This is a genomic window from Izhakiella australiensis (assembly GCF_002006995.1).
Classification (GTDB): domain Bacteria; phylum Pseudomonadota; class Gammaproteobacteria; order Enterobacterales; family Enterobacteriaceae; genus Izhakiella; species Izhakiella australiensis.
Genome location: NZ_MRUL01000011.1, coordinates 1 through 57,671, shown reverse-complemented (window position 1 = coordinate 57,671; position 57,671 = coordinate 1). Strand labels below are relative to the sequence as shown.

Below are 57,671 nucleotides of genomic sequence, written 5' to 3'. Positions count from 1 at the left end.
AGCCGCAAGCCGCTTGACCCTTACGTGGTTGATGAAGATCCGGGTGTACAGTCGGTGCGTAAAATCTATGATTACTATAAGCAGCATCGCTACAACACCGTCATCATGGGCGCCAGCTTCCGTAAAGTGGAGCAGATTATCGCGCTGGCAGGCTGCGATCGCTTAACTATCTCCCCTAACCTGCTACAGGAACTGCAGGCCAGTGACGCGCCGGTTGAGCGTAAGCTGACGCCGTCGACCGAAGGTTTCCACCAACCCGCTCCGCTTTCAGAATCAGAATTCCGCTGGGAGCACAATCAGGACCCGATGGCGGTGGAAAAGCTGGCCGAGGGTATCCGGCAGTTCGCCGTCGATCAGCAGAAGCTGGAAGACGTTCTGGCCGCAAAACTGTAAACACCTCAAGGGCGGCGCAAGTCGCCCTTAGCATATTTACAGGGGGCGCTGACCCCCGCATTTTTTTATAAGCCAACGGAGAAGAACATGTCCTCACATAGAGAACTGGCTAACGCAATTCGCGCGCTGAGTATGGATGCCGTGCAAAAAGCAAATTCAGGCCACCCGGGCGCGCCTATGGGTATGGCTGATATTGCGGAAGTATTGTGGCGCGATTTTCTCAAGCACAATCCGCAGAATCCGGCGTGGAGCGATCGCGATCGCTTCATCCTCTCCAACGGACACGGCTCGATGCTGCTATACAGCCTGCTGCATCTGACCGGTTACGATCTGCCGATCGAAGAGCTTAAAAATTTCCGCCAGCTGCATTCAAAAACGCCGGGCCATCCGGAAATCGGCTATACGCCGGGCGTTGAAACCACCACCGGCCCGCTGGGGCAAGGGCTGGCAAACGCCGTAGGTCTGGCCATCGCCGAGCGCACGCTGGGCGCGCAGTTTAACCGCCCCGGCCACGATATCGTCGATCATCACACCTGGGTATTTATGGGCGACGGCTGCCTGATGGAGGGCATCTCCCATGAGGTCTGCTCTCTGGCCGGCACCCTTGGCCTCGGCAAGCTGATCGGCTTTTACGATCACAACGGCATTTCGATTGACGGTGAAGTTGAGGGCTGGTTTACCGACGATACGGCAAAACGCTTTGAAGCCTATAACTGGCACGTTATTGCCGATGTCGACGGACACGACTCACAGGCGGTGGCAAAAGCGATCAAAGAAGCGCAGAGCGTTACTGACAAGCCATCGCTGATCATCTGCCGCACCATCATTGGCTTCGGCTCACCCAATAAAGCCGGTAAAGAAGAAGCCCACGGCGCGGCGCTGGGTGCAGAAGAAGTGGCGCTGACCCGTAAAAAGCTGGGCTGGAATTATCCGGCGTTTGAAATCCCGAAAGAAATTTACGCCGAATGGGATGCCAAAAAAACCGGCGCCGAACGTGAGAAAAGCTGGCAGGATAAGTTCGCGGCCTATAAGTCGGCCCATCCGGAACTGGCGGCAGAGTATAGCCGCCGGATGCAGGGTGGTATGCCAAACGACTGGCAAGCTCAGGCGCAGAAGTTTATCGAACAGCTACAGGCTAATCCGCAGAAAATCGCCAGCCGCAAAGCTTCACAGAATGCGCTGGAAGTTTACGGTAAGCTGCTGCCAGAGTTTCTTGGCGGCTCAGCGGACCTGGCGCCGAGTAACCTGACCATCTGGTCCGGCTCCAAACCGCTTAATGAAGATATCGCCGGTAACTATATTCACTATGGCGTCCGTGAATTCGGCATGACCGCTATCGCCAACGGCATCGCCCATCATGGTGGCTTTGTTCCCTACACCGCCACCTTCCTGATGTTCGTTGAATATGCACGTAATGCGGTGCGTATGGCGGCGCTGATGAAAGCCCGTCAGATTCTGGTGTATACCCACGACTCGATAGGACTGGGTGAAGATGGTCCGACGCACCAGCCGGTCGAGCAGCTGGCCAGCCTGCGGGTCACGCCAAATATGAGCGTCTGGCGCCCCTGCGATCAGGTTGAGACCGCCGTAGCCTGGAAACACGCCATTGAACGGCACCACGGTCCGACGGCATTGATTTTGTCGCGGCAGAACCTGGCGCAGCCGGAGCGTGATAAAAAGCAGCTGGAAAATATTTCGCGCGGCGCCTACGTGCTGAAAGATTGCGAGGGTACGCCGGAAATCATCCTGATCGCCACCGGCTCTGAGGTAGAAATTACCCTTAAAGCGCAGGAGAAATTGAGTACCGACGGACATAAAGTTCGGGTTGTTTCCATGCCGTCAACCGACCTGTTTGATAAGCAGGATGCGGCCTATCGCGAATCGGTGCTGCCTGCAACGGTGACCGCCCGCGTCGCGGTGGAAGCCGGTATTGCCGACTACTGGTACAAATACGTTGGCCTGAACGGCAGAATTGTCGGCATGACCACCTTCGGCGAATCCGCTCCGGCAGATAAGCTGTTTACCGCCTTCGGCTTTACCGTCGAGAATATTATCAGCCATGCTGAAGAGCTGCTGAAGCCGGTTTAACTGTTCGCTGACGCACAAAAAAACCCGACGCACCGCGTCGGGTTTTTTATCAGATGAAATTAAGCATCCGTGCGCTATGGCTTACTTGTCTGCTTCCATCGTGACCGTCGTCTGAGGTTCGTTTGAGCGAATGCTGGTCCAGAGCGTTGGCCAGTCGTCGCTGCTATGCCAGGCATCACAGGTTCCTTCCCGGGCGTATTCCGCCAGTTCGAACTGCTGGCCGTTGAACTGCCAGCGCGTGGCGACGCCGCAGTCGCCCAGCCCCCGATCTTTACTGAAAGTCAGCAATACGCCGTTGGCCGCATCATATTCTGCATTGACCAGTTCAAGATCTTTTTCCCCCTGCCCCGGCAAGGTAAATGGAAGCTTCAGAGAAATGCCCTTGCCAACGTAGGGCTGCTCGCGCGTGACTTCAAATGCCAGATCGATGACGTTGTAAGCGCCCATTTCGCAACTTATCAGCAGCAGCGCTTTTTCATCGGTTAACGGTGAGACGCTTACCTGGCGTCGCTGAGGATCGAGCGAACACTCATCGGTATTGATGCGCCAGGTGCCATAATCGATCAGGCCGCTGACTTCATCGCGCGACAGCGCCTTAGGGGGATGAGGCTGTGTTAACACCAGCGGCACTTTGGGTTCAGGCGGAACGTCGTAAGCCGGCCGGTCACCGCGTTTGACCCAGGCGCTCATGCTGTTTTGCCGGCCCTGCACTTCATCCATTAACTCCAGCACGGGTTTCATACCATGCAGTGAAATCGTCGCGCCCTGATTGTACAACAGCTGAATATTATCGGCGTCCATGACCTGCGCCAAAAACTCATCCATGGAGATGTTATGAGCGGTGCTGAGGTGGTGGGCATCGGACTGCCAGTGCTTTAAATCCAACCTCAGACGTTTCTGATCTAACAACAAATTATCTTTTAACGGGCCGCCGGGTAATTCCCCACTGTAGCGATTACCGTAATCAATTCGAATCAACGAACGGGCATTGGCGCCTGCGTGGCGGCTGATAGTCATAACCAGTCCGTTATCACCCGGAATATTTCTTGCCACACAATAGTTAAGGTTATTACAGGTTATTTGCCAGTCAGAAATTACTTTCTGCACAGGCTCAGCGTGCAGACAGGCTGCATACAGGAGAGGCAACGAGAGTAGCGACTTCATCCAGCGTGGCATTAATAGAATAGATCCCAAAAATTGCACAAGGCCATTACGGTATAAGGGCTGGCGGCTGATATAATGCGCCAGAGAACTATTTTCGGTTCGCCCTTTGCCATGCCGTACTGGCGCAGAGACTGACCTGGTTAACTATTACCTGAAAAACAATATAGATAAGGATAGTCACCAATCGTCTGGGTTCTCAATAAGATTTGTCGGACACTGTTTAATCAGTTAGCGCTATTTGCGTTATAGTTATATATTAATGGTAATAATATCTGGCGCTACCAATTATTTCCACTAATCATTTGGATATTTATAATAGCGAGTGGTTTTTTTTTGTGAAACCCATCACTAAATCATAGCTAATAAGCTGTAATTTAAAGGTAAGTTTTATCATTATCACTAAAAATTGAATAAAAATTTATTGAGTAAGATAATTAATCATTACCCGGCTAAATATTGTCTTAATCAGACAGGATATTTAATCGATCGGTTGGACTGCTTATTTTTAAAGCATCCGGAGATCAGACAGAAAGGCAAAAGTAGCGCCAGCCGGTGGCGATGTTTTTATATCTGGCGCTGTTAAGGTTAGCAGTGTAGCCAGCCACGCAGCTGCGCTTGCTGTAACAGTATTACCGTTTTCCCGTCACAAATCCGCCCGTCTGCGACGCACATCATCGCCTGCGGATAGCTCATCTCCAGCACTTCAATTTGCTCGTCCTCAACGCCGCCGCCGCTGTTCTCGCGCAGATCATCACTGTATTCCGCGGCAAAAAAATGCACGATTTCAGTCACGCCGCCCGGCGACATATAAAGCTGAAACAACTTTTCCACCTGACCAACGGCATAGCCGGTTTCCTCAATGGCCTCTTTGCGAATGCACTCTTCCGGCGAGTCGTCATCCAGCAGGCCGGCACAGGTTTCAATCAGCATGCCGTCGGCGTTTTTATTTACCCAGGTGGCAATGCGGAACTGGCGCGTCAGCACCACGCTGTTCTTACTGCGGTTATACAACAAAATGGTAGCGCCATCGCCGCGATCGTATACCTCGCGCTTATGGCGGATCGCGCTGCCGGAAGGCCCAGCCAGCTCATAAGTGTAATTACGCAGAATAAACCAGTTTTCCGATAAAATTTTATTTTTTATCAGATTGATATGAAAAGACATAACGCCGCCCTGTCTTTAACGGAGGAATGAATAATAGTGCGTGATGAGGCAGAAAACTATCTGAATGTTACGCCGGGAAAGTGGAGAAACAAGCCACCGGCGCGGTCGCCCGCGCCGGGAAAGAGGCACTAATCTGGGAGGTTTTTCAGATGCTCTTCATCATGTTGCAGCTGTGAAATCGCGTGCGCGCGCTTGCGCACGCCGAACCAGCCGAGCACCAGAAGCAGCGCCAACAGCGGAATGCTGGCGATGGTCCAGGTTCCGTTCGGATAGTCAAAAGCCATCAGAACCAGAACGCTGGCCAAAAACAGCAGCGTTAACCACGAAGTATAAGGCGCGCCCGGCAGTTTAAAACTCACCTCTTCTGCTTTGCCCTCGCGAATGGCCTTACGCAGTTTAAGCTGGCACAGCACGATGAAAGCCCAGGAAGAGATGATACCCAGCGAGGCAATATTCAGCACAATTTCAAAAACCTGGGAAGGCACCACATAGTTCAGATAAACGCCGACCACATAAACCAGCACGGTAACCAGAATGCCCATATAAGGCACCTGCCGCTTGCTCATTTTGGACAGGATTTTCGGCGCCGAGCCGCCCATCGACATTGAGCGCAGGATACGCGCAGTGGCATACAGGCCAGAGTTAAGGCTGGAGAGCGCCGCACTGAGCACCACAATATTCATGATGCTGCCAATATAAGGCACGCCAAGCTTGGTAAAGAAGGTAACAAACGGACTCTGCCCTGCCTGATAGGCGTTCCAGGGCAGCAGCAGAACCAGCAGCAAAATGGAGCCGACATAGAACAGACCGATACGCCATATCACGCTGTTAACGGCTTTTGGCACCATGCTTTTTGGATCTTTACATTCACCGGCGGCCACGCCCACCATCTCAATGGCGGCAAAGGCGAATACGACGCCCTGTATCAATACCAACGCCGGCAAAATGCCGTGGGGAAACACCCCTCCGTTATCTGAAATCAGATGAAAGCCGGTGCTGTGGCCGTCAATCGGCTTGCCGCTGCCGAGAAACACAATGCCAACCAGCAGAAAGATGGCGATAGCCGCGACTTTAATCAGCGCAAACCAGAACTCCATCTCGGCAAACCATTTGACGCCAACCAGATTCATGGAGGCGACGATGGCCAGCGCCCCCAGCGCCAGTGCCCACTGCGGAATATCACCAAATGCATGCCAGTAATGCATATAGAGCGCGACCGCCGTAATATCCACAATGCCGGTCATCGCCCAGTTAACAAAATACATCCAGCCGGCAACGTAAGACCCCTTCTCCCCCATGAACTCGCGTGCATAAGAGACAAAGCTGCCGCTGGAGGGCCGATGAAGCACCAGCTCCCCTAGCGCCCTTAAGATAAAAAAACAAAAGATACCGCAGACCAGGTAGACAATTGCCAGCGCCGGACCGGCAGCCTGAAGGCGCGCGCCGGCGCCGAGAAACAGACCGGTACCAATAGCACCACCAATGGCGATCATCTGAACCTGACGATTTCCCATGGCTTTGTGATAACCCGAATCATGGGAGTTTAACCAACGTCTTCTGGCAGCACGCTTATCGGCTGCGCCTTTTTTATCAGCTTTCATTTGTATTCCTGATAACCTGTCCAAACCTGCCAGCGTCCAACACTCCTGATGTACGTACTGACTCTCGTAGCCCGATCTCCCGTAGAAGCCTGAGAAATACTCCTTCTTCTCAATGATCAGACAAGCCTATGATCATCCTATTTTTTTTACTATTGGATGACAAATTAGATGGCGAAGCATCCTAACCGTTCCAGGACGATGACGCAAAATATCTCAGAGGCTATTGGGCAAAAGATTGTAATTTTGTCTGCGCACGCAAAAAAAAACCGACCTGAGAGTCAGGTCGGTGAAACGTTGCATTTTGGCATTAAGGCTACAAAGAGAGGGGTAATTGACAGAGTTAGTATCTCCCTCTCAAAGCAAATCATTGTCCAGGTTGGGTAAAAACGATTAAGTATTGTGGAAAATAATGGCCGATATGTAAAAAAAGGTCAGTCATTTTTCAGCCTGACAACCGGGCCTGAAACCTAAAATGACAATGCTATGAATTACCACGATAACTTACACTTTCTTCTAAATTTCCCCACGCTTTCCTGCTCTGCGCCGGGTAAAGTGTTCAGCGGCTTAATACCCAAAACAAACAAAAAATCCTTATTATTTTTACGCAGTTACCCGATGGTAACGCTGCGTGCTTTATGAGTAGTGACTACGCATCAGGAGTTGATATTTCATGGCGAAATTTTTTATCGATCGCCCCATTTTTGCCTGGGTGCTGGCTATCTTGCTGTGCCTGACCGGAACCCTTGCTATCTTCAACCTTTCCGTTGAGCAGTATCCAGATCTGGCGCCGCCTAACGTGCGTGTATCCGCATCTTATCCCGGCGCCTCAGCGAAAACGCTTGATAACACGGTGACCCAGACCATCGAGCAGAGCATGACCGGCATCGATCACCTGGTTTATATGTCCTCCGAGAGCAGCAATAACGGCCAGGCCAGCATTGAGTTAACCTTTACTCCCGGCACCAATCCCGACGAAGCGCTACAGCAGGTCCAATCGCAGCTGAATTCAGCGCTACACCGCCTGCCGCAGGCGGTGCAAACCCAGGGGGTAACGGTGAGAAAAGTCGGTAGCAGCAACTTTCTCACCATTGGCTTTGTCTCCACCGATGGCAGCATGAGTCGTCAGGATATCTCTGACTATATCGCCAGCCACGTGCAAGACCCGCTGAGCCGTATTAGCGGCGTGGGTGAAGTTGACCCCTATGGCTCACAGTACGCAATGCGCATCTGGCTCGATCCGAATAAACTCTATGCCTATGCGCTGACCACGGAAGACGTCATCAACGCGATTAAAGCGCAAAATAGCCAGGTGGCCGTCGGTCAGCTCGGCGGCATGCCGCAAACCGCGCACCAGGCGCTGAATGCCACGGTTAATGCACAATCGCTGCTGCAAACGCCGCAGCAGTTTCGCCAGATAACCCTCAGAGTTAATAAAGATGGCTCAGCCGTAACCCTGGGGGATGTGGCAAAGGTTGAGCTGGGCGCAGAAAGCTATAACTACATCACCCGCTTTAATGGTCATGCCGCTACCGGCATGGGCATCAAGCTGGCAGCCGGCGCCAACGAAGTACAAACTGACGAGCGGGTACGCCGCGAAATTTCCGCCCTTTCGCACTATTTCCCCCACGGCCTGCAGGCGCATATTGCCTACGAAGAAACGCCCTTCGTTAAGGCATCGATTAAAGACGTAGTACAAACGCTGCTGGAGGCCGTTCTGCTGGTGTTCGGCGTAATGTATCTGTTTATGCAGAACTTACGCGCCACGCTGATCCCAACCATCGCCGTGCCGGTGGTTCTGCTGGGTACATGCAGCATTCTCTACCTTTGCGGTTTTAGCCTTAATACCCTGACGATGTTCGCCATGGTGCTGGCGATCGGCCTGCTGGTGGATGACGCCATCGTAGTGGTGGAAAACGTCGAGCGAATTATGCGCAGTGAAGGACTGTCCCCGCGCGAGGCCACCCGCAAATCGATGGGACAAATTCAGGGGGCGCTGGTGGGTATCTCGCTGGTACTCTCGGCGGTATTCGTGCCGATGGCTTTTTTTGGCGGTACGGTGGGCGAAATATATCGCCAGTTCTCAATTACCATCGTATCTGCCATGGGCCTTTCAGTACTGGTGGCGATGATCCTGACCCCGGCGCTGTGCGCCTCGCTGTTAAAACCGCTAGCGCCGAACCATGCCCACGGCGGGAGAGGTTTTTTTGCCTGGTTTAACCGTCAGTTCAACCACAATGCTGAGCGCTACCAGCGCGGCGTGAGCAAAATTTTACCTAAAGCCGGCCGCTGGCTACTGCTGTATGGCGCACTGCTCGGCATTATGGCGCTGCTGTTTTTACATTTGCCGACCAGCTTTTTACCGGCGGAAGATCGCGGCATTTTTATGACGATGGTCCAGCTACCGCCCGGCGACACCATGAACGAGACGCAAAAGGTGGTGAAAAAGGTCGAGAATTACTACATGCAGCAGGATAAAAAAGACGTCGCATCGGTGTTTTCCGTTATCGGCGCTGGCCCGGGCGGCAACGGGCAAAACGTCGCGTTTCTGTTTGTTCGCCTGAAAGACTGGAGTCAGCGAACGGCGGCTCGTGACTCATCGTTTGCCATTATTAATCGCGCAACCCAACATTTTAGTACCCTGAAACAAGCAATAGTTATCGCTTTCAGCCCGGCAGCTATTAGCGGCCTCGGCAGCGCCTCCGGTTTTGATATGGAGCTGGAAGATCATGCTGGCGCTGGCCACCAGGCGCTGATGAAGGCAGGCGACCAGCTGCTGGCGCTGGCGAATGTTAATCCCAATCTGACCCGCGTGCGCCACAACGGGATGGATGACAGTCCGCAGCTACAAATTCATATTGACCAGCGCAAAGCCGAGGCGATGGGGCTATCGATGGACGATATCAACAGTACGTTAAGCACCGCCTGGGGGTCGAGCTACGTCAATGATTTTCTCGATCGCGGCCGCATCAAAAAAGTTTACGTTCAGGCGGCGGCGAAATACCGTATGTTGCCGGGCGATATTGATAAGTGGTATGTGCGTAACAGCAGTGGTCAGATGGTCCCCTTCGGCGTTTTCGCCACCTCGCGCTGGGAGAGCGGTTCGCCGCTGCTGGAGCGCTATAATGGCTACCCGGCGCTGGAAATCATCGGTGAACCCTCGCCGGGTACCAGCTCCGGCACCGCGATGGACACCATGGAAAAACTGGTTGCCAAACTGCCCACCGGCTTTGGCCTTGAATGGACGGGGTCCTCCTACCAGCAACGGCTGAATGGCAAGCAGGCGCCCGCGCTGTATGCAATTTCGCTGCTGGTGGTATTTCTCTGCCTGGCGGCGTTGTATGAAAGCTGGTCAATCCCCTTTTCCGTCATGCTGGCGGTGCCGCTCGGGGTATTCGGCGCACTGATGGCGACCTGGCTACGCGGTCTCGATAACGACGTTTACTTTCAGGTGGGGCTGCTAACGGTCATTGGTCTGACGGCCAAAAACGCCATTCTCATCGTTGAGTTTGCCAACAGCATGAATCGACAGGGACAGGAGCTGATAGACGCGGCGTTGCAGGCCGCCCGCTTGCGCTTGAGACCGATTGTGATGACGTCATTAGCCTTCGGCCTGGGCGTGTTGCCAATGGCACTGGCCAGCGGCGCCGGCTGTAATAGCCAGCATGCGGTCGGTACCGGCGTTCTCGGCGGCATGATTGCCGCCACCCTGCTGGCAATATTTTTCGTGCCGCTGTTTTTCGTTCAGGTCAGAAAACGCTTTCCGCTCCGGGTCGACAAGCGCCGGCACTGATAGCGGCTGACGGCCCCGGCGATCGCGTGATCGCCGGGCTGACACCACTCTGCCAATAGTGGCGATGAAAAATAGCCTCAGGATCGCCGGGCTACGTCGCCTTCCACACCGGCGTGTTGCAGCACGCCGTTTCCACTGAGTGACGCGGCCCGCCCGGCCGTGGCGCCGGTTGCCACGATCGCTTACACTTTCTTCTTAATTTCTTCACTATTTACAATAATTCAACAGGTAGAGTAATTACTTAGGTTGCTTTTTATAACTGATAAGACGCTGTGTGGCCTGACGGTTAACAACGGCGCTTTACGTGCTGGCATGCATCGGGAGCGGATTACTTCATGGCGAATTTTTTTATCGATCGCCCCATCTTTGCCTGGGTGCTGGCTATATTGCTCTGCCTGACAGGCACCCTGGCGATAACCAGCCTGCCCGTTGAACAATATCCCAATATTGCACCGCCCCACGTACGTATAACCACAACTTACCCCGGCGCATCGGCTAAAACCGTAGATAATACGGTGACGCAAACCATTGAACAAAATATGACCGGCATTGATAATTTGCTGTATATGTCCTCGCAAAGCAACAATACCGGTCAGGCCACCATTTCACTGACTTTCGCCGCCGGCACCGACCCTAACGAAGCGTTGCAGCAGGTACAAAATCAGCTCAATACCGCGCTGCGGCGCCTGCCTCAGGCCGTTCAGTCACAGGGTGTAACGGTGAAAAAGGTGGGCGATACCAACATCCTGATGTTTGGCTTTGTGTCTACCGACGGCAGTATGAGCCGCCAGGACATCGCCGACTATATCGCCAGTAACGTCCAGGACCCGCTAAGCCGCATTAACGGCGTGGGCGAGATCGACCAGTATGGTTCGCAGTATGCAATGCGTATCTGGCTCGACCCCGATAAGCTGATTAAATATGCGCTGACCACCGCCGACGTGGTTAACGCCGTAAAAGCGCAAAATACCCAGGTCGCCGTCGGTCAGCTTGGTGGCCTGCCGCAAACTAATCAGCAGGCGCTCAACGCAACGGTCAATGCCCAGTCTTTGCTACAAACCCCGCAGCAGTTTCGCCAGATAACCCTGAAGGTCGCCCAGGACGGTTCGCTGGTGACGCTCGGCGATGTGGCAACCATCGCGCTGGGGGCGGAAAGTTACAACTATATTACCCGCTATAACGGACAAACCGCCTCCGGGCTGGGTATCAAGCTGGCGGATGGCGCCAATGAGGTGGAAACCGATAAGCGGGTGCGCCAGCGGGTTGAAGAGCTTTCACACTATTTTCCGCACGGGCTGCAAGCCCGCGTTGCTTATGAAGAGACACCGTTTGTTAAGGCCTCGATCAGAGACGTTGTCAAAACGCTGATTGAAGCAATCGTGCTGGTCTTCGGCGTGATGTACCTGTTTATGCAGAATTTTCGCGCAACGCTTATCCCGACGATTGCCGTGCCTGTGGTGTTGCTCGGTACCTTTACCATTCTCGATGCCAGCGGATTCAGCATTAATACGCTGACCATGTTCGCCATGGTGCTGGCCATCGGCTTGCTGGTAGACGATGCCATTGTCGTGGTGGAAAACGTCGAACGTATTATTAGCGAAGAGGGCCTCTCGCCACGGGATGCCACGCGTAAATCGATGAGCCAGATTCAGGGCGCGCTGGTGGGTATCGCGATGGTGCTGTCAGCGGTATTCGTGCCCATGGCTTTCTTTGGCGGCACGGTAGGTGAAATTTATCGCCAGTTTTCGGTCACTATTGTTTCCGCCATGGCGCTGTCCGTTCTGGTGGCAATGATCCTGACGCCAGCCCTGTGCGCCACGCTGCTCAAGCCGGTGCAAGCGGGCCACAACCACAGCCGCAAAGGCTTTTTTGGCTGGTTCAACCGTCAATTCAATCGCAATGCGGATCGCTATCAGAGCAGCGTCGCCGGGATGCTGCACCAAGCGGGCCGCTGGCTGCTGCTTTATCTGGCGCTGATTGGCGTGCTGATTTTTCTGTTTATGCGCCTGCCCGGCGGCTTTCTGCCGTTGGAAGATCGCGGCGTATTTATGACCCAGGTACAATTACCGCCAGGTTCCACCATGAATCAAACCCTGAAGGTGGTGGAGAAAGTAGAAAACTACTACATGCTGCGCGAAAAGCAGAACGTTGAGTCGGTTTTTGCCACCGTGGGTGCCGGACCAGGCGGTAACGGGCAGAACGTGGCGCGGCTGTTTGTCCGCCTTAAAAACTGGGAGGATCGTCCCGGCAGCGACAACAGCTCTTTTGCCATTATCGAACGCGCGACCAGGTACTTTCGCAGCATTAACGAAGCGCGGGTCATCGCCAGTAGCCCACCGGCAATAAGCGGCATGGGCAGCGCGTCCGGCTTCGATTTGGAATTGCAGGATCACGGCGGTTTAGGGCATGAGGCGCTGATGCAGGCGCGGGATAAGCTGCTGGAGCTGACCAGCAATAATCCCAATCTGACCCGGGTACGTCATAACGGACTGGATGACAGCCCGCAGCTACAAATTGACGTAGACCAGCGTAAAGCGCAGGCGATGGGAATATCCATTGCCGATATCAACGATACGCTGACCACCGCCTGGGGCTCCAGCTACGTTAATGACTTCCTCGATCGCGGGCGCACTAAAAAAGTCTACGTGCAGGCGGCGGCGGAATATCGCATGCTGCCTGACGACATCAATAAATGGTATGTCCGCAACGCCAGCGGCCAGATGGTGCCGTTCAGCGCCTTCGCCACTTCCCGCTGGGAAAGCGGATCGCCGCGTCTGGAGCGCTACAACGGTTACCCGTCGGTCGAAATTATCGGCGAACCTTCAGCAGGAACCAGTTCCGGAACGGCGATGAGTGTGATGGAGCAGCTGGCAGCACAGCTACCGGATGGCTTTGGTTTACAGTGGACCGGCGCCTCTTATCAGGAGCGCCTGAGCGGCTCGCAGGCGCCTGCGCTTTACGCCCTGTCGCTGCTGGTTATTTTCCTTTGTCTGGCGGCCCTGTATGAAAGCTGGTCAATTCCCTTTTCCGTCATGCTGGCGGTGCCGCTCGGGGTTTTCGGCGCCCTGATTGCCACCTGGCTGCGCGGGCTGGATAACGATGTTTACTTTCAGGTGGGGCTATTAACAGTGATTGGCCTGACCGCCAAAAACGCCATTCTGATCGTTGAGTTTGCCAACAGCATGAACCGCCAGGGAATAACCCTGATGGATGCGGTGTTACAGGCTGCGCGCCAGCGATTAAGGCCGATTATCATGACATCGCTGGCGTTTGGCTTCGGCGTGTTGCCGATGGCGCTGGCCAGCGGCGCGGGATCGAATAGCCAGCACGCAGTCGGTACCGGCGTACTTGGCGGCATGCTCGCTGCTACGCTACTGGCAATCTTTTTTGTTCCGCTGTTTTTTATGCTGGTCAGAAAGCGCTTTCCGCTGAAACATACGCCGTCAGCGCTTGCTTCTGCGCCCGGCCACCAGCCAAACGAAGCCCCTGATTCGACCTCGCAGGGCGCGAAATCTGATGACCATTAGCCCCTGAGAGGGCGCCGGTTTAGCGCTGAAAACAAAATGGCAGCCCGCTGGCTGCCATTTATTATTCTGTATTTTCCGACGTTCCGTTTGCCGGGTTTCCCCTGGGCCAATGCTACTTACGCAGCATAGCTTCGATGAAATCTTTCCAGTTCCCCAGTTCAATTTCAATCATAATGCACCTCGTTGTTAGCATGGCTGCATTATAAGACTATTCTTATACAAAAAGAACTGATTTTGACCTCTCGATAACATCGGTTTAACCAATATTCAATCAATTTGCGTACTGAAGCACAGTTCAGCTGTTGTCCCATGGACCTACTGCGGATTTGCGCGCGTCGCCGCATATGCCATTGCTGCCAGCCTGGTAAAGCTTACTTAGCCACCACGATGGTGTCGTAGCCGCCGCTCTCGCTGTCAATATGGGTTTTCGCTTCCGGATGCTCGGCCAGCACCGCTTCCACTATCTGATTAAAGCGATCGCAACGGCTGCCCTTAACCCGCTTAATCACGATGGCTGACTGGGTTTCCTGCACCAGGTGCGCCGCTGAATCTTTCATATAATTCATGTTTCCTGCCTCCTGTCTGTGGTCGCGACATTTTACCTGCTGTCATAAGAATGCATCCGCTGTAAACTGGTGCATTGATGCAGGTCATCATCTGAATTATGGCCCCGTTTTTAACAAGGAAATAGGGAAAAATGCTTAAAATTTATGGCATCAAAAACTGCGATACGGTAAAAAAAGCGCGCCGTTTTCTGCAAGAACAGCAGATTGAGGCACCGTTTCATGATTACCGCGTGGATGGTCTGGATAGCGCGCTGCTGAACCGCTTTATTGCGCAGCTGGGCTACCAGGCGCTGCTGAACACCCGCGGTACGACCTGGCGGACGCTCGATGAGGCTACGCGTGGCAGCATTAAGGATGAGCAAAGCGCCGCAAAACTGATGCTGACCCATCCGGCCTTAATAAAACGTCCACTTTTACTGGCCGACAACGGCGCAATGCTGTTGGGCTTCGATGCCCGGAGCTATACGACTTTTATTCAGGAGAACCGCTGATTATGTTTTGTCCGGTCATTGAGCTGGCACAGCAGCTGATTCGCCGCCCCTCCCTTAGCCCTGATGATGCCGGATGCCAGGCAATCATGATTTCCCGCCTGCAGGCGCTGGGTTTCACCGTTGAGCCGATGCCTTTTGGCGCAACGCACAATTTCTGGGCCTGGCGTGGTCAGGGAGAAACCCTGGCGTTTGCCGGCCATACCGACGTCGTGCCAACCGGTGATGAAGCCCGCTGGATCTCGCCGCCGTTTGAGCCATCCATCCGCGACGGAATGCTATTTGGCCGCGGCGCGGCAGATATGAAAGGCTCGCTGGCCGCAATGGTGGTTGCAGCAGAGCGCTTTGTCGCCGCCCATCCTGACCACCGCGGTCGGCTGGCCTTTTTAATCACCTCCGATGAAGAGGCCAGCGCGGCAGACGGCACGGTAAAAGTCGTCGAAGCGCTGATGGCGCGCCGCGAACGGCTGGACTATTGCCTGGTCGGCGAGCCTTCCAGCACCGAAACGGTCGGCGATGTGGTAAAAAATGGCCGTCGCGGCTCCATAACCGCCGAGGTAACTATTCACGGCGTGCAGGGGCACGTTGCTTATCCCCATCTTGCGGATAACCCCGTACATCGCGCAGCCCCTTTTCTGCTGGAGCTGGTGAACACCGAATGGGATAGCGGCAACGCGTTTTTCCCGCCAACCAGCATGCAAATTGCCAACGTTCATGCCGGCACCGGCAGCAACAACGTGATTCCGGGCGATCTGTATCTGCAATTTAATTTCCGTTTTAGTACCGAGCTAACCGATGCGCTGATCCGCTCTCAGGTGGAAGCCATGCTGGAAAAACATCAGCTGCCTTACAGCATAAGCTGGAAACTCTCCGGCCAGCCTTTCCTGACCGATCGCGGTAAGCTGGTCGATGCGGTAGTAAACGCCATTGCACACTATACTGAAAACAAGCCGCAGCTACTGACTAATGGCGGTACATCGGACGGCCGCTTTATCGCCCGCATGGGCGCGCAGGTGGTCGAGCTGGGGCCGGTAAATGCCACAATTCATAAAATAAATGAATGTGTAAAAGCGGCTGACCTGCAGCTGCTCAGCCGCATGTACCAGCGCATAATGGAGCAGTTAATCGCCTGATACGCACGCCTGAGGAGACAATATGGAATGGCTAAAAGAATACTGGTGGGTAATTATTATCGTACTGATGGTCGGCGTGCTGATTAACGTCTACAAAGATTTGAAGCGTATAGATCCGAAGAAATATATGGAAAACCGGCCCAAACTACCGCCCCACCGGGATAATAATGCCAAATGGGATGACGATGACGACTGGCCGAAAAAGCCCTGATATACGGCCCCGGTTACAGCGCTCTGCTTGCAGCACGCTGTAACCGGAGCTAATCAGATAAAGGTCACCACATCCGCATCACCCGGCGTGCTGCCGCTCATTGCCTCTTCAAAGTAACGGCGCGGAATGGTGTGATGCAGATGATCCAACGCCCGCTGCATGCCGCGTTCATCAATGGCATGAGGCAGGTCATCAATAATATCCAGCGTCACATCGCCGCCGAGGACCGTTAGCTGCTCCTGCGCGGCAACCGCATGGGCGAGCGGCACCATTTCGTCATTATCGCCGTGAATCAGATGGATGGTGGTTTGCTGGCTCGCCTGCTGCGGCAGCTCAGCATAGCGCCCGCTGAACGCCACGACCCGGGCAGCAAGATCGTCATGCTGTTTTACCGCTTCCAGCGCCATAATGCTTCCCTGAGAGAAACCGACCAGCGCCGTGGCCTGTGGTCCCAGTCCGCTTTCATGCTGCCAGTCGCGCACAGTAGCGATAAATGGCGCCAGCGCGTCATCAACCCGCTGCTGCCGATCCTGCTGGGTCATGTCGCGGGTTGAATACCATTGGCGCCCCTCTGCGCTGCCGCAGGGACGCGGCGCACCGATGCTCACCACCAGCGCCTGCGGAAAAGAGCGGGCAAACCCATTGCCCACTGCGCTGGCCATCTGTGCCGGGTTTTCGCCCTGGCCGTGAAACAGCAGAAAAAGCTGCACCGGCGGTTCTGCGGGCCGTTGAACGATGATGTGTTGCTGTTTCATGATTTTCTCCTGTGTGCTGCTGATGACTATACGCCACTCAGCCAGGGTGAAAATGCGCAAAAATTTGATGATGTTGTTGGATTTATTGCAACAAGGGAAGCTGACGCCGCTGGGATTCTGCTTCAGAGGCATCCAGTGAGTATAAACCACTGGCAGCCTCCTCGCGCCAGCGCGCCATCAGCTGACGGCGGCCGCTTAAGGCAAACTGCTGGCAGAGCGCCTGCGACGACTGATGCTGTAAGATAGCCGCGCGCAGCAGCGGCATCGGCGCCGGACTGTGCAATAACAGGCGCCCCAGCGCCGCCCGCGTGGCTTCAAAAGGGCGCAGCGCAAAAGCAAAGCCGGCTAACTCCAGCCAGTCCTGGCGGTCCGGCGCGCGTTCGCAGCGCGCTATCGCTTCAAGCGCCGGTTCATCGATAATTTCCTGCAGCCAGCCCAGCTCATCGTTAAACCGCTGGCGAGCCCGGGCAACCAATCGCTGGCCTGGCGGAGTTAACGGCCGCAGCGCCATCGCGGCATAGCAGCCGCTGCTGGCCTCACGCACGCTGCCGATACGCACCAGCTGAAAACCACACGCCTGCCAGAAGGCCGACAGCTCGGCGGTATAGCCAAAGCTGACAGAAATATACGCACACTCGCGCGCCTCCTGTAGCGCCAGCGCAACCAGCTGGCGGCCAACGCCCCGTCTGCGTAGCGCGGGCGCGACGGCGATGCGGCTGATGCGCCGCGCCCTGAGCCGGGGGGCGTCACGCAATCCGGCATGGGCGGCCAGCGACTGTGCGACCAGGTTGCCCGCAGGCCGCCGCCGCCCTGCCCAGATGCTGTCCGCTAACGCACTATCAAGGCCGCCCTCTTCCACCAGCCACAGGCCGCCCTGTACCTGATCCTGCTGCATCACCAGGCTGAAATGCTGTCCCGGCGCGTCCATCATGCGGCGCAGATCGAGCGGCGAGGTGCGGTAGTGGGCGCTGCACAGCAGCTGATAGAGCTGACTCAGCCGCGCCGGTGAATTCGCCCAGTCCTGCGGTTGCAAGCTGGACCAGCGTAATTCACCTTCGCTGCGAGCTAGTTGCGGTTCGGCAAAGATCAGCGCCTGCGTCAGCCAGCGTTCCAGCGGATCATGGATTGCCCAGCGCAGCGGCTGGTCAAGCGTCAGCATCCGTACCGCCGGCAGCGAGGCGCAGAATTTGAGGACGAAACCGCGGCCGGTGCCCTCATAGCCCTGAATGGTGGTGGTCAATAAAACCCTGGGAAACAACGCTATCAGCTGCCTCAACAGCGGCGCGGGGATGGCGGCAGCCTCATCAATCAGCAGCCAGTCACCCTCAGGCGGCGAGCCGGCATCGGATAATGCCAGCAGCCTGTCGGGGGCGATAAACTGAAAACGATCGCCGGCAAAAGCAGACAGTACCTCGGTTGAGACTTTGGCTGGCGCCGTCACCCAGCATACCCCTGGCCAGCGCTGGGCCAGCATGCCCGCCAGCGCCGACTTCCCGCGTCCGCGACCGGCGGTCAGCACGCTGATGCCCGGCGGGCTGGCGAGCAGCTGCTGGCAGAGCGCCTGCTGCTGCCGATCGCTGCTTTGCCAGCGGGGGAAAGCGCCGTTATCCGGCCAGCGCGGCGGCTGCCCCTGCTGATGCAGCAGCAGCTGCGGGTCGGACAGCAGGCGGCCGATGTGGCGGGTAAAATTCGGGGTTGCGATGGGCCGGGGCTGTTCGCTCCAGCGCAGCGAATCGTTATCGGGCTGTGCGTCCCAGTCCTCCAGAGGAGGCAGCAGCAACAGCAGCCAGCTGCCAGCGCGTAATGTCCCTGTCAGCGCCGCAAACGCCTCCGCATGAAAACCATCGCGGGCGTCAAACACCGCATGATGAAACTCTCGCCCCAGCAGCGTTCGCAGCTTGCCTGGCGGGCAATGCAGCGCCGACGGCGCCGATTCGCCCACCCATAGCCAGTCCCCTGGTAAGCGTTGCTGCCAGCATAACGCCTGCTGCAAACACCACAGGGCTTCGCCGCTCAGCACCGCCAGCCGGCGGATGCCACAGGCGGACATGTCGGCGCTAAGTTGTGAAAGCCGGTTCACCGGAAGGTATTACAATCAGCCGGGTTACCGCTGTCAAAGCCGCGTTTGAACCAGCTGTAGCGCTGCTGGGAAGTGCCGTGAGTAAAGCTATCAGGCACCACCCGGCCCTGACCACGCTGTTGCAGTCGGTCATCGCCAATCGCCTCCGCGGCATTCAGCGCCTGCTGCAAGTCGCCCGGCTCCAGAATCTCCTGCTGCTGCATGTAGTGACCCCACACGCCAGCGAAGCAATCCGCCTGCAGCTCCATTTTCACCGACAGCTGGTTTGCCTGGGTCTGGCTGACCCCCTGCTGCATCTGACGCACTTTGGGTTCGATGCCGAGCAGTTTTTGTACGTGATGGCCGACTTCATGGGCGATAACGTAGCCCTGAGCAAACTCACCGCCGGCCCCCAGTTTGTTTTTCATTTCATCGTAAAATGAGAGATCGATATAGACTTTACTGTCCGCCGGGCAGTAGAACGGCCCCATCGCCGCCTGCCCGCTACCGCAAGCGGTGCGCGTTACGCCGCGATACATCACCAGGGTGGGAGCCTGCCAGGTTTTGCCCATCTGATTAAACAGCTTCTGCCAGGTATCTTCGGTGAACGCAAATATCACCGAGGTAAATTTGGCCGCTTCGTCATCGCGCGCGGGGTTGCCGCTCTGCTGGCTGGGCGCGCTCAGCGAGGTCGAATCTCCCGTTAGCAGCGGCGTCAGATCGTAGCCGTAATAGCCGGCGATGATGACGATAGCTAATATGATTAAGCCGCCCTTGCCTCGCGGAATGCGCATTCGGCCACCGCCCACGGTGGGTTGATCGCGGCGGTCTTCAACATTGTCGCTTTCGCGATGGCCTCTCCAGCGCATAGATTTTCTCCATCAATGCTTAGTCATAATCTTGAGCAAATAAAATGGATTTTAGTCGGGAGTGTGGGTTAAAACCAGCGCGGCAGGCGGGAAAAGCGGCGCCCGACGGATATCGGGCGCCGGAAAAACATTAATCGAGGCTAACACCGAGACGGCGAGCAACCTCTTCGTAGGCTTCAATTACGCCGCCAAGGCTCTGGCGGAAACGGTCTTTATCCATCTTATCCATCGTTTGCTTATCCCACAGGCGCGCGCCGTCCGGGGAGAATTCGTCACCCAGCACCACTTCGCCGTTGAACAGGCCGAACTCCAGTTTGAAGTCCACCAGAATAAGACCGGCATCATCAAACAGCTTACTCAGCACCTGATTGGCTTTATAGGTAAGCTCACGCATGCGAGCTAGGTGCGCTTTACTCACCCAGCCAAACGTTTCACAGTATGATTCATTGATCATCGGATCGTGCATCGCATCATTTTTCAAAAACAGATCGAACAGCGGCGGATCCAGCAGGATGCCTTCTTCGACGCCAAGCCGTTTTACCAGCGATCCCGCCGCGCGATTGCGAACAACGCATTCAACCGGCACCATCTCCAGTTTTTTGACCAGCGCTTCATTATCGGACAGCAGGGCTTCCATTTGGGTCGGGATACCCGCCTGCTCCAGCTTGCTCATAATGAAGTAATTGAACTTGTTGTTCACCATGCCCTTGCGATCAAACTGCTCAATACGCGCGCCGTCGCCTGCTGACGTATCATTGCGGAATTCGAGTATCAGCAGATCCGGATTTTCGGTGCTGTATACGGTTTTCGCCTTGCCGCGATACAACTCAGCTTGCTTTTGCATCTTGATTAACTCCACACAGATAGCCAGATACTTGCCGCGCATTCGCTACGGTATCGTTTGCGCGGACGGAATAAAAAAGCCGGGATTTATCCCGGCCTGTTGATAACACTATTTGCTGAAGGCCGCCTGGAATACCGGCACCAGCGCATCGTTCTGCGACTGGGTTAACGTATGGCCTTTCGGATCCAGCAGCTGCAAGCTGCTGCGGTTGCCTAAATCGCCGACCTGAATTTTATAGTCGCCGTTCGCCAGACCGGGATCTTTTGCCGCCAGCTCATCCCAGGTGCTGCTACCGGGTGACTTGTAGGTCACGCTCAGGCTGCCCTGTGAATGGTTACTGTCGGTGACCTTCATGCCAATGCGCTCCAGCGAAGCCGGCAGGCGCTGCCATACGGTATTGAACGGCGCACGTACGATCAGGTCCGGCAGGCCGGTATCATCGGCACCGCTCTGCACATCCAGCTGAGCTGTGCTGCGATTCGCCGCCGCATTTTCACGGGCGTCTTCTGCTTTATCCAGTCCGGCGCTGAGCACGTTCAGCATCTGCGCCGTGTAGCGCTGGACTTCAGCCGACGAACTTATATCTTTGCCTTCCTGCTGCAATTGCAGTAAGCGTACGGTTAACAGCTGCTGATACCCCTGCTGCTGGACGCTTATCTGATAGCGACCGCGATACTGATGATCTTCATCAGCGCGATGCCACTGAATCCAGTCGGTCGTCAGTGACTGACTGGCGTCCTGCTGATCAACAATCGGGTAATGATTAGACTGCACCACGCCGACTACCTGCGACCACAGGTTGACGTTGCGCGCACCGTCCAGCATCAGCATGCCCGTGTTGCCGCTAAACTGAGTACGGGTGCCGTTCATTAACGCCAGGGCTTGAGCCGGAGGACGAATATCAAGCTTCTTGCCTACTGGCCCCTTGCTGGCAACAGCCGGCACGTCATAATCACCGTTTTGAATGGGTAAAATCATCCCTGCCGGAGCGTGTAACTCCTCAAGGCCCGGCGCTTTCAGATACTCGGCGCTATCGCTGACCTGACGTTTATAATGCTGATCGTTTGAACAACCGGCCAGCAGCATCGCGGTTGAAAGTCCCAGCGCAGTCACCAGCGCGGACCTTTTTACGGTAAAAGCCATCAATTCTCCCTAAAATTACAGCAGACCAGCCTGGGTCAACGCCTGCGCCACCACCGGCTCGGCAGCCGCGCCCAGCGGTGTCATCGGCAAACGCAGCGTGTCGTTTGCTATCAATCCCAGCCGCTTTGCCGCCCACTTCACCGGAATAGGATTGGGTTCGCAAAACAGCTGTTGATGCAGGTGCATCAGGCGCTGATTAAGACGGCGGGCTTCAGCGAAATTACCCTGTTCAGCCAGCTGGCAAAGCTGAGCCATTTCACGCGCGGCTACGTTCGCCGTAACGGAAATGACGCCCTTGCCGCCCAGCTGCATAAGGTCAAGCGCTGTAGCGTCGTCGCCACTGACGATAATGAAGTCATTACCAGCCAGCTCTTGGATCTGAGCAACGCGCGATAAGTTCCCCGTTGCCTCTTTGATTCCGATAATATTTTCGATCTTTGCCAACCGACCGACCGTTTCAGGCAGCATATCGCAACCGGTACGGGACGGCACATTGTACAGCATTTGTGGCAGATCGGTGCTTTCTGCGATGGCTTTAAAGTGTTGATACAATCCTTCCTGAGTCGGACGATTGTAGTAAGGTACGACGGTCAGACAGCCCGCCACGCCGGTGCCGGCAAAACGTTTCGTCAGGGAGATGCCTTCGGCGGTGGCATTGGCGCCGGTACCGGCGATGACCGGGATGCGGTCTTTCGCAAGATCCAGCGTCATCATCACGACATCGGCATGCTCATCATGCGTCAGCGTGGCGCATTCGCCGGTAGTGCCGACGGAGACAATAGCGGAGGTGCCGCTAGTGACATGATAATCGACTAATTTTTTCAGACTCGCGCGGCAGACATTACCTTTTTCGTCCATCGGCGTAACGAGTGCAACAATACTTCCCGTAAACATTGGCCATCCCCTCGACAAACAAGTGCTTCATGGTACGTTTGACCCAGGGTTAAAAGCAAGGGCGCATGGCGTTTCAGGCGCTTGTCAGCAGATTTTTTTATGTTTACCTTATTATCATTAGCATTCTGACAGGAATCCGTATTTTGCCGCAGTCACAGCAACATCATCTTGTGATTACCGCACTGGGCGTCGACCGTCCCGGTATCGTTAACACTATTACCCGCCACGTTAGTAGCTGCGGTTGCAATATTGAAGATAGCCGTCTGGCGATGCTGGGTGAGGAATTCACCTTCATTATGCTGTTGTCCGGCAGCTGGAATGCTATTAATCTTATTGAGTCAACCTTGCCGCTAAAAGGCGCCGAGCTGGAGTTGCTCATTGTAATGAAACGCACGCTGGCGCAGGAAAGGCCGCCAATGCCGGAAACCGTTTGGGTTCAGGTGGAAGTCGCTGACTCACCGCATCTGATCGAACGCTTCACTGATTTATTCGACTCGTATCAGATGAACATTGCCGAACTGGTTTCACGCACGCAGCCTGCGCAAGAAAATCAGCCACCTTTACTCTATATTCAAATAACCGCTCACAGTCCCGCCCGCCGGGATGCGTCGCAAATCGAACATGCATTCAACGTTCTGTGTACAGAACTGGGAGCTCAGGGCACTATTAACGTCGTGAACTACCCACAGCATGAAGAAAAAATGGAGATGTAGTGATGAATCCACTGAAAGCCGGTGATGAAGCACCGAAATTTAGCTTACCCGACCAGGACGGCGAGCAAGTGAATTTAACCGACTTCCAGGGACAGCGCGTTCTGGTATATTTCTACCCGAAAGCAATGACGCCAGGTTGCACCGTTCAGGCTTGCGGCCTACGGGATAACATGGACGACTTGAAAAAAGCCGGTGTTGATGTACTCGGCATCAGCACTGATAAACCAGAAAAGCTGTCTCGCTTTGCAGAAAAAGAGATGCTGAACTTTACGCTGCTTTCCGATGAAGACCATCAGGTTTGCCAGCAGTTTGGCGTCTGGGGAGAAAAAAGTTTTATGGGGAAAACCTATGACGGTATTCACCGCATCAGTTTTCTCATCGGTGACGACGGTAAAATCGAGAAAGTTTTCGATGATTTCAAAACCAGCAATCATCATGACATCGTGCTGGACTATCTGAAGTCTGCCTGAGCATACCCCGGCGGGCCGGTTAACCGGCCCGCGCTAAGCTATTCTCGCAGCGTTGGCGAAACGGCCTCATCCGGCCAGGCATGCATAACCGCTTTGATAAGGGTTGCCAGGGGAATAGCAAAAAATACCCCCCAGAATCCCCACATGTCGCCAAACACCACCACTGACATCATAATCACCAGCGGATGCAAATTAACCGCTTCGGAAAATAGCACCGGCACCAGCAGGTTGCCATCCAGCCCCTGAATGATGAGATAAATCGCCAGCATGGTCCAGAAATCACCGCCTGGCCCCCACTGGAACAGGCCGACGCAGATAACCGGAATGGTCGAAACCACCGCCCCGACATAAGGGATCAGCACCGAAACGCCCACCAGCACCGCCAGCAGTAACGCATAATTCATCCCGACAATGACGAAACCAAGCCAGGTGGCGATACCCACCACCACCATCTCCACCACTTTGCCGCGAATATAGTTAGTGATTTGCTGGTTCATTTCAAACCATACCTGGTCCGCCAGCCCGCGGTTACGCGGCAAAATGCGCAGCACGCTGCCCCATAGCTGCTCGCGATCTTTCAGCAGGAAAAACACCATGATCGGCACCAGAACCAAATAAATCGCCAGCGTCACCAGTCCGACCAGCGACGCCAGCGAGTATTTAACCACCTGCTCCCCCAACCCGCTGAGGCGGCTGCGTAAATCATTCACCACAATATCGATAATGCCGACGTCCATTAAGGTCGGAAAGCGTTCCGGCAGGCGCATTGCGTAGCGATAGAGGTTATTCAGCATGTTGGGTAAATCGTGGGTGAGGTTTATCCCCTGCTGCCAGGCGACCGGCACCACCACGAAGGTCAGAATCAATACAATGCCGGCAAACAGCAGCATAATCAGCGAAGCCGCCCAGGTGCGCGTACATCCCAGACGTTCAAGGCGCGCCGTCGGCCACTCAAGAAGATAGGCGATAACCAACGCGACCAGCAGCGGCGCGAGCAGGCCGTTAAAAAAGTAAATGATGCAAAAGGCACCAACCAGAATGATCAGCAACGCAATCGCCTGTGGATCGCTAAAACGTCGGCGATACCACTGCTTTAACAACTCCAGCATTCAAACCGCCTGTAGATAAAGATAAGTCCTTGCAGTGTACCCTAACCCGTGACGGCGGTAAGCCACATTTAACCATGATATGCGTACAACGCGCACGGCATACGAGCGCGAAATAAACGACAGTGCCACCCCCAGTTAGCTTTCGGACTCCAGCATGATAACCCGGTTGCGGCCGGCGTTTTTGGCCTGATACAGCGCCTCGTCAGCCTGCTTAAATACCCGCTCAATCGTGGTTTTCTGCGGATGCCAAAAGGCGACGCCGACCGAGAGGGTAATGTTGCCAACCCGGTCAAGCGGCTGCTGCGCGACGTGCTGACGTACGCGCTCAGCGATACTCAGGGCGATATCGGGCGCAGCGCCCGGTAAAATCATCAAAAACTCTTCGCCGCCGTTACGGCATATCACATCGGTTTTACGCGAACAGGCTTCCATCTGGCGCGCGACGCTTTTCAGCACCAGATCGCCGGTATCATGACCGAAGTTGTCATTAACCCGCTTAAAGTGGTCAATATCCAGCGCCAGCACGGCGAAAGATTGCTGAGTCGCGAGAAAATATTCCAGCACCGTATTCAAACCGCGCCGATTAAACAGTTGGGTCATAGGGTCGGTTTGCACCTCAACTCTGAGGCGGCCGATTTTGTCCTGTAGCAGGCCGATCCCCGCCAGCAAGGCGCGCTTAATCTGTAGCGCTTCGAAATACCAGGAGCGGATACTTTCTATTTCTGCCGAAACGCCCTGAACGTCCATTTCTCCGGCTTTACGCGCCAGTTGCCACAGCGGCAAGGCAATTAGCCGCGCCAGCAGCAGCGCGAAAAGCAGCGTCAGCAAGGCAAAAGGAACCGAATGTTTCAGCACCTGCAGCAGCAGGTCATCAAGCGGCGCCAGCGTTGTCGGCAACGGTTTCAGTGCCACAATGGTCCAGTTAGCGATCGGCACCACGGCATAACCCGCCAGCAACACGCCCTGTTTATCACGCACCACTTGCTGATAACCGCTGGTTTGCTGCGCCCGCAGCTGAGGGGAAATCAGCGGCTCAATCATCTGACCAATGACCTCATCATGCTGATGATAGAGCACGCGGTTATCTTCGTCGGTAACGAACAAACGGGTACCATCGCGATAAAATTGCTCTTCAAGCAGGGCATTAAGCACGCTGTGCTTTTTCAGGTAGATAGTACCGCCCACATAGCCGAGATAATCACCGTTGGCGGCAGTAATGGGCCAGGAGATCAACACGATCAGATTTCCGGTAGCGGAAAGTGAAGGCTTACTGATGAGCGGCTTACGCGCTGCCAGCGCCTGGCGCGTGGCGTTAGTATGCAGCCGCATACCTTTGAGCATTAAGGACTCGGGAGACACCGCCAGCACAACTCCCCTGGCATCAACCACCGCCACGGAATTGAAGCTGTTGGTCTGAGCACGCAGGCGCTCCACCTCACGTTGCAATAGCGCGGTATCGCTGAATCCTTTGCTCATCGCATTCGCGCTCCAGGCCAGCTGAGACTGCGCCTGCTGAAAAAAGATTTCCGTGGTGGAGGCCAGCTTGGTGGCATAAACCCGGTTCGCTTCCAGCGAATTGTTTATCAACACCGCCCGCTGCACGCGCCAGGTTGCGTAAAGCGCATTCGCCAGCGTAATCACAATGCTGGCAATCACCAGCAGCGTAATCAGCGTTTTTAAGTCCGTTTTAGGCCGCAGCAACCTTAGCATGCGAACTTTCCATTACGAATCATAATGTTGCGCCTTAGTGTATTTTTTGCGCCCTGACAGGATATTTACCTGTAAACATAACGCTATTGTACACTGACTGCACAACATAGGAATAATCTCAGCAACAACTGAAACGAATTATTTCTGTACGACGTCCCGCCAGGGTAAAAGGTGGCGGCATGGCTACATCGGCAGCAAAACGTACCCCTGTTTTTCCAGGGTACTGATAGTCGTCAGATTTGAAAGCGCATGTATAACGTGATCGTCTACCCAGTCGAAAGGATAGCGATGACCAGCAACCGCCTGATCGCACACCGTTACCTTCACTCCGGCTGCGGTAAGCTGACGGATAAGATCAAGATTAGGATTATCGACGCCAAAACGCTGATGGTAGCGCTGATTGTTCAGCACCACCGGCGTCGCAGTTCCGGCGATGGCGACAACAAACTTCAGCTGCGACAGCGGTACCCCTGACGCCACGTAAAGATTAACCGTACGGGCTACGTGATCCAGTTCATCATTAACCTTTTTGCGTGATTCCAAACCGTCCTGAACCTGAAAAACGATGTTATAGGTTTGATCCGGCTGAGGGCGGAACTCGCTGGCAGCAAGATAATGGATCTTGCCATAGCCTTTAATCGTCGGCGTCTGCCAGAAACCCGGCGCCAGCTGCGGACGCTCGTCCGTCAGCGCCGCAATTTTATTAGCGATCGCTGGCGCTTTTAGCGTCACCAGCGTCGTTAACAGTGCTATCAGCGCACATACCACATAGTGCCATAATGCCCGCACGTGTTCTCCTCCTGGAAGCAGGCGCCAGCCCGCCGGATTAATTACATTTGCAGGTAAGCGTAGCCCTGATTCTGCAAGGTGGAAACTGTAGTAGGACTTGAAAGCGCATGGGTCACTGACTTATCAATCCAGCTGTACTTATAGTGATGGAAGGCCACCGACTGATCGCAAACGGAAATGTCGACACCCTGATCGCGCAATTCGCTGATTAATTTCAGGTTGGGATTATCAACCCCATAAGCGGAATGGTAATGGGCGTTATCCAGCATTGCCGGCGTTCCGTCACCGGTTACTGAAACGACAAATTTCAACTTGTCCGCCGGAACGCCGGAGGCGATATAGAGATTAACCACGCGCGCGACGCGCTGCAGTCCGAGGTTGGCATCCTTCATATTGTTTTCGCTTTTCGTAATCTGGAAAACAATTTTATTGCTGTCCGTCAGACCCGGCTTATAGGCCGCATTTTGCTCATAGTGAATCTCCCCATAACCCGCAATGGCTGGCGTGGTCCAGAAACCTTCCGGTTCCGCTGGCGGACTGCTTAAACGTGCGCTGACCTTACTGACTATTTCCGGAGCTTTTGAAAAACTTGCCCCCACAAAGCCGGCAACCACGGCAATGACAACATAAGAGACAACCTGACGCATTCTGCTGATTCTCCACGCCAAAATGGAAGGATAACGTCGGACAAGCGACGTTGTGCTTAGGACCCAAGGAGATATAACACAGTCAGCGAAGATTGGCGGCGCGCAAAAATTGATAAACCCGGCAAAATGATTTCAGGTGAAATCATGCATTCAGAATCTGATTAGTAAAAGGTAACAATCACTAAATGAAATCAATTGAATGGCAGTACCAAAAATAACAGAAATTGTATATAAATAACGAATAAAGAAAGCCAATAAATTAAAAATACGCTAATAATCGTGGATCTGAAAATGTCAGCGTCAACCTATTGAGCGGCAATAAAGTTGTTAAAAATGCGAATGTAGCTCCATTTTTCCATTCGCTTTTTTTCAGAGTAAACCTACTCACGCTGGCTAATCAGTCAGTTTATTTGAAAAAGATTACATTTCTTTAAAAAGCAAAGATTGATTGGCGATCGAATAGTTAAGCCAGGTTAACTTTTTAACTCCCGTTAATTGATTGAGCGTTATTGTAATTTTCACCATTCAATACAGCGATAAGTTCGTCAGCCGACGATCAGTAAAATTGCATTTTTTTGTTCAAGTCACGCAATGTCGAGCAATAGATTCTCATATCACGCCGGGCTGGGTAGAATGGACGCAGAAATCCCACCGGATGCCGCAACGTTTTTATCGGCCCGGAGTCTAAATCATGACTTCTTGTCAGGAAAAGATGCATGCTTAAGCCGTTTAAAAAAAAGATTATCGCTTCTGCGCTAGCAGCCCTGATGGTGAACGCAGCAATACCGGCAAGGGCCGATATCACCGATAATCTGCCGGATATGGGCACCACGGCGGGCGGTACGCTGTCGATCAATCAAGAGCTGCAGATGGGCGATTTTTATGTCCGTCAGCTGCGAGCCAGCGCGCCGTTAATCAACGATCCGCTGCTCAATGAATATATCAATAACCTTGGACAGCGCCTGGTCTCCCACGCCTGGTCAGTCCGCACGCCTTTCCACTTCTTTCTGCTCCGCAACGATGAGCTGAACGCCTTTGCCTTTTTTGGCGGCAATGTCGTGCTGCACTCTTCGCTGTTTCGCTACGTGGATAACGAAAGCCAGCTGGCCTCCGTTATAGCCCATGAAATTTCTCACGTCACCCAGCGCCATCTTGCCCGTGCCATGGAAGAACTGCAGCGCAGCGCCCCGCTGACATGGGTAGGCGCATTAGGCTCAATATTACTGGCAATGGCCAATCCGCAGGCCGGTATGGCCGCGCTGACCGGTACGCTGGCGGGCACCCAGCAGGGCATTATCAGCTTCACCCAACAAAATGAGCAGGAGGCCGACCGTATCGGCCTGCAAGTATTACAGCGTTCAGGTTTTGATCCGCAGGCGATGCCCAGCTTCCTGCAAAAGCTGGCCGACCAGTCAAGCTACGGTCAAAAGCCGCCGGAAATGCTGTTGACTCACCCGCTGCCCGACAGCCGCTTATCGGATGCCCGCAACCGCGCAAACCAGATGAAGCCGGTGGTGGTGCAATCTTCTCTGGGCTTTTACATGGCGAAAGCGCGCGCGCTGGGGATGTACGCCACCGGACAGAATCAGCTTAGCGACGACCTTCTGCACAGCTGGTCGCAGGGTAATAGCCGGGAAAAAACCGCCGCCCAATACGGCAAAGCGGTGCAGTTTTTACAGGCCAAATCTTTTGCTGACGCCAAACGGATTATCGAACCGATGCTGGCAAGCGATCCGGACAACGTCTGGTATCTGGATATTATGACGGATATCGACATCGGCCTGAAAAAGCCACAGGATGCGATTCGCCGCTTGCTGGCGGCAAAAAATAAAAGCGACCCGGTGCTACAGCTGAACCTTGCCAATGCCTATGTCGAAGCCAACCAGCCGGCCGAAGCGACACGCATTCTTAATCGCTATACCTGGAATCACAAAGATGACGCCAACGGCTGGGATTTACTGGCCCAGGCCGACGCCGCGCAGGGACTCTCCAATGAAGAGCTGGCCGCCAGGGCCGAGAGCCTGGCACTCAGCGGTCAGCTGGATCAGGCCATCCGCGCCCTTAGCAGCGCCAGCTCGCAGTCGCGCCTCGGCAGCCTGGAGCAGGCGCGTTATGATGCGCGTATTGACCAGCTGCGCCGACTGCAACAGCTGTTCCAAAAATATCAGCGGTCCTGATAGCGACCAGGAGAAAAACAGTGTCTCAGGTAACGATTTATCATAACCCACGCTGCAGCAAGAGCCGCGAAACCCTCGCGCTGCTGGAAGCCGAAGGCGTTAAGCCGCAGGTCGTTCTGTACTTAACCACGCCGCCGGACGCGGCAACGCTGCAAACGCTGCTGCGCCAGCTAGGATTCAGCGAGGCGCGTCAGCTGATGCGCAGCGGTGAAAGCCTGTATCAGGAACTCAACCTTGCCAATCCCGCACTCAGCGAAGCGACGCTGCTGCAGGCCATGGCGGACAACCCAAAGCTGATTGAACGTCCGATTGTCATTGCTAACGATCGTGCGAAGCTGGGCCGCCCGCCACAGCAGGTGCTTTCATTACTCAAACAGGATTGATGCGCCCGGCGTAACAGCGCTAGAGGCCGAGAATTTCTTTAACGAAGGGAATGGTCAATTTGCGCTGGGCGCTGATTGAAGCGTGATCCAGACGATCGAGGGTAGTGAACAGCGTGCGCATTTCCCTGTCGAGGCGTTTTAACAGGAAGCGCCCGACGTCTTCGGGCAGCTCGAAACCGCGCTGGCGGGCGCGCAGCTGCAAAGCCTGGACTTTATCTTCATCAGATAGCGGCTGCAGACGGTAGATTTGCCCCCAGTCCAGGCGCGAGGCCAGATCCGGCAGCTGCAGATTCAGCTGGCGCGCGGGCCGGTCGCCGGTGATAATCAGCCGCGTTTTGCCACTTTCAAGAATACGATTATACAGATTGAAAATCGCCATTTCCCAGGGCTGATCGCCCGCCACGCACTCAATATTATCAATGCATACCAGCGCCAGTTGCTCCATGCCATCCAGCACCTCAGGAACAAACCAGGTCCGCTTATCTAACGGCACGTAGCCCACCGCCTGATTGCGCGCGGAAAGCTCGGCGCACGCCGCGTGCAGCAGGTGGCTGCGACCGCTCCCCTCGCGCGCCCAGATATAAAAATAGCTGCCGTGATCCCGCACCAGCGCGCCCTGCAACGCCGCCAGCAGCACCGAATTGTCACCCGGCCAGAAGCTGGCGAAGGTTTCATCATCTGGCAGATAAAGTGGCAGCGAAAGCTGCGCGGGCGTGTTCAGAATCACCTCGGAATTGAGCGGTAGAATACCGTGCTGAGTTTATCACAATTCAGCGCCGGAAATGAAACGGACGGCTGGCCCCGTCCGCCGATGATCATTAACGATCGTTCTCCGGTGCTTCAAGCACCACTTCTTCCGGGCGCAGCAGCGAAATAGCCTTGAAAATCAGGCTAAGCACTACGCCAACTATCGTTGCCAGCGCCATCCCTTTCAGCTCGGCGGCGCCGATATGCACCCGGGCGCCGCTGACGCCGATAATCAGGATCACCGAGGTCAGGATCAGGTTTTGCGCTTTGTTATAATCCACCTTTGACTCAATCAGCACCCGCACCCCGGATGCCGCAATCACCCCGTACAGCAGCAGTGAAACGCCGCCCATTACCGGCACCGGCACCGCCTGAATGGCAGCCGCCAGCTTGCCGATACAGGAAAGCAGGATAGCCAGAATTGCCGCCCCGCCGATAACCCAGGTACTGTAGACGCGGGTAATCGCCATCACACCAATATTCTCACCATAGGTGGTATTCGGCGTCGAACCGAAGAAACCGGAGATCACCGTGGAAATGCCGTTAGCAAACATTGAGCGGTGCAGGCCAGGATCTTTTATCAGATCTTTTTTAATGATATTGGCCGTCACCACCAGGTGGCCGACGTGCTCGGCAATGACCACCAGCGCGGCGGGAACAATCGTCAGCATCGCCGCCCAGTCAAACTGCGGCTGATAGAACGTTGGCAGCGCAAACCAGTGGGCCTGCTGAACCGGCGTCCAGTCAACAACCCCCATAAAATATGACAACGCATAGCCGACCAGTACGCCGATCAGAATCGGGATAATGGCCAGAAAGCCGCGAAACAGCACCGAACCGAACACCGTCACCGTCAGAGTAACCATGGAGATAATAATGGTTTTACCGTCCACGCTCGCGCCATCGGCAGGCAGCAGCCCCGCCATATTGGCCGCAACGCCCGCCAGCTCCAGACCGATGACTGCGACGATAGCCCCCATCGCCGCCGACGGGAACATCACCTCCAGCCAGCCGGAGCCGGCCTTTTTCACTATCAGCGCCACCAGGCAAAACAGCACGCCGCAGAGAATAAAACCGCCGAGCGCTTTTTCATATCCCAACGGCAGCAGCAATAAAACCGGCGAGATGAAAGCAAAGCTGGAACCGAGATAGGCGGGTATTTTTCCTTTACAGATCAGCAGATACAGCAGCGTGCCGACGCCATTGAACAGCAATACCGTTGCCGGATTAATATGAAACAGGATGGGCACCAGCACGGTGGCGCCAAACATAGCGAACAGATGCTGAAGGCTAAGTGGAATCGTTTGCAGCAGCGGCGGCCGCTCGCTGACGCCAATGGCACGACGAGTCATTGAATATCCCCTTGAGTTGTTTTTTATTAAAAAAAAGCCGACTCTGCGGTCGGCTTTAACGGTTATTTGGTACCAAATATCTTGTCCCCGGCATCGCCGAGCCCGGGAATTATGTAGCCTTTTTCATTCAGCCCCTGGTCGATTGACGCCGTGTACAGCTCCACATCGGGATGAACCTTCTCCAGCGCGCGGATCCCCTCCGGCGCCGCCACCAGCACCAACACTTTAATACTGGTGCAGCCGGCATTTTTTAACAGGTCGATGGTGGCGATCATCGAGCCGCCGGTGGCGAGCATCGGGTCAACCACCAGCGCCATGCGCTCATCCATACTGGAAGCCAGTTTCTGGAAGTACGGTACCGGCTCCAGCGTCTCTTCATTACGATAAACGCCAACCACGCTGATCCGGGCACTCGGCACGTGCTCCAGCACGCCTTCCATCATGCCAAGACCGGCACGCAGAATCGGCACCACGGTAATTTTTTTGCCCTTGATTTGTTCAATGTCTACCGGACCGTTCCAGCCTTCGATGGTCACTTTCTCGGTTTCCAGATCGGCAGTCGCTTCATAAGTCAGCAGGCTCCCCACTTCCGACGCAAGCTCGCGAAAACGCTTGGTGCTTACATCGTGCTCGCGCATCAGACCCAGTTTATGTTTGACGAGTGGGTGTTTGACTTCCACGATCTTCATTCGTTGGACTCCCGGAGTGTGTTAGCTGCAAAAAAAAATCGCGAGATTATACCGCCTTTTGTCAAGGCTGCCAGATGTAATGGATCAAATGTGCGTAATTTCATTAAGCATCAGCCAAAATTCACCGGGGCGCAATGTGGTAAAGATGGCACTCGCAAACGATTGCTCACGCTGCTAGAATTGCCGCGCTTTCATTAACATCACCAACCGCAACCGCGTGGGGATTTCGCAGTGACCGACAAAACCTCTCTGAGCTACAAAGACGCCGGCGTTGATATTGATGCCGGCAATGCGTTAGTTGACCGAATTAAAGGCGTGGTAAAGAAAACGCGTCGTCCTGAAGTCATGGGCGGTCTGGGAGGCTTTGGCGCCCTGTGCGCCCTGCCGCAAAAATACCGTGAACCGGTGCTGGTTTCCGGTACCGATGGCGTTGGCACCAAATTGCGCCTGGCAATGGATCTTAAACGTCATGACACCATCGGCATCGACCTGGTGGCGATGTGCGTTAACGATCTGGTTGTTCAGGGTGCGGAACCCCTGTTCTTTCTCGACTATTACGCCACCGGCAAGCTGGATGTGGAAACGGCGGCGAGCGTGATAACGGGCATTGCCGAAGGATGCCAGCAATCAGGTTGCGCACTGGTCGGCGGCGAAACGGCGGAAATGCCGGGGATGTATCACGGTGAGGATTATGACGTCGCCGGCTTTTGCGTCGGCGTGGTGGAAAAATCAGAGATCATCGACGGCAGCAAAGTGCAGGACGGCGATGTCCTGCTAGCGCTCGGCTCCAGCGGCCCTCACTCTAATGGCTACTCTCTGGTACGAAAAATTCTTGAAGTCAGCAACACCGATCCCAACAGCGTCCAGCTGGAAGGTAAATCGCTGGCCGATCACCTGCTGGCCCCCACGCGCATCTACGTAAAAAATCTGCTGAGTCTGATTGAGCAGGTTGACGTTCACGCCATCGCTCACCTGACGGGCGGCGGCTTCTGGGAGAACATTCCGCGCGTATTGCCGGACAACACCCAGGCGGTAATCGATGAATCCAGCTGGCAATGGCCTGCGGTATTCAGCTGGTTACAGCAGGCAGGCAATGTCAGCCAGCATGAAATGTATCGCACCTTTAACTGCGGCGTCGGCATGGTCATCGCGTTGAGCGCGGAGGCTGCCAGCCAGGCGATAAAACTGCTGTCCGATGCGGGCGAACAGGCGTGGCAAATTGGCCACATTAAAGCGTCAAACGCCGCTGAACGCGTGATTATCGCATGAAAAAGATAGTCGTGCTGATCTCCGGCGACGGCAGCAATTTGCAGGCGATCCTTACCGCCTGTCAGCAGGGCAAGACTGGCGGCCAGGTGGTCGCCGTCATCAGCAATAAAGCCAGCGCTTACGGACTGCAGCGCGCGCGTGACGCGGGCCTACCCGCCGTCGCGCTGGCGCCGGCAGCTTTTGCCGATCGTCAGGCCTTTGACCGCCAGCTGATGGCGGAAATCGACGGCTTTCAGCCCGACCTGGTGGTGCTGGCGGGCTATATGCGCATCCTGAGCGACGCGTTTGTCCAGCGCTATACCGGGCGGATGCTTAACGTGCATCCGTCTTTGCTGCCAAAATATCCAGGGCTAGATACCCACCGCCAGGCGATTGAAAACGGCGATGCGGAACACGGCACCTCAGTGCATTTCGTGACGGAAGAGCTGGACGGCGGTCCGGTTATTCTACAGGCGCGGGTGCCGATATTTGCCGATGACAGCGTTGAGGAAGTACAGGCGCGGGTTCAGCATCAGGAACATGCTATCTATCCGCTGGCCATCGCCTGGTTCTGCGCTGGCCGCCTGCAGATGCGCGACGGCGCGGCCTGGCTTGATGGTCAGCAGCTTGCGCCGCAGGGCTACGCGGCGGAATAGATCAGCCGAAGCGCCCTGTAATGTAATCTTCGGTTCGCTTCTGGCGCGGTGAAGTGAACAGATCGTCGGTAACGCCAAACTCCACCAGCTGCCCCTGATGCATAAACGCGGTGAAATCAGAAACCCGCGCCGCCTGCTGCATATTATGGGTAACCAGTATCAGGGTGAAATGCTGCTTCAGCGTGGTCATCAGCTCTTCAATGACCAACGTCGAAATCGGATCGAGCGCGGAAGTCGGTTCGTCGAGCAGCAACACTTCTGGCTCCACGGCGATGGCGCGGGCGATGACCAGCCGCTGCTGCTGGCCCTGTGACAGCGTCAGGGCGTTCTTGCGCAGCATTCCGCGCACCTCAGTCCACAGCGCCGCCGCCCGCAGCGCCCGCTCCATGGCTTCATCCAACACCCGACGATCCCGTACGCCCTGTAATCGCAGGCCGTAAACCACATTTTCGTAAATCGATTTGGGGAACGGATTCGGCCGCTGAAAGACCATCCCAACCCGTCGGCGCAGCCCGACCAGGTTTACGTCTGCCGATAAAATACTCTTATGCTCAAGCCGGATGTCACCTTCAACCCGGCAGCCATCGGTCAAATCATTCATCCGGTTCAGGCAGCGCAACAGCGTCGATTTACCGCAGCCGGAGGGGCCGATCAGCGCGGTAATGCGGTTGCGCGCTATCTTCAGGTTGATGTTACGCAGCGCCTGATGCGCGCCATACCACAACGACAGGTCATCGAGCGATAACAGGGTTTGCTGGTCTTCTTGCATCAGCGAAGTAGTCATCATATTCCGTTCTCAGTGCAGCAAGGTGCGATAGCGTTCACGCAGACGATGACGCAGGATCATCGCCAGCAAATTTAAAAGCAAAATAATCACTACCAGTAGCAACGCGGTGGCAAACAGCAATGGCCGATCGGACTGCGAATTCGGATTCTGAAATGCCAGCTCGTAAATCTGATAGCCAAGGTGCATAAATTTACGATCCAGATGCAAATAAGGAAAAACGCCATCCACCGGCAGTTCAGGCACCATTTTAACCACCCCGACCAGCATCAGCGGCGCCACCTCGCCCGCCGCCCGGGCGATTGCCATAATAAGGCCGGTGAGCATTGCCGGCACGGCCAGCGGCAGGGTTACCTGCCACAGCGCTTCGGCGCTGGTAGCGCCCAAAGCCAGCGCGCCCTGACGTAAAGAGCGAGGAATGCGCGACAGCCCTTCTTCCGTTGCAACGATCACCACCGGCAGCGTCAGCAAAGCCAGCGTCAGCGATGCCCAAAGCAGCCCCGGGGTACCAAAGGTCGGCGCCGGCAGCCGGTCGATGAATAGCAGCCTGTCGAGGCTACCGCCAATCAGCCAGACAAAGAAGCCCAGCCCGAACACGCCGTAAACAATTGAAGGCACTCCCGCCAGGTTGACCACCGCAATGCGCACCAGTCTCGTCAGCAGGCCGTTACCGGCATATTCGTGTAGCCAGACTGCGGCCACCACGCCAAGCGGCATCACCACCACCGACATGAGCATCACCATCAGCACGGTACCGAAGATTGCCGGAAAAATTCCCCCTTCCTCCGGCGACGTCGGCGCAGTATCACTGACAAAACCGATCATCCGGCTGGCAGCCTGCTGCAGCTTTTGCGCAAAGTTCATGCGATTGGGATACCAGGCGTCAACGATATCGGCCAGCGGCAGGCGGTGCAGTGCGCCCTGCGCATCGCGCATCACCAGGCGATCGCTGTCAATCTGGCGCTCCAACGCGGCCAGCTGCTGTGAAACCTCGTGAAACTGACGCTGCGCCTCGGCGCGGTTGGCTTCAATGATCGATTCTTGCTGTAAATCGTGCCCGGCTGCGGCATCAAACTTTTGCTGCTGCGCCAGGGTTTGCAGCTGTTTGGTTATTTCCACCAGCGTCACCTGACGTAGATGGCTGGCCTGGCGCTGCCAAAGGCGAACCTGCTGCAGCCTCTGGTGAAAAACGTTATCCATATTGCTGGCCAGCAATGCTTGCTGATTTTCTTCCAATCCGGCAAACCAGCCATATGCCATGCCCTGATCGCGCCGCAGCACGGCGATGGCGTCGGCTGGGCGACTCTGCGCACGAATCTGGCTGGAAAGCAGCGTGCGAAAATCGGGCGCGGCAAAGTCGCGATTACCGGTTTTAACCAACAGGCGCTGCGGCGTCGTTTCCGCGCCCTGCGCTGTACCGGGGGATTGGCGGCTGATCACCTCCGCCAACAGCGGCTGCGCCGCCTGGTGGGGCTGCTGAACGCTGAACAATATCAGCGGTTGCGGCCAGAAATAACGCATCCCCTGCCACAGCAGCAGGCCAATCAGCAGTAAAAAAGCCAGCAGGCTAAGCGAAACGGCGCCGGCCGTTAGCCAACGCCAGCGTTCATTGTACCGCTCCGGGGTCATTCCAGTCCCTCCCCGGCGGCAAAACGAGCACGCAGGCGCTGACGCAACAGCTCCGCCAGCGTATTAACCAGCAGAGTAAACATCAGCAGAATCAGCGCGCTAAGAAACAGGATACGGTAGTGAGCGCTACCCGCCGCGGCTTCCGGCATTTCAATAGCCACGTTAGCAGACAGCGTGCGCAGCCCGCTAAACAGCGATCCCCCGGTCTGCGGCGTATTACTGGTGGCCATCAGTACAATCATGGTCTCTCCCATCGCCCGACCAAAGCCTATCATCAGCGCAGCGAAGATCCCTGCCGACGCGCCGGGTAAAATAACGCGTCGCAGCGTCTGCCAGGACGTCGCCCCCAGCGCCAGCGAACCGTTGGCCAGCGAAACCGGCACGCTGAACAGCGCATCTTCCGCCAGGGTGAAAATCAGCGGCACCAGCGCAAATCCCATGGCGATGGCCGCCACCAGTAAATTGCCGGACTGATAGTTTATGCCCCAACAGGCCAGCAAACCCTGCGGCCAGATCAGCCGTTCAAGCCAGGGGATCGCCAGCAGAGAAAATGCAATCACCAGCAGCAGCAGCGGGAACAGCAGCAGCATTTCCCGCCCCGGCGCGAACAGCCAGCGCCAGCCTCTTTTGACCGACAGCGTTGAAAGCGGATGCATCAACAGCAGCCCCCCGGCCAGCAGGAATGGCAGCATGATTATTCCGCTCATCCTCTGCGCCAGCAGCGGCGCCAGCCAAAAGCTGGCAATTAACCCCACCACCACCGTTGGCAAAGCGCCCATCATTTCAATACCCGGCTTAACATAGCGCCGCATGCGCGGCGACATAAACCAGGCGGTATACATCGCTGCAGCCAACGCCAGCGGCGTCGCGATAACCATTGCCATCAGCGCCGCCTTTAAGGTACCGCTGATCAGCGGCACCAGGCTGTACTTGCCCTGATAGTTATCTTCTGCCGCGGTCGACTGCCAGACATAGTCTGGCGCAGGATAGTTTTCATACCAGATTTTTTGCCAGAAGTTACGCCAGCTGATATCCGGCCAGGGATTATTCAGCGAATAGTATTGCCAGTTATCCTGACGTTCGACCCACAGGCCGTTGCCCTGCGGAGCGAACCAGGCGGCGGTAATCCCTGGAGCAAGCTGGCGCTGCAGCAACGGTTGGTATTGCTTACTGGCGAATAATCTCAGCTCACCCTGCGCGCTGAGCGTGGCGAACACCCGTCGCTGCGCTTCGACGATCACCCTGCCGCTGTCGCCGCTGTCAGGAAAAGTACGGATCTGCTGCAGGCGTATTGCGCTGTCACCGGTAATATCAAACCATTGCGATACGCCCTTGTCATCGGCTAATAGCAGACTGCGCCCACCGCTCAGCAGCGCCATCTGGCGCGGCGCTGAAGGCAGCCGAAGATCGTCGCGCAGCCGGAAGCCTGAGTCGCCGCGCTGCCAGACGTTAAGTTCAGCGCCAGCCAATGCGTAAATAAACCCGCCGTCCGGCGACTGCACCAGTTGATCAACGCCGGCGGCGCTTATGCTAAGGGTCTGCGGGCGGTCGCCCGCGGCGAAACGGAAAACCTGAACGGTCTGCGGCTGCGCCAGAACCAGCTGCCAGCTGTTATCCGCCAGCCGGGTCAGGCTGGCGGCCCGTGCAGTCCCCATGGCACGCATAAGTGGCGCCGCACCCAGTGGAAAGCGCCACTGCGGGCGCTCGCTGCTAAAATCCGGCATCACCAGATATAAATCACCCTGCCGGTCGATAAGAACCGTGCTGCCGTCCCGTTGGTCACTGGCGGCCAGCTTTACCGCTGCGGATAAATTCGTCGCCGCTGGCGGCGGCCCGGCATCCAGAGGTAAAAAGCGCCCTTTGCCCTCGCTGCCGATGCGCCAGGTCCACTGCTGACCACTATTAATGCCGCCAGCGACGGCGCTATCCTGCTGCCAGATCTGCCCTTTACTCTGGCTGTACAGCGAGGGCGAAATAAACAGCGGCGTCACCACCCACACCAGCCAGAAAAACAGCACCAGCATCACCAGCAGAATACCGATGCCGCAAACCGATACCAGCCGGCGCGTCAGGCGGTCAATCCGCTGACGACTTTTATCGTTAAAGCTTACCGGTATGCGATTATCGGCCATGATTATCGGTATTTCCTGATGAAGATGACACGCTATGTTGCCCGTATGTGTTTGGTAAGACAATATTCATTCACTGCCGTTGGACTTTATTGCCATACTCTCGCCATAATGAAACGTGATACTGGATACCTTCCTCCTGAATCGCGACTACGGAGTAATAATGGGTCAGGAAAAGCTATATATAGAAAAAGAGTTAAGCTGGTTATCCTTCAATGAACGCGTTTTGCAGGAAGCGGCAGATAAAAATAATCCGCTGATTGAGCGGATGCGTTTCTTAGGTATCTACTCCAATAACCTTGAAGAGTTCTATAAAGTCCGCTTCTCAGATTTAAAACGCCGCATTCTGATTGGCGAGGAGCAGGGTTCCGGTACCCCTAATTCACTGCGCCACCTGCTGAATAAAATCCAGGCCAGAGTGTTAAAAGCCGAGCAGGAATTCGACGGGCTGTATAATGAACTGCTGCTGGAGATGGCGCGTAATCAGATTTTCCTGATCAATGAGCGCCAGCTGTCACCCAATCAGCAAAGCTGGCTGCGTGACTACTTCCGTCAGGAGCTGCGCCAGCATATCACGCCAATATTGATTAATAGTGACACCGATCTGATCGAATTCCTTAAAGATGATTACACCTATCTGGTGGTGGAAATTATTCAGGGTGAGGCCGTGCGCTATGCCCTGCTGGAGATCCCCGCCGATAAGGTGCCGCGCTTTATTAATCTGCCGCCTGAAACGCCGCGCCGCCGGAAGCCGATGATCCTGCTGGATAATATTCTGCGCTTCTGTCTGAATGAAATATTTAGCGGCTTTTTTGACTACGACGAGCTCAATACCTATTCGATGAAGATGACCCGCGACGCCGAGTACGACCTGGTCACGGAAATGGAATCGAGCCTGATGGAGCTGATGTCCTCCAGCCTGAAACAGCGTCTGACCGCAGAACCGGTGCGCTTTGTTTATCAACGCGATATGCCCGATGGACTGGTAGAGCTATTATGTAAAAAGCTGGGGATCGATAACTATGATTCGGTGGTGCCTGGCGGGCGCTATCATAACTTTAAAGACTTCATCAGCTTCCCTAACGTCGGTAAAGCCAATCTGGTAAACCGGCCGCAGCAGCCGTTGCGTCATCTCTATTTCGGCCAGTTCCGCAACGGTTTTGACGCTATTCGCCAGCGCGACGTGCTGCTGTATTACCCGTACCATACCTTCGAACATGTACTGGAATGGCTGCGCCAGGCGTCCTTCGACCCCAGCGTATTGTCGATAAAAATCAATATTTACCGGGTGGCGAAAGATTCGCGCATTATGGACGCCATGATGCATGCCGCCTGGAACGGTAAAAAGGTTACCGTGGTCGTCGAACTGCAAGCGCGTTTTGATGAAGAAGCCAATATTTTGTGGGCCAAGCGCCTGACGGCCGCCGGCGTACACGTTATTTTTTCGGCCCCCGGGCTGAAAATCCATGCAAAATTGTTCCTGATCAGCCGCCGTGAGGGTGAGCAGGTTGTAAGATATGCCCACATCGGCACCGGTAACTTCAATGAAAAAACCGCGCGAATTTACACTGACTACTCGCTGCTGACGGCGGATGCTCGCATCACCAATGAAGTTCGCCGGGTGTTTAACTTTATTGAAAACCCCTATCGCCCGGTGGATTTCGAGTACCTGCTGGTGTCACCGCAGAATTCACGCGATCGGCTCTATAAGCTGATTGATAATGAAATCGCCAACGTGCAGCAGGGACTGCCGGGCGGCATTATGCTCAAGGTGAATAACCTGGTGGACGGCGGGCTGGTAGATCGGCTGTACGCGGCTTCCAGCGTCGGCGTCCCGGTGAATTTGCTGGTGCGCGGCATGTGTTCGCTCATACCGCAACTGCCGGGCATCAGCGATAATATCCGTGTGATAAGTATCGTCGATCGCTTCCTTGAGCACGACAGGGTCTATATTTTTGAAAACGGCGGCGATAAAAAAGTGTATTTATCCTCCGCTGACTGGATGACGCGCAACATTGATTTTCGTATCGAAGTCGCCGTGCCGCTGCTCGACGCGACCCTGAAGCAGCGCGTGGTGGACATTATGAACATCTTATTCAGCGATACCGTTAAAGCCCGCAACATGGATAAAGAACTCAGCAACAGCTATGTGTCGCGCGGCAACCGCCGTAAAGTCCGCGCACAGATGTCCATTTACGCGTATCTAAAATCTTTGGAGCAATCTGACTAACCTATGCCAGTTTCTCATAAAAACACCCCAAAACCGCAGGAGTTCGCGGCGGTAGACCTGGGATCAAACAGTTTCCATATGGTCATTGCCCGCGTGGTTGACGGCGCGATGCAGGTGCTGGGCAAGCTCAAGCAGCGCGTGCATCTGGCCGATGGCCTGGATGCGGATAATAACCTCAGCGAAGAAGCGATACAGCGCGGGCTGTCTTGCCTAGCGTTATTCGCTGAAAGGTTGCAGGGATTCAGCCCCGGCAACGTCACCATCGTTGGCACCCATTCGCTGCGTCAGGCAAAAAACGCTGACGTTTTCCTGCAGCGCGCAGCGGAGGTCATCAACTTTCCCATCGAAGTTATCTCCGGCAATGAAGAAGCGCGCCTGATTTTTATGGGCGTTGAGCATACGCAGCCGGAAAAAGGCCGCAAGCTGGTCATCGATATCGGCGGCGGCTCCACCGAGCTGGTGATCGGGGAAAACTTTGAGCCGCGCCTGGTGGAGAGCCGCCGCATGGGCTGCGTCAGCTTTGCCCATCTCTACTTCCCCGGCAGCGTCATCAATAAAGAGAACTTTCGCCGCGCCCGGCTGGCGGCCGCGCAAAAGCTGGAGCCGCTCTCATGGCAGTACCGTCGACTCGGCTGGGAATATGCGATGGGCGCATCTGGCACGATTAAGGCCGTTTGCGAAGTGCTGGTCGCCATGGATGAGAAAGAGAAAACCATCACCCCGGAGCGTCTGGAAAAGCTGAGCGCCCTTGTATTGCAGTATAAAAGCTTCGACGAACTTGACCTGCCGGGGCTTTCCGATGAACGTAAAACGGTGTTCGTGCCGGGCCTGGCTATTCTGTGCGGCATTGTTGACACGCTGGCGATCAAAGAGCTGCGCCTGTCGGACGGCGCGCTGCGCGAGGGGGTGCTATATGAGATGGAGGGACGCTTCCGCCATCGGGATATTCGCAGCCGCACGGCGCAAAGCCTGGCCAACAATTACAATATCGACAGCGATCAGGCGCGTCGGGTACTGAATACCACTACCGAGCTGTACGCGCAGTGGCGCGAGCAAAATAATAAGCAGGCCGATCCGCAGCTGGAAGCGCTGCTAAAATGGGCCGCAATGCTGCACGAAGTTGGCTTGACCATTAACCACAGCGGCATGCAGCGCCATTCTGCCTATATCCTGCAATATACTGACCTGCCCGGCTTCAACCAGGATCAGCAGATGCTACTGTCAACCCTGGTGCGCTTCCACCGTAAGGCAATTAAGGTTGATGAGCTGCCGCGCTTCACGCTATTTAAAAAACGCCAGATCCTGCCGCTGATTTTCCTGCTGCGGCTGGGTACCCTGCTGAACAATCAGCGTCAGGCGACATCAGTACCAGCCTTGCTGAAGCTGAAAACCGATGACGGCCACTGGACGCTGACCTTTCCGCAGGATTTCTTTAGCCAGAACAATCTGGTGCAGCTCGATCTGGAAAGAGAGCAAAGCTACTGGCAGGAAGTAACTGGCTGGAACCTGACAATTCAGGAAGAAAGCCAGGGCTAATAAATCTGAACGGGCGGCGTCAGTCGCCTCAACCAGGCTAATAAATATGAAACCCGTACTACCGGATAATTACTTTACACAGAAATACCAGCTTACGGCGACCCATTCAGAAGTGCTCGCCGCGTTCCCTGCGCTTTCCGGCGGCAAAGCCCTTGATTTAGGCTGCGGCAACGGCCGCAACGCGCTGATGCTTAATCTCAAAGGTTTTGAGGTAACGGCGTGGGACCGTAACCCGCGCAGTCTGGAAAATCTCAACCGGATAATTGAAGCCGAGCAGCTCTGCGGTATTGAAACTCAGAGGGTGGATTTGAATAATCATCGCTTTAACGGCAGCTGGGACTTTATTCTGTCAACGGTAGTCATGATGTTCTTACAGCCGGCGACCATTCCCCAGCTTATCGCCGACATGCAGGCTTCAACGGCCAAAGACGGCTATAACCTGCTCGTCGCCGCAATGGACACGCCCGACTATCCAAGCCAGGCTGATTTTCCCTTCGCCTTTAAATCGGGTGAGCTGAGTCATTACTATCGCAACTGGCATATTGTGAAATACAACGAAAACGTGGGTCAGCTGCATCGCACCGACGAAAACGGCCAGCGCATTTCCCAGCGCTTCGCTACCCTGCTGGCGCAAAAAACTTACGTAAAAGATTAGCGTCTGTTAACTGGCATCTTTAACGGCCATTGCCTGCGGAATTTACTCAGCAGGCAATGGGTTATAACCATAAAGCGCTTTATTTATCAGCCGTCATCACTTTCAATTGTAAAAATTAGCTATTTTTTGTGCAAAATGTCCATTGACCCTAACCCCAGGTTGTGACTTAATTGGCCTGTCGCCCAGTCGGGTACAATACAGGACTCTTTGCGTGGACAGCGCCACAACCCCCTATCATCGTCGTCAGCGCCGTAAATCGAGCTTAATGACCCGTATCGTTTTGCTGATCAGTTTTATCATCCTTATCGGCCGCCTTGTTTTCGTTATTCCCGGTGCCATCTCTCATCACCAGCAAAAACAGCTGGAAGTCAGCGCGCCTGCCGCCCCTGTCACAGTGAAAGTTAATAACGACGACTAAACTCAATACCCCCCTGGCTGAAGTCAATTTCTGCATGCCAACGATGGATTAACATTTTATTGCCCGGCATAACGCTTTCACGCTACGCTTGCGTAATTAATTTGTCTTAATTTCAGGCGCAAGGGATTAAACATGTCTGCCACGCACCATTCTCAGCAGTTGGCTGACAGCCGCCACCGTATTCTGACGCTCTTGCTCCAGCATGAGGACCTGGTGGAGGCGTTGGTAAACTATCAGCAGCGTCAAACGCCGCTGCCCGACGCCGTGCAGCATGAAGTCTGGGAAATTAAACAAAAAGCAGCCCAGCTTCACGTTGCCGACCTGGCCGATATGCTGGAGTCACTGCCGGAAGAACGGCGCCTGGCGCTGTGGAGCCTGATAGACAATGGCCGTCGCGGGCTGGTCATGCTGGAAGCGGCCGAAACGGTGTGGCAAAGCCTGATTGAAGGCATGAGCGTCACCGATATCCTGCAGGCTATGGCGCCGCTTGATATTGACGATCAGGCCTGGCTGGCTAACGCGCTGCCGGGCGATCTGACCCGTCGCTTGCTGACCTCGCTGGAGCCACATCTGCGCCAGCGCGTGGTAGAAATGATGCACTTCGACCGTGACCGCGTCGGACGCATCATGGATTTTAATCTTATAACCCTGCCAGCGGATATCAGTCTGGCAACGGTTCAACGCTTTCTGCGCCAGCGAAAAACAATTCCGGAGGGAACCGATAAGCTGTTTATCACCGACGGCGAGAATCACTTACGCGGCGAACTGGCGCTGACCGATATCTTGCTTAACGCGCCGGAAATGGCGGTTGCGCAGGTGATGAACGGCGATCCCACCACCTTTCATATGCAGGATAAAGCCGAAGACGCCGCCGGGGCCTTTGAACGTTACAACCTGATTTCCGCTGCGGTTATCGACGATCAGGGTAAGCTGGTCGGCCGGGTAACCATTGAAGACGTTTTCGATATCGTTAATCAGGAAAGCGACAGTAATATTCGTAAAATGGGCGGCGTCAGCCCCGGCGAGGATGTGTTTGCCCCGGTACAAAAGGCCGTGCGCACTCGCTGGACCTGGCTGGCTATCAATCTCTGCACCGCGTTTATTGCTTCACGGGTCATCGGCCTGTTTGAAGGCACCATTTCCGAGCTGGTCGCGCTGGCAACGCTGATGCCAATCGTTGCCGGTATCGGCGGCAATACCGGTAACCAGACCATCACCATGATCGTCCGCGCCCTCGCGCTGCATCAGGTCGAGTCGGGCAACTTTTCGTTTCTGTTTATGCGCGAGCTGGGCGTCGCGGCGATTAACGGCCTGGTGTGGGGCGGTATTATGGGCGGCATTACCTGGGCGATGTACGACAATGCGGCGCTGGGCGGCGTAATGATGCTGGCGATGGTGCTGAATCTGCTGCTGGCCGCGCTGATGGGCGTTACTATCCCGCTGGTTATGACCAGGCTGAAGCGCGATCCGGCCGTTGGCTCCAGCGTGCTAATTACCGCGCTGACCGATACCGGCGGCTTTTTTATTTTCCTCGGCCTGGCGACGGTTTTTTTACTCCCCCACTAAGGGCGTCTTTGACCCATTTCCCCCGCGCCGCCTGAAAAATGGCGGCGTTGTACGTGATCCTGGCGGCTAACAGTAAGCGCAGGCTGTATCGCTCGTGGCATGCTGCAAAGCGTCCCCGCGCGGCTCAGTTGATAAGGCCGGCGCGATTATCCGAGCAGCCAATCCAGCCAGGAAAAAATATGCTGATAGATAAAACCTATGCACCCGTTTTGCTCGTACGGGCCCACGTTGAGAGCGATACGCCGCTGGAAGAGCAGTTTCAGCAGCTACTGGGCGAAAACCAACCGTTTGTTCTGGTCACCGACCATTCTGAAGATGACCATCGCAATGAAACTAAAGAAGATCGTAAAAAGCGCGTTGAATTCTTTAAGCAAATCAAGCAGCAAATGCGCCAGCTGTGCCGTGGCATGATCGTGCTGGAAAATGACAAACCCATTCCGGCGGCGGCCAGAGCGGCAGCGCTAACCGCCAGCAAAGCCTTTGGCTACCCGATCTTATTCGCCGCCAGCGAAGAGGATGCGATTAAACAAGGCCAGCAGCTGATGGCCAAAGACCAGGGCTAAGGGACCGCCGTTGCTCAGCCCTTAGCCTGTGGGTGGCTGCGGGAAAACTCCCTTAGCGCGACCAGCACCGGCATCAGCTCGCGCCCCGCCTGGGTGAGCTGATACTCTACGCGCGGCGGCTGCTCGGCAAAATCCCGCCGCAACAACAGACCGTCGCGCTCCAGCTCCCGCAGGTGCTGGGTCAACACCTTTTGCGAGATGCCCGGCATATCGCGTAATAACTGCGAGCTGCGCAAGGTCGGCGCGGCAAACAGGCGAAACAGCAGCGGCAGCTTCCAGCGTCCGCTCAGCATGCGCATTATCCTACTCACATGCGCCATTGAGCCATCCGGCCCCAGGCAAACGCGGCGCTCGTCATCCGCCACAGGCACTTTTAGGTGCGTAATTGACTCATTCATCGGGCTGCCCTCTAATCGACCCTCTACCCTAACACAGGAACAACACCATGGATCTACAGCTTGCTGGCAAGGTTGCGCTGGTCACCGGCAGCAGCAAAGGCATCGGTGAAGGTATTGCCCACGGGTTAGCGCGCGAAGGCGCTAGCGTCATCGTCCATGGCCGCAGCCGGGCCAGAGCCGAAGAAGTGGCGCAGGCAATTATTGCCCAGGGCGGCAGCGCCTTTGTCGTCACCGGCGATCTGACCGATGACGCCGCAGTACAACGCATGGTCGATGATGCCGTTGCGCAAGCCGGCCCGGTAGAGATCGTGATTAACAACGCTGGCGGTTCCGGCAGCGCGCAGGACTGGACCACGACCCAAGCCGAAGCCTGGGCCAGCGGTTATGATAAAAACGTGCTGGCTGCCGTGCGCGTCACCCGGCGCCTGCTGCCCGCGATGCGCCAGGCCGGTTGGGGACGGGTGGTGAATATTTCCAGCCTCGCCGCGCTGATGCCGCCAGCCGCACGCGCAGACTACGCCGCCGCCAAAGCAGCGATGCTAGCCATGACCGCCTCGCTGGCGAAAGCGGTGGCGACCGGGGGGATTACGGCAAACAGCATCTCGCCGGGAACCATTCACAGCGCAGCGCTTGATAGCGCATTTCGCCAGGCGGCGAGCGGGCATGGTGTGGCCGCAGATGCCAGCTGGCAGACGGTTGAATCGGTAGCGCTGCCGCTGTTCGCTCAGGTACCGATGGCGCGCGTCGGCACCCTTGAAGAGATCGCCGACGCCGTAGCCTTTTTGGTCAGCCCGCGCGCTGGCTATATTACCGGCGCCAACCTGCGACTGGACGGCGGCATGTGGCCGGGGTTGTAAGCCAGCCAGTAGCCCATCTTAGCCCTGAGCCTGCACCGCCAGAGGCTCCCATGCTTTCCACAGCGCAAGGCGCTGCTGATAAGCCTGTTCAAAAACATCGGTATGGTCGTCGCGCCCAGCACCAGCCGTAGCGGCGGCTGTTCAGCATCCACCAGAGTCAGCAGAACCTCTGCGGTGGCATGCGGATCGCCCACCTGCTCGGGCCTGAAGCCGGCCCGTACCGCCTGACGCACCGGGTTATATTCTGCGATTTGCGCTGCCATACGGGTAGATGCACCAAAACCCGTGGCATAAGAGCCCGGCTCCAGGATAGTGACCCTGATGCCAAACGAGGCGACTTCACCGGCCAGCGCCTCGCTCAGCGCTTCGATAGCGAATTTCGATGCCGTATAGGCGCCGCCGGTAGGAAAGCTCAGCACGCCACCAACGCTGGAAACGGTAATAATATGGCCGCTACCCTGGGCTTTAAGCACCGGTAGCGCCGCCTGGATAACCGCCAGGGTTCCCAGTACGTTGGTTTCAAAATTGGCCCGCACCTGGTCAACGTCCAGCTCTTCGACGGCGCCCATATAACCATATCCGGCGCTGCTGACTATCACATCAAGCCGCCCAAAATGCGCCGCGCCACGGCGCACCGTCGCCAGTACCGCCTCGTGGTCGGTAACGTCAAGCGCCAGCGTCAGTACCAATTCACCATACGCCTGCGCCAGATCCTGTAAATCCTCGCGCCGTCGCGCCGTCGCCACAACCCTGTCGCCCCGCGCCAGTGCGGCCTGGGCCCATATTCTGCCAAAACCTCGTGATACCCCGGTGATAAACCAGACTTTCTGCTCAGCCATAACGCCTCCAAATTTTTGCACTTAGTGCAAAAATTTATTAGCATGGCCGCAGTACGGTTGTCAAATGAGTCAGATATGAACCACACCCCGGAAAGCGGTGGCGCCGACGCCACCGGCCATCGCCAGCAAAAGCGCCGCGCAACCCTGACCCGCATCGCTGATGCCGGTCTGAACCTTTTTTTGCAGCAGGGTTATGAGACCACGACGCTCGATCAAATCGCTGACGCGGCGGGCATCTCCCGCCGCACTTTTTTTCATTACTTCCGCAGCAAAGAAGAGGTGCTGCTTGCCCACCAGGGCAGCGGCTTTAGCAGCAGCCTGCAACAGGAATTTCTGCAACAGGGCCCGGAACAGGCCCCGTTAGTCGCAGCCTGTGACTGCTTTTGTCGTCTATCCACCCGCTACGAAACGCCGCACTCAAAAGCCGCCGATCGCATCCTGCGCTCTACCCGCGCCCTGCAATTACACAAAGAAGCGCAGCTGGTGCGCATGGAAGAAACCCTGGTGCAGGCGATGTACCAGCTCTGGCCAGAGCCATCGCAGCGCCCGATCCTACAGCTGCAGGCCGGGTTTGCGGTCACTATCCTGCGCATCGCGTTAGAAGACTGGCGCAGCGGCGATGAGAGTCAGCCATTGAGCTATCATATTCGCGGGCGATTTGACGCGGCCAGACAGGCATTATCTCACCAGCCCCCCTGATGCTGCCGCGCGGATATTTTGCCGCTACATTGCCCGATATTCTCCCGGACTGATGCCCGTTTCCCGGCGGAACACCTGCGCAAAGTGTCCCGGACTGCCGTAACCAACCGCCAGAGCAATATCAATGATTTGCCTGTCAGTCTCGCGCAGCATTTGCTTCGCCTGCTCAACCCGACGGTGAATAAACCAGCGTGATGGACTTTGTCCAAGGGTATTGTGAAAGGCGCGGCTAAAGTGAAACCGACTCATGGCACAAATCTCAGCCAGCCGCTGCAGGCAGAAGGGTTCGGCCAGAAACGCGTCCATATGTTCCAGCACTTTACGCAGCTTCCAGGCAGGAAGCTGCGCAGGTTTACGTCCGCCAGCAGCCTGGCGGTCTGCGTAATTGCGCAGCAAATGGATGCTCAGGCTATCCAGCAGCCCCCTGACGAACAAACTATCGGCCGGGTGGCTGGCACGCAGCTCGTCAGCCAGTCCGCTCAGCAACGCTGAGACCAGCGGATCGCTCGCGCCGGAAAGGTCGCGCATGCTGACCCGTGCGGGATTGAGTCCCAGCGAGCGGGCAGCCCGTTCAATCAACTCAAATCCCAGATAAAGATGCATTACCTCAAAGCGCACACCGGCTCTGGCCTGCCAACGCAAAAGATAGGGCGCGCCGGCCTGGGTCAGATAAAAAGCCCCTGCCCTGACCTCAGTTCCACGCCAGCCTCCGTTCAGTTCACGTTCCTCCACTCGTGCTTCGCCGGAAATTATCCACACCAGCAGCGGCTCAGCGATAGCCGGGACCAGCACATTTTCCTCAAAAGGTGCGCGGCGGAATATTTGCGCCTCTACCTCCTTCCAGGCATCGCCGGCACTCTGCACGATCTTATCGCCGTTGATGTACTGCTCTAACGCATGGCCGGCAGAACGCCGTGAAGGGGGGATTGGGTCCGGCACTGGCATATACCTCGCTGAGATTAGGCCAAACAACATCGTGATATATCTTAGCCTGCACGCCGCGAGATCAACAGCCGGGAGGCTATGGCGTTATTCACTTCGGCGCAAAATCGCAACAGTCAGCGCAAAGCTGCGCACGCAGCGTCATCACCAACGCGCTAAATTCTCCTTTGCCGTAATAACAGAGAGTTCACGGACAAATTATGGAGAATCCTATGAGTATCAAAAATAAAATTGCCCTCATCACCGGCGCTTCCAGCGGCATAGGTGCGGCAACAGCGCGCAAACTCGCTGCGGAAGGACTGATCGTTGGCTTAGCCGCCAGGCGCACAGAGCGACTGGAGGCATTGGTCGCCGAAATTACCGCCGCCGGCGGGCGCGCCGTCGCTCTGAAAACCGACGTGACCGATCCTGCATCCTGCAAAACTGCCGCCGCAGCCCTGATCGCACAGTTTGGCCGCATTGACGTGCTGGTTAATAATGCCGGACTGATGCCGCTTTCAGATATCGACAGCCTGAAAGTTGCTGAATGGCAACGCATGGTTGACGTTAACGTCAGCGGTGTGCTTAACGCCACGGCGGCCGTGCTGCCACAGATGATCGACCAGCATTCGGGGCATATTTTTAACCTGTCATCTATTGCCGGACGCAAGGTGTTTACCGGGCTGACGGTATACTGTGCCACCAAGGCTGCGGTCGCCGCGTTTTCCGACGGCTTGAGGATGGAGATCGGGCCAAAGCATAATATCCGCGTCACCTGTGTCCAGCCTGGCGCGGTCAAATCGGAGCTTTATGAGCAAATTAGCGATGCCGCTTACCGCCAACAGATGGACAATCTGGCAGCGTCGATGACGTTTCTCGAAGGTGAGGATATTGCAAACACCATTCTGTTTGCCCTGCAATCACCGCAGCGCATGGATGTGGCTGAACTCTTCGTGCTGCCGACCGAACAGGGCTGGTAATCGCTTAACCGGCGGGCGGGCGAATAGCTGATGCTGGCCCGCCAGGGCGTCAAGCGCGGGCCAGCGTCTGGATTGTCGTCTGAGATATAATCGACGATTGCCAGTATTTACTAAAAATGTCGGAGACTAATACGTCGCCGGATCAACCGGATGACTGTCTCCCGGGATATGCGGAGATTTAACAAAGACGCCTTTCCACGGCACCTCACCTCGGTTCACCAGAAAATGCGCTTCACCGGAATCGCAGTGCAGAACATCCCCCAAACCTAACGTATAGGGCTCACCGTTCAGGTACAACGTCACTTCGCCTGCCAGGGTATAAAAAATCTCACAGGCTTCGATGTGGCGATGGTTGGGAAAAGACTGACCGGGCTGGAGCATGACAACGCCCATGTCGCACACCGGACCGCGAATGAGGTATTTCGGGCCACTGTCACCAAAACGGTACTCATGCTGCGCTTCATTCGATTTAATCATCACGATCTCCTGTTATAAACCTGGCGCTTTCCACAAAGAGGTCGTCAACCCGTGATCGACCAGACCTAACTGCTCCTGATATACCGCCTGCCATTTCTCGCGCGATTCCTGATAAAGTTCGTGCTTCTCTCTGTCAGGTACATGCTCCCGCTCCCAGCGCACCAGTCGTTCGCCGGTCTCGGCCATGGATGACCAGATCCCTGCTCCGACCCCGGCTGCAATGGCGCAGCCCAGTGCGGTTGCCTCTTTGACAACCGGCACGTTGACCGTCAGCCCCGAAACATCCGCCAGAATCTGGCTCCAGAGTTTGCCCTTCGAGCCTCCCCCGGCAAACACCAGTGAAGTAGGATGGATCCCGGTAAAATCGGCGATTTGCTGCAAATTGCAGGTCGACACAATCGCCGCATTCTCTTCAAGCGCGCGAAACAGTGTGGCTTTATTGCATTTTTCAGGATCGATAGACAGGTTGATGAACGAAGGGGCTGCGTGATACCAGCTTTTGAAACGCATCCGATCGGAGAAAATCGGCATTACGCCCCATGAGCCTGCCGGTACCCGGGAAGCCATCTCCTCCATGAGTGCGTAGGCGTCGACGCCCAGACGCTCAGCAATCAGCTTTTCTTCGGCACAGAAAGCATCACGGAACCAGCGCATCGTCAGACCGGTAAAGAAGCTAATGGATTCGGTTTGTACCATCCCCGGAATGACGTGCGGATTCACGCGCACGTTCATTTCAGGATCAACATGTGGGGGGGAAATCATTTCTGCACTGATCGGATATTTTCATGAGGGCCGCAAACTCAACAGCGGCGTGGCTTGTGAAGGATTTAGTGATTTTGCACTCTGGCGAGAAAATGACTCAAAATTGATTTTTTCGCAATAAATTCTGCACTCGAATGATTGTGGTTTGCGTTAGTTTAAAGTGCATTTAAACGGTTGATTACTTCATAAGAGCGGCTGGCTGATTATGTTGATATCATGAACATTAGGGCCTACGGTTACTCAACCAGCCTGCTTTTTTTCAGAAGCTAAGCTTTGGGATGCGTCTACTTTACTAGTTTCAGATGCCCCCTTTTTATTTAACTCAAGCATCCTCAACGCCTGCTCCCTCTCATTAGGAGGAAGCTGTAAAAAATCACTGACTGCGGCAAGACCATTGAGTGCAGTCAGTATGCCTGAGACACCATGTATTACAATTGCATCCGCTAAAGCTTCGCTTTGTTCAGCAGGCAATCGTTGAAGGATTGTTGTAAGGATCGGGTCTGTGGCAACGGTGGTGTCCATATCGCCCCTGGGGATAGCATCGTCTTTTTGTTCGATCCCGCATATAAGCCAGATCAGCGAAACCCCACATGCTTGTGCAACTAAAGCGGCGCTATCAATACCAGGGTAAATGTCACCCCGTAAGTACTTTCTGATAGTTGTTTCGGACATCCCGCTTCTTCTGGCAAGCTCATTGTTACTAATACCATTCATTGCCGACTTAAGGCGCTCTCCAAAACGGTTTATTCCGCTTAGCACAAAAATCCGATCTCGGTTTTTTGTGTCAACTTCGGTTTTTTTGATGTAACCCATTGTTATAAAACTCCATTAAGCTCTTCAGCCCGTCTCTGCATCTTGCGAACAAAAAGCCGAAAAACAGATTGACCACGGATTATTGTTCGACTAAATTAAATGCATCCGATAACCTAATTTGATTATCGGTTTTGGTTAAACGAGAGAGGATCACATAATGCAATTGTCGAGACAAGATCTAGCCGATCTGTTTGTTGAATATGGCTGTGACTGGTCAAGTGGGGCAATTCTCCTCGCGCTTAAACGCAAAGGCATTGCTCTTGGCGATATAGAGAAAGAACTAGGTCTTAAAGATGGAGCTATACGTAATGTATTTTACCGTCAGTGCCCTCGTTACGAAGAGGTGATCGCACAAAAAATCGGGATTACTCCGTCTATGATATGGCCAAGCCGCTACGTCGACACAAATCGTTTGAGCGCGTAATCAGGAGTGCATGGAATGTCTATCTGGTTAACAGCTAAAGAATGCTTGTCACTGCCCGGTTTTCCAAGCATGGAGCACAATGTTCGTAGTCGACTGAACAAGTGCGCCGGTGATAACCCGCAATTCCGTCGCCGTCGCTTAGGCACCAAAGCTTTTGAGTATCACGTTGATTGCCTTCCTGAAAAGGCGCGGGAGATCGTTAAACAGCGCCATTACAGCAAGGTGCTTGAGCAGTCTGATTGCCGGAGCGTGGCGCCGGTTGAGCGTAAAACCGATGCAGCGAAGGTTCGGGCTGAGCTGGAGATCATGCGCAAGTGTCCTGCTCTGCTGGAACGTAAGCTGGGGTCACTGACCGACAGTCAGAAGCAGATCGCCGATGCGCGTACCACATTGGTGCTGGAGGTTCGCAAACTGATGGACATTGGCAGCATGACGCGTAAAGCCGCTGTAGAACTGGTTGCCACTCGTTCCCGCGAGGGGACACTTCCTGAGCCAGTGCAAAAGGCTGCTGATATTGCCAATGCGCGTAAGGGGCAGTATCGATTTGGTGTTGGTGTTCGGGTGCTCCAGTCCTGGGTCTCGGATTATCTGACGGCGGCAACGCCCGGTGAGCGTCTGGCGTTGATGGCGCCGGGTAAAATCAAGGCCAAAGCCGTTGAGTCTTATCCCTGGATGGCGGAATTTCTGCGGTTTTATTGCACTCCCAAGCGCCCCACGGTGGCGATGGCCTACGAGGATTTTGAGGCAGAGTGGGCAAAACATCACGGCAATAACCCCGTCATGATGTCAACGTTGCCCTCACTGGATACCGTGCGCTATGCGCTGAAAAAGATACCCAAAGCCGAGCGTGAGCGCGGTCGCATGACCGGCTCCGATTACAAGTCCCTGCTGCCGTTCGTGCGTCGCGACTGGTCGGTGATGCCGGTGAACGGGGTCTGGGTCGGCGATGGCCACGGCATGAAGATGGAGGTCATCAATCCGGCTACCGGCAAGCCGTTCAGACCCGAAATTACGCTGGTTATCGATGGGTGTACGCGCGTGGTAGTGGGCTGGAGTCTTGGCGTATCGGAGAGCCAAGTAGCTGTGGGCGATGCCCTGCGCCATGCCGTGTCACAGTATGGCGTACCGCTGATTTATTACTCCGATAACGGCGGCGGTGAAAAGAACAAGGTCTTCGACGCTGACATTACGGGTATTTTTTCCCGTCTTGAAATCGAACACCCGACCGGTATTCCCGGCAATCCGCAGGCGCGTGGCATCATTGAGCGCCTTAACCAGGAAATCCCCAGGCGTGCCGCGATGAAATTCGGCTCCTGGGTGGGTAAATCTGGTGACCGGGAGACGCAACGCAAGTACCGCAAGCAGGTGGACTCTGCGGTGAATGCCATTGAGAACGGAAAAGCACTCAAGGAGGTGCAGCAGGCGGCCTTATGCAAAGTGCCGACATGGGAACAGCTGATTGAGGAGATTGAGCGCCAGGTGGAGCGCCATAATAACCGGCCTCACAGCAGCCTGCCCGTGCGCGACAACGGCCAGCACTGGTCACCGCTGGCGTACCGCAAATATCTGATTGAACGCGACAACATCGGCATTATGTTTCTCACCAGCGCGGAGCTGCATGAAATGTTCCGGCCCGAGAAAATATGCACGGCCCGTCGCGGGGAAATTAAATTGTTCAAAAATATCTATTTCAGCACTGAGCTTGCCAGCGTTGAAGGCGAAGAAGTCCGGGTATGCTTCGATATCCACGACCCACACAGCGTTATTGTGCGCCGCATGGACGGTTCCTGGATTTGTGACGCCATCTGGAACGGCAACAAGGTAGACGCCTTCCCGAAAGCGTACGTCGACCAGCTGCAGGAAAAACGCCACAAACGCCGGCGCCAGCGGCTTGAACAGCAGATTGCCCGCGTGGATGAGGAACTCAGACCCGCCATTGAACAAAAGCCGGAGATTGACCTCAGTTTGTTCGCTGTACATCGAAATATCGAAGAGCCGGAAAAAGTTTATTTATTTGAATCGGAATTTGAAGACGATTTAAAGAAAGCCAGTAATCACCAATAAGGGTATTTAAATGAATATCAGAGAAAAATTAATCCAGTTGCTGGAGGGGACCGGCTACACCCAAAAACAGGTCGCCACCAAATCAAAACTGAGCACTGCTGTGGTTTCTCAATACCTGAGCGGCAGCTACGCAGGCAATATCGCCAACGTTGAAGCCGCCCTCGGCGACTTTATTCGCCGCGAAGAGGAACGCGCCAAGCGCCGTGAAGTGAAGGAAACCTTTGTTCACACCCGGCTGGCGGATATGGCGCTGACGCTTATCACCGAAACGCACCTGGCCGGCGATATCGGCGTCATTTATGGCCCTGCCGGTATGGGTAAGAGCATGGCGCTGCGTCAATACGCGGCCAGTAGTCGCGGGGCCATCCTGATTGAGGCCGACCCGGGTTATACCGCCAAGGTGCTGCTGCAGGAGTTGTGCGCCCGACTGGGTGTGAAAAAGACCGGCACCATCCATGAACTGAGCGACGAGTGCGTCGATGCGCTGAAGGACACCGGCTGGGTGGTGCTGGTCGACGAGGCCGAACTGCTGCCCTATCGCGCCTTGGAAGCGCTGCGGCGCGTACATGACCGCTCAGGCGTGGCGGTGGTGCTGGCAGGTATGCCGCGCCTGCTTATCAACCTCAAAGGCTCTCGCGGCGAGTTTGCGCAGCTGTACAGCCGCGTCGGAATGGCGCTCGACCTGGACGCGCACAAGGGCAAGTCGGAGGTGGAGGATTTCAACACCATCCTGGCCAGCCTGCTGCCCACCGATGACGGACGGGATTATGCCGGCGATGCGTCAATTACCGGGGCTTTTCTCAAGTATTCAAAGGGTAATTATCGCCGGATGTTCAAGCTGGCTCGTGGTGTGGTGCGGGCAGCGCCCCCGACACCGGCTGGCTGAAACTTACCATCACGGTGACCCAGGCCGGCGGCGATGTGCTGACGTTCACGCATCCGGTAAAAGTGATTTAAACGGGGTTTACATGGCACGTACCGTACCGGCACTCGCCGACATTACCGAACAACAGTTGCGGGATATCCGCAATCAGCTCCCCGATGCCGACGTTGCCGGCGACAGCGATTATGCCATCCGGGCGAATGCCGTCTCCGGCGTGGCGCAGGGGCTGTACAACGACCAGACCTGGATACTGCGCCAGATATTTCCCGATACCGCCGACCATGACTGGCTGGTAATGCATGCCCGTACCCGTGGACTGTCCCCTAAACCCGCCAGCCCGGCAGGCGGTCAGGTGCAACTTACCGGCACTGCCGGTCTCCGCGTTGCTGCCGGCCTGCAGTTTCGTGCCATAAACGGCAGTGTGCTCTACCAGACCACAGCAGACACCAGGCTTGGCGATAAAGGCGCAGCCACTGTCAGTGCCCGCGCCATGACTGCCGGCATGGCGGGTAATCTTGGCGACAACACCGCCGGCAACCTGCTCAGTGCGCCGCAGGGGCTGGACAGCACGGTGACCATCACGAGCATGCGTGGTGGCACGGAGGCCGAGAGCGACGCCTCGCTACTGGCCCGCCTGCTGGAGCTGATGCGCCGCCCGCCTGCCG

The 57,671-nt window shown here is 55.5% G+C and carries 51 protein-coding genes and 2 pseudogenes (1 of these 53 running past the window's edge); 26 read left to right on the top strand and 27 right to left on the bottom strand.

Annotated features, from left to right (window positions below; translation table 11 throughout):
* Positions 1–393, top strand: partial view of a transaldolase gene (tal, locus tag BTJ39_RS15435; protein ID WP_078003585.1) — the 3' portion only. 558 nt of this gene lie to the left of the window's left edge; only the last 393 of its 951 coding nucleotides appear in the window; its start codon lies off the left edge, out of view; it ends in the stop codon at positions 391–393.
* An 87-nt stretch (positions 394–480) separates the two neighbouring features.
* Complete coding sequence (tkt, locus tag BTJ39_RS15430) at positions 481–2,481, top strand: transketolase (protein WP_078003584.1); 2,001 nt, start codon at positions 481–483, stop codon at positions 2,479–2,481.
* Between the two features lie 81 nt (positions 2,482–2,562).
* On the opposite strand, the gene BTJ39_RS15425 is transcribed toward tkt, so the two are convergent.
* From BTJ39_RS15425 to ansP, 3 genes are all read right to left on the bottom strand, one after another.
* On the bottom strand, positions 2,563–3,657 hold the full coding sequence (locus tag BTJ39_RS15425) for a DUF1176 domain-containing protein (protein ID WP_078003583.1): 1,095 nt from the start codon (positions 3,655–3,657) through the stop codon (positions 2,563–2,565).
* 573 nt (positions 3,658–4,230) lie between these two features.
* Positions 4,231–4,809 (bottom strand): GDP-mannose pyrophosphatase NudK, encoded by a 579-nt coding sequence (gene nudK, locus BTJ39_RS15420; protein ID WP_078003582.1) that lies wholly within the window; start codon positions 4,807–4,809, stop codon positions 4,231–4,233.
* A gap of 128 nt (positions 4,810–4,937) precedes the next feature.
* On the bottom strand, positions 4,938–6,410 hold the full coding sequence (gene ansP / locus BTJ39_RS15415) for an L-asparagine permease (protein ID WP_078003581.1): 1,473 nt from the start codon (positions 6,408–6,410) through the stop codon (positions 4,938–4,940).
* A 670-nt stretch (positions 6,411–7,080) separates the two neighbouring features.
* On the opposite strand from ansP, the gene acrD (BTJ39_RS15405) reads away from it, so the two are divergent.
* Positions 7,081–10,200, top strand: a complete 3,120-nt coding sequence (gene acrD, locus BTJ39_RS15405) for a multidrug efflux RND transporter permease AcrD (protein WP_078003579.1) — start codon at positions 7,081–7,083, stop codon at positions 10,198–10,200.
* 335 nt (positions 10,201–10,535) lie between these two features.
* Positions 10,536–13,643, top strand: a pseudogene (gene acrD, locus BTJ39_RS15400) (multidrug efflux RND transporter permease AcrD); the annotation flags it as partial.
* 196 nt (positions 13,644–13,839) lie between these two features.
* On the opposite strand, the gene ypfM reads toward acrD (BTJ39_RS15400), so the two are convergent.
* Entirely contained in the window at positions 13,840–13,899 is a 60-nt protein-coding gene (gene ypfM, locus BTJ39_RS24600; protein WP_139356362.1) for a protein YpfM, read from the bottom strand.
* A 199-nt stretch (positions 13,900–14,098) separates the two neighbouring features.
* Positions 14,099–14,293, bottom strand: a complete 195-nt coding sequence (locus tag BTJ39_RS15395) for a hypothetical protein (RefSeq protein ID WP_078003577.1) — start codon at positions 14,291–14,293, stop codon at positions 14,099–14,101.
* 131 nt (positions 14,294–14,424) lie between these two features.
* Here BTJ39_RS15395 and BTJ39_RS15390 point away from each other — a divergent pair, with 131 nt between their 5' ends.
* From BTJ39_RS15390 to BTJ39_RS15380, 3 genes are read left to right on the top strand one after another with little or no spacing between them, the layout of a single operon-like run.
* Positions 14,425–14,784 (top strand): ArsC family reductase, encoded by a 360-nt coding sequence (locus BTJ39_RS15390; protein WP_078003576.1) that lies wholly within the window; start codon positions 14,425–14,427, stop codon positions 14,782–14,784.
* A 2-nt stretch (positions 14,785–14,786) separates the two neighbouring features.
* The gene (dapE, locus tag BTJ39_RS15385; RefSeq protein WP_078003575.1) at positions 14,787–15,914 is read left to right on the top strand and encodes a succinyl-diaminopimelate desuccinylase; all 1,128 of its coding nucleotides are present in this window, start codon (positions 14,787–14,789) and stop codon (positions 15,912–15,914) included.
* Positions 15,915–15,936: 22 nt separating this feature from the next.
* A complete protein-coding gene (locus tag BTJ39_RS15380; protein WP_078003574.1) occupies positions 15,937–16,125 on the top strand; it encodes a YpfN family protein in 189 nt (62 codons plus the stop codon).
* A gap of 53 nt (positions 16,126–16,178) precedes the next feature.
* Here BTJ39_RS15380 and ypfH read toward each other — a convergent pair whose 3' ends face one another.
* The 6 genes from ypfH to dapA form a co-directional block, all read right to left on the bottom strand.
* Positions 16,179–16,880, bottom strand: a complete 702-nt coding sequence (gene ypfH / locus BTJ39_RS15375) for an esterase (RefSeq protein ID WP_078003573.1) — start codon at positions 16,878–16,880, stop codon at positions 16,179–16,181.
* An 82-nt stretch (positions 16,881–16,962) separates the two neighbouring features.
* Complete coding sequence (locus BTJ39_RS15370; protein ID WP_078003572.1) at positions 16,963–18,960, bottom strand: tRNA(Met) cytidine acetyltransferase TmcA; 1,998 nt, start codon at positions 18,958–18,960, stop codon at positions 16,963–16,965.
* The gene (ypfJ, locus tag BTJ39_RS15365) at positions 18,957–19,808 is read right to left on the bottom strand and encodes a KPN_02809 family neutral zinc metallopeptidase (protein WP_078003571.1); all 852 of its coding nucleotides are present in this window, start codon (positions 19,806–19,808) and stop codon (positions 18,957–18,959) included. Before ypfJ ends, BTJ39_RS15370 begins: the two co-directional genes overlap by 4 nt.
* A gap of 130 nt (positions 19,809–19,938) precedes the next feature.
* On the bottom strand, positions 19,939–20,652 hold the full coding sequence (purC, locus tag BTJ39_RS15360) for a phosphoribosylaminoimidazolesuccinocarboxamide synthase (protein WP_078003570.1): 714 nt from the start codon (positions 20,650–20,652) through the stop codon (positions 19,939–19,941).
* Between the two features lie 108 nt (positions 20,653–20,760).
* Positions 20,761–21,795 (bottom strand): outer membrane protein assembly factor BamC, encoded by a 1,035-nt coding sequence (gene bamC / locus BTJ39_RS15355; RefSeq protein ID WP_078003569.1) that lies wholly within the window; start codon positions 21,793–21,795, stop codon positions 20,761–20,763.
* 15 nt (positions 21,796–21,810) lie between these two features.
* Complete coding sequence (dapA, locus tag BTJ39_RS15350) at positions 21,811–22,689, bottom strand: 4-hydroxy-tetrahydrodipicolinate synthase (protein WP_078003568.1); 879 nt, start codon at positions 22,687–22,689, stop codon at positions 21,811–21,813.
* A 143-nt stretch (positions 22,690–22,832) separates the two neighbouring features.
* Here dapA and BTJ39_RS15345 point away from each other — a divergent pair, with 143 nt between their 5' ends.
* Together BTJ39_RS15345 and bcp are read left to right on the top strand one after the other, a co-directional pair.
* Positions 22,833–23,402, top strand: coding sequence for a glycine cleavage system transcriptional repressor (locus BTJ39_RS15345; protein WP_078003670.1), 570 nt, complete (start codon positions 22,833–22,835; stop codon positions 23,400–23,402).
* A gap of 2 nt (positions 23,403–23,404) precedes the next feature.
* On the top strand, positions 23,405–23,872 hold the full coding sequence (gene bcp, locus BTJ39_RS15340) for a thioredoxin-dependent thiol peroxidase (RefSeq protein WP_078003567.1): 468 nt from the start codon (positions 23,405–23,407) through the stop codon (positions 23,870–23,872).
* Between the two features lie 38 nt (positions 23,873–23,910).
* On the opposite strand, the gene BTJ39_RS15335 is transcribed toward bcp, so the two are convergent.
* The 4 genes from BTJ39_RS15335 to BTJ39_RS15320 form a co-directional block, all read right to left on the bottom strand.
* Complete coding sequence (locus tag BTJ39_RS15335; RefSeq protein WP_078003566.1) at positions 23,911–24,981, bottom strand: AI-2E family transporter; 1,071 nt, start codon at positions 24,979–24,981, stop codon at positions 23,911–23,913.
* 135 nt (positions 24,982–25,116) lie between these two features.
* Positions 25,117–26,691: a sensor domain-containing diguanylate cyclase gene (locus tag BTJ39_RS15330; RefSeq protein WP_078003565.1), complete on the bottom strand. Its 1,575-nt coding sequence runs from the start codon at positions 26,689–26,691 to the stop codon at positions 25,117–25,119.
* A gap of 183 nt (positions 26,692–26,874) precedes the next feature.
* Positions 26,875–27,480: a DsrE family protein gene (locus BTJ39_RS15325; RefSeq protein WP_096777742.1), complete on the bottom strand. Its 606-nt coding sequence runs from the start codon at positions 27,478–27,480 to the stop codon at positions 26,875–26,877.
* 41 nt (positions 27,481–27,521) lie between these two features.
* Positions 27,522–28,127: a DsrE family protein gene (locus BTJ39_RS15320; RefSeq protein WP_078003564.1), complete on the bottom strand. Its 606-nt coding sequence runs from the start codon at positions 28,125–28,127 to the stop codon at positions 27,522–27,524.
* A gap of 716 nt (positions 28,128–28,843) precedes the next feature.
* Here BTJ39_RS15320 and bepA point away from each other — a divergent pair.
* A complete protein-coding gene (bepA, locus tag BTJ39_RS15315) occupies positions 28,844–30,304 on the top strand; it encodes a beta-barrel assembly-enhancing protease (protein ID WP_078003563.1) in 1,461 nt (486 codons plus the stop codon).
* A 20-nt stretch (positions 30,305–30,324) separates the two neighbouring features.
* On the top strand, positions 30,325–30,687 hold the full coding sequence (gene arsC / locus BTJ39_RS15310) for an arsenate reductase (glutaredoxin) (RefSeq protein WP_078003562.1): 363 nt from the start codon (positions 30,325–30,327) through the stop codon (positions 30,685–30,687).
* A 19-nt stretch (positions 30,688–30,706) separates the two neighbouring features.
* Here the strand turns inward: arsC and hda are convergent, their stop codons facing one another.
* From hda to upp, 3 genes are all read right to left on the bottom strand, one after another.
* Entirely contained in the window at positions 30,707–31,408 is a 702-nt protein-coding gene (gene hda, locus BTJ39_RS15305; protein ID WP_241825929.1) for a DnaA inactivator Hda, read from the bottom strand.
* A gap of 97 nt (positions 31,409–31,505) precedes the next feature.
* Positions 31,506–32,786, bottom strand: a complete 1,281-nt coding sequence (uraA, locus tag BTJ39_RS15300; protein WP_078003560.1) for a uracil permease — start codon at positions 32,784–32,786, stop codon at positions 31,506–31,508.
* Positions 32,787–32,848: 62 nt separating this feature from the next.
* Complete coding sequence (upp, locus tag BTJ39_RS15295) at positions 32,849–33,475, bottom strand: uracil phosphoribosyltransferase (RefSeq protein WP_078003559.1); 627 nt, start codon at positions 33,473–33,475, stop codon at positions 32,849–32,851.
* Positions 33,476–33,706: 231 nt separating this feature from the next.
* Between upp and purM the strand changes: the two genes are divergently transcribed.
* Entirely contained in the window at positions 33,707–34,744 is a 1,038-nt protein-coding gene (gene purM, locus BTJ39_RS15285) for a phosphoribosylformylglycinamidine cyclo-ligase (protein WP_078003557.1), read from the top strand.
* Positions 34,741–35,379: a phosphoribosylglycinamide formyltransferase gene (purN, locus tag BTJ39_RS15280; protein WP_078003556.1), complete on the top strand. Its 639-nt coding sequence runs from the start codon at positions 34,741–34,743 to the stop codon at positions 35,377–35,379. The genes purM and purN overlap by 4 nt, the downstream gene beginning before the upstream one ends.
* A gap of 1 nt (position 35,380) precedes the next feature.
* Here purN and pstB read toward each other — a convergent pair whose 3' ends face one another.
* From pstB to BTJ39_RS15265, 3 genes are read right to left on the bottom strand one after another with little or no spacing between them, the layout of a single operon-like run.
* The gene (gene pstB, locus BTJ39_RS15275; RefSeq protein ID WP_422386042.1) at positions 35,381–36,163 is read right to left on the bottom strand and encodes a phosphate ABC transporter ATP-binding protein PstB; all 783 of its coding nucleotides are present in this window, start codon (positions 36,161–36,163) and stop codon (positions 35,381–35,383) included.
* Positions 36,164–36,175: 12 nt separating this feature from the next.
* Positions 36,176–37,792, bottom strand: coding sequence for a phosphate ABC transporter permease PstA (gene pstA / locus BTJ39_RS15270; protein WP_078003555.1), 1,617 nt, complete (start codon positions 37,790–37,792; stop codon positions 36,176–36,178).
* Positions 37,789–39,924: an ABC transporter permease subunit gene (locus BTJ39_RS15265; protein ID WP_078003554.1), complete on the bottom strand. Its 2,136-nt coding sequence runs from the start codon at positions 39,922–39,924 to the stop codon at positions 37,789–37,791. The genes pstA and BTJ39_RS15265 overlap by 4 nt, the downstream gene beginning before the upstream one ends.
* 160 nt (positions 39,925–40,084) lie before the next feature.
* Between BTJ39_RS15265 and ppk1 the strand changes: the two genes are divergently transcribed.
* From ppk1 to BTJ39_RS15235, 6 genes are all read left to right on the top strand, one after another.
* Complete coding sequence (gene ppk1, locus BTJ39_RS15260; protein WP_078003553.1) at positions 40,085–42,151, top strand: polyphosphate kinase 1; 2,067 nt, start codon at positions 40,085–40,087, stop codon at positions 42,149–42,151.
* A 3-nt stretch (positions 42,152–42,154) separates the two neighbouring features.
* Entirely contained in the window at positions 42,155–43,687 is a 1,533-nt protein-coding gene (gene ppx, locus BTJ39_RS15255; RefSeq protein ID WP_078003552.1) for an exopolyphosphatase, read from the top strand.
* 46 nt (positions 43,688–43,733) lie between these two features.
* Positions 43,734–44,342: a tellurite resistance methyltransferase TehB gene (gene tehB, locus BTJ39_RS15250; RefSeq protein ID WP_078003551.1), complete on the top strand. Its 609-nt coding sequence runs from the start codon at positions 43,734–43,736 to the stop codon at positions 44,340–44,342.
* Between the two features lie 211 nt (positions 44,343–44,553).
* Positions 44,554–44,760, top strand: coding sequence for a YfgG family protein (locus BTJ39_RS15245; RefSeq protein ID WP_078003550.1), 207 nt, complete (start codon positions 44,554–44,556; stop codon positions 44,758–44,760).
* Between the two features lie 132 nt (positions 44,761–44,892).
* Positions 44,893–46,326, top strand: a complete 1,434-nt coding sequence (gene mgtE / locus BTJ39_RS15240) for a magnesium transporter (protein WP_078003549.1) — start codon at positions 44,893–44,895, stop codon at positions 46,324–46,326.
* Between the two features lie 179 nt (positions 46,327–46,505).
* A complete protein-coding gene (locus BTJ39_RS15235; protein WP_078003548.1) occupies positions 46,506–46,889 on the top strand; it encodes a hypothetical protein in 384 nt (127 codons plus the stop codon).
* A 14-nt stretch (positions 46,890–46,903) separates the two neighbouring features.
* On the opposite strand, the gene BTJ39_RS15230 is transcribed toward BTJ39_RS15235, so the two are convergent.
* Positions 46,904–47,287 (bottom strand): winged helix-turn-helix transcriptional regulator, encoded by a 384-nt coding sequence (locus BTJ39_RS15230; RefSeq protein WP_078003547.1) that lies wholly within the window; start codon positions 47,285–47,287, stop codon positions 46,904–46,906.
* A gap of 47 nt (positions 47,288–47,334) precedes the next feature.
* On the opposite strand from BTJ39_RS15230, the gene BTJ39_RS15225 reads away from it, so the two are divergent.
* Entirely contained in the window at positions 47,335–48,144 is an 810-nt protein-coding gene (locus tag BTJ39_RS15225; protein ID WP_078003546.1) for an SDR family NAD(P)-dependent oxidoreductase, read from the top strand.
* On the opposite strand, the gene BTJ39_RS15220 is transcribed toward BTJ39_RS15225, so the two are convergent.
* Entirely contained in the window at positions 48,090–48,983 is an 894-nt protein-coding gene (locus BTJ39_RS15220) for an SDR family NAD(P)-dependent oxidoreductase (protein WP_198412953.1), read from the bottom strand. The genes BTJ39_RS15225 and BTJ39_RS15220 overlap by 55 nt on opposite strands.
* Positions 48,984–49,058: 75 nt before the next feature.
* Here BTJ39_RS15220 and BTJ39_RS15215 point away from each other — a divergent pair, with 75 nt between their 5' ends.
* On the top strand, positions 49,059–49,682 hold the full coding sequence (locus BTJ39_RS15215; RefSeq protein ID WP_176110330.1) for a TetR/AcrR family transcriptional regulator: 624 nt from the start codon (positions 49,059–49,061) through the stop codon (positions 49,680–49,682).
* A 24-nt stretch (positions 49,683–49,706) separates the two neighbouring features.
* On the opposite strand, the gene BTJ39_RS15210 is transcribed toward BTJ39_RS15215, so the two are convergent.
* The gene (locus BTJ39_RS15210; protein ID WP_078003667.1) at positions 49,707–50,621 is read right to left on the bottom strand and encodes an AraC family transcriptional regulator; all 915 of its coding nucleotides are present in this window, start codon (positions 50,619–50,621) and stop codon (positions 49,707–49,709) included.
* Between the two features lie 215 nt (positions 50,622–50,836).
* Between BTJ39_RS15210 and BTJ39_RS15205 the strand changes: the two genes are divergently transcribed.
* On the top strand, positions 50,837–51,583 hold the full coding sequence (locus tag BTJ39_RS15205; RefSeq protein ID WP_198412952.1) for an SDR family oxidoreductase: 747 nt from the start codon (positions 50,837–50,839) through the stop codon (positions 51,581–51,583).
* Between the two features lie 126 nt (positions 51,584–51,709).
* Here the strand turns inward: BTJ39_RS15205 and BTJ39_RS15200 are convergent, their stop codons facing one another.
* The 3 genes and pseudogenes from BTJ39_RS15200 to BTJ39_RS15190 form a co-directional block, all read right to left on the bottom strand.
* On the bottom strand, positions 51,710–52,060 hold the full coding sequence (locus tag BTJ39_RS15200) for a cupin domain-containing protein (protein WP_078003543.1): 351 nt from the start codon (positions 52,058–52,060) through the stop codon (positions 51,710–51,712).
* Positions 52,061–52,072: 12 nt separating this feature from the next.
* Positions 52,073–52,810, bottom strand: a pseudogene (locus BTJ39_RS15195) (FGGY-family carbohydrate kinase); the annotation flags it as partial.
* A 252-nt stretch (positions 52,811–53,062) separates the two neighbouring features.
* Complete coding sequence (locus BTJ39_RS15190) at positions 53,063–53,635, bottom strand: helix-turn-helix domain-containing protein (RefSeq protein WP_078003542.1); 573 nt, start codon at positions 53,633–53,635, stop codon at positions 53,063–53,065.
* A 157-nt stretch (positions 53,636–53,792) separates the two neighbouring features.
* Here BTJ39_RS15190 and BTJ39_RS15185 point away from each other — a divergent pair, with 157 nt between their 5' ends.
* From BTJ39_RS15185 to BTJ39_RS15170, 4 genes are all read left to right on the top strand, one after another.
* On the top strand, positions 53,793–54,059 hold the full coding sequence (locus tag BTJ39_RS15185) for a helix-turn-helix domain-containing protein (protein ID WP_078003541.1): 267 nt from the start codon (positions 53,793–53,795) through the stop codon (positions 54,057–54,059).
* 15 nt (positions 54,060–54,074) lie between these two features.
* Positions 54,075–56,123 carry a Mu transposase C-terminal domain-containing protein gene (locus tag BTJ39_RS15180; protein ID WP_338418164.1) on the top strand — a complete coding sequence of 683 codons (2,049 nt, stop codon included), beginning with the start codon at positions 54,075–54,077 and terminating at the stop codon, positions 56,121–56,123.
* Positions 56,124–56,133: 10 nt separating this feature from the next.
* Positions 56,134–57,009, top strand: a complete 876-nt coding sequence (locus BTJ39_RS15175) for an AAA family ATPase (protein WP_078003540.1) — start codon at positions 56,134–56,136, stop codon at positions 57,007–57,009.
* A gap of 82 nt (positions 57,010–57,091) precedes the next feature.
* Positions 57,092–57,671: baseplate J/gp47 family protein (locus tag BTJ39_RS15170; protein ID WP_139356360.1), on the top strand; the 580-nt coding region annotated here is incomplete at its 3' end.

Coding starts and splice junctions, on each gene's coding strand:
- bcp (WP_078003567.1), top strand. CDS start 23,405: ATGAATCCACTGAAAGCCGGTGATGAAGCACCGAAATTTAGCTTACCC.
- mgtE (WP_078003549.1), top strand. CDS start 44,893: ATGTCTGCCACGCACCATTCTCAGCAGTTGGCTGACAGCCGCCACCGT.
- BTJ39_RS15380 (WP_078003574.1), top strand. CDS start 15,937: ATGGAATGGCTAAAAGAATACTGGTGGGTAATTATTATCGTACTGATG.
- ppx (WP_078003552.1), top strand. CDS start 42,155: ATGCCAGTTTCTCATAAAAACACCCCAAAACCGCAGGAGTTCGCGGCG.
- BTJ39_RS15230 (WP_078003547.1), bottom strand. CDS start 47,287: ATGAATGAGTCAATTACGCACCTAAAAGTGCCTGTGGCGGATGACGAG.
- BTJ39_RS15225 (WP_078003546.1), top strand. CDS start 47,335: ATGGATCTACAGCTTGCTGGCAAGGTTGCGCTGGTCACCGGCAGCAGC.
- BTJ39_RS15175 (WP_078003540.1), top strand. CDS start 56,134: ATGAATATCAGAGAAAAATTAATCCAGTTGCTGGAGGGGACCGGCTAC.
- BTJ39_RS15425 (WP_078003583.1), bottom strand. CDS start 3,657: ATGCCACGCTGGATGAAGTCGCTACTCTCGTTGCCTCTCCTGTATGCA.
- ypfJ (WP_078003571.1), bottom strand. CDS start 19,808: ATGCGCTGGAGAGGCCATCGCGAAAGCGACAATGTTGAAGACCGCCGC.
- purN (WP_078003556.1), top strand. CDS start 34,741: ATGAAAAAGATAGTCGTGCTGATCTCCGGCGACGGCAGCAATTTGCAG.
- upp (WP_078003559.1), bottom strand. CDS start 33,475: ATGAAGATCGTGGAAGTCAAACACCCACTCGTCAAACATAAACTGGGT.
- BTJ39_RS15335 (WP_078003566.1), bottom strand. CDS start 24,981: ATGCTGGAGTTGTTAAAGCAGTGGTATCGCCGACGTTTTAGCGATCCA.
- dapE (WP_078003575.1), top strand. CDS start 14,787: ATGTTTTGTCCGGTCATTGAGCTGGCACAGCAGCTGATTCGCCGCCCC.
- ppk1 (WP_078003553.1), top strand. CDS start 40,085: ATGGGTCAGGAAAAGCTATATATAGAAAAAGAGTTAAGCTGGTTATCC.
- purC (WP_078003570.1), bottom strand. CDS start 20,652: ATGCAAAAGCAAGCTGAGTTGTATCGCGGCAAGGCGAAAACCGTATAC.
- BTJ39_RS15215 (WP_176110330.1), top strand. CDS start 49,059: ATGAACCACACCCCGGAAAGCGGTGGCGCCGACGCCACCGGCCATCGC.
- tkt (WP_078003584.1), top strand. CDS start 481: ATGTCCTCACATAGAGAACTGGCTAACGCAATTCGCGCGCTGAGTATG.
- BTJ39_RS15185 (WP_078003541.1), top strand. CDS start 53,793: ATGCAATTGTCGAGACAAGATCTAGCCGATCTGTTTGTTGAATATGGC.
- BTJ39_RS15205 (WP_198412952.1), top strand. CDS start 50,837: ATGAGTATCAAAAATAAAATTGCCCTCATCACCGGCGCTTCCAGCGGC.
- BTJ39_RS15390 (WP_078003576.1), top strand. CDS start 14,425: ATGCTTAAAATTTATGGCATCAAAAACTGCGATACGGTAAAAAAAGCG.
- BTJ39_RS15265 (WP_078003554.1), bottom strand. CDS start 39,924: ATGGCCGATAATCGCATACCGGTAAGCTTTAACGATAAAAGTCGTCAG.
- BTJ39_RS15190 (WP_078003542.1), bottom strand. CDS start 53,635: ATGGGTTACATCAAAAAAACCGAAGTTGACACAAAAAACCGAGATCGG.
- tehB (WP_078003551.1), top strand. CDS start 43,734: ATGAAACCCGTACTACCGGATAATTACTTTACACAGAAATACCAGCTT.
- pstB (WP_422386042.1), bottom strand. CDS start 36,163: ATGACTACTTCGCTGATGCAAGAAGACCAGCAAACCCTGTTATCGCTC.
- bamC (WP_078003569.1), bottom strand. CDS start 21,795: ATGGCTTTTACCGTAAAAAGGTCCGCGCTGGTGACTGCGCTGGGACTT.
- pstA (WP_078003555.1), bottom strand. CDS start 37,792: ATGACCCCGGAGCGGTACAATGAACGCTGGCGTTGGCTAACGGCCGGC.
- BTJ39_RS15395 (WP_078003577.1), bottom strand. CDS start 14,293: ATGAATTATATGAAAGATTCAGCGGCGCACCTGGTGCAGGAAACCCAG.
- BTJ39_RS15200 (WP_078003543.1), bottom strand. CDS start 52,060: ATGATTAAATCGAATGAAGCGCAGCATGAGTACCGTTTTGGTGACAGT.
- BTJ39_RS15320 (WP_078003564.1), bottom strand. CDS start 28,127: ATGCGTCAGGTTGTCTCTTATGTTGTCATTGCCGTGGTTGCCGGCTTT.
- ypfH (WP_078003573.1), bottom strand. CDS start 16,880: ATGAAACAGCAACACATCATCGTTCAACGGCCCGCAGAACCGCCGGTG.
- BTJ39_RS15180 (WP_338418164.1), top strand. CDS start 54,075: ATGTCTATCTGGTTAACAGCTAAAGAATGCTTGTCACTGCCCGGTTTT.
- acrD (WP_078003579.1), top strand. CDS start 7,081: ATGGCGAAATTTTTTATCGATCGCCCCATTTTTGCCTGGGTGCTGGCT.
- BTJ39_RS15220 (WP_198412953.1), bottom strand. CDS start 48,983: ATGGCTGAGCAGAAAGTCTGGTTTATCACCGGGGTATCACGAGGTTTT.
- dapA (WP_078003568.1), bottom strand. CDS start 22,689: ATGTTTACGGGAAGTATTGTTGCACTCGTTACGCCGATGGACGAAAAA.
- BTJ39_RS15330 (WP_078003565.1), bottom strand. CDS start 26,691: ATGCTAAGGTTGCTGCGGCCTAAAACGGACTTAAAAACGCTGATTACG.
- ansP (WP_078003581.1), bottom strand. CDS start 6,410: ATGAAAGCTGATAAAAAAGGCGCAGCCGATAAGCGTGCTGCCAGAAGA.
- nudK (WP_078003582.1), bottom strand. CDS start 4,809: ATGTCTTTTCATATCAATCTGATAAAAAATAAAATTTTATCGGAAAAC.
- BTJ39_RS15235 (WP_078003548.1), top strand. CDS start 46,506: ATGCTGATAGATAAAACCTATGCACCCGTTTTGCTCGTACGGGCCCAC.
- bepA (WP_078003563.1), top strand. CDS start 28,844: ATGCTTAAGCCGTTTAAAAAAAAGATTATCGCTTCTGCGCTAGCAGCC.
- uraA (WP_078003560.1), bottom strand. CDS start 32,786: ATGACTCGTCGTGCCATTGGCGTCAGCGAGCGGCCGCCGCTGCTGCAA.